This window comes from Arenibacter latericius DSM 15913 (assembly GCF_000424985.1).
GTDB classification, from domain to species: domain Bacteria; phylum Bacteroidota; class Bacteroidia; order Flavobacteriales; family Flavobacteriaceae; genus Arenibacter; species Arenibacter latericius.
The window spans coordinates 1-57,671 of sequence record NZ_AUKX01000022.1; the positions used below are offsets into that span (position 1 = coordinate 1).

The window sequence follows — 57,671 nt, forward strand, 5'->3', positions numbered from 1 at the left end:
AGCCCCGCCATCCAAGTGCCCGTATATTCGGTAAAGCTTCTCTTGCAGGACTTGCATTTATAGCGCTGTGCACCCTTGTCCTTTCCGAAACGGACATATTTGGTATGGCCACAGTGCGGGCACTCGCCCATCATATTGTCGAGAAGATGTCGGCGGGAGGCCTGTGCCCTTGGACTTCCCGTAGTCACATCGTGCTTTTCGATATCCTTGAGCAATCTCCGCCTGTCCACCAGAGGAAGCGAAAGGATCTTTTGTTTTAATTCTTCTAGTTCCATACCTAAAGATACAAATAATAGCTATTATAAACTAGAGCCAATTGCTTTCCCAATTGTTTATGAACTACCAATACCCTGAAAATATTGTGATCAGGAGTGATAACGGGAGTCAGTTTATAGCCAAAAATGTTAGGGAATACCTTGGGTTAATTGGCGTGAGCCAAGAGTTTACCCACATTGCAACCCCGGAGGAAAATGCTCATATAGAAGCTTATCACGGAATTTTAAAGAAAGAAGTTTTTAATCGATTTGAATATAGAACCTTTGGTGAAATAGAGAAAATCTTAAAAGAATACGTCGTGTTTTATAACAATGAAAGGCTACACGGACTCTTGGGAAGAATTACCCCCATGGAAAAATGGAACACTGAAAAACATGAAATTTTAACCAAAAAATTAACCGCTTAAATTAATCAACGAAATTTAAAAGAATACTCTTGTTTTATAGGGGTCAAAACATAAGGTATAACGAGCTGTATTAGAAAATTGCAATGAATTTGACCTGATTATCCGTTTGCCAATTTGGGAAAACATCCTACCCTAATAAAAAACAGTTTAGGCCTTATGTTTACCCGGCTGCGAATTGGAAAGATAACACATAGGAACTTCTTTATAAGCATCCTAGTATTGAATATAATTCACCCTCTCTAAACTAAAACTATGTTAGATAATAAGCAAAAAGCAAAAGAGTTCTATCAGTGTTTGGGCAAATTATTTTATTCCATCGCCATGGCCGATAAAAAGGTTATGCCCAAGGAAATTGCATCCCTAAGAAAAGATGTTAAAAAATATTGGCTATCCCCAGACCACGAGGTGGACGAGTTTGGCACCGATGCAGCATTCCAGATCGAAATTGTTTTTGATTGGTTACATGAAAAGGAAGCAGAAGCAGAGGAGTACTTTAAAGAATTTGCAGATTTTTACGAGACACATGCCTCTTTATTCAACCCACAAACAAAAAAGCGCATATGGAAAACGGCAGATGATATTGCCTCTTCCTATGCGCATAAAAATAAATCTGAGTTAATATTTTTAAACAAGTTGAAACTTATGCTCTCCCAAAGTTAAGTAAGTGTAAGTCTCTCAGAAAAATTTAAACAAACTTTTTAGACCTTACCAGCAGTACTTTTTTGGGCTGCACAAATTTTTACCTCATTGTAGCTCATCAAGGGTATTGCGATATGCGATTCCATTTTCTTCACTAAACTTTTATGAAATATACGTTGGAAGAATCCTTTTTTCTCTTTTCGTTCTAATAAAACCAAAATATCTGCATTAATTTCTTCCGTAAGCTTCCTTAGCTTAGCTTCTATATCATCGGAGAAATAAAGTTTAAACGCAATATTTTCATAATCTACTTTCTGTTCTAGCATTTCCTTAAACCACTCTAATTGCTGTTCTCCGGCATACTCTTTTTCTGTAGATATATGTACTATTTCTATTTTAGCATCTAATAACTTAGCCATTGAAGCTAGGTCTTGCAGGGCAATAATATCGGCCTCCTCAAAATCGGTAGCATATAAAATAGTATTGATGGACGATTTTTCTTTAATATTTGGAGCAATTAATAACGGGCATGTCACCTTATCCTGAAGCTCCTTACCAATATCTCCTACAAATAAGCCACGTTCCGAATGTTTTTCTTTTCTACCTATTACGATTAAATCGGCACTATATTCCTTGGACTTTTCTAAAATTGCTTTAGTAATAGAATCTCCTTCAACCACCTCAAAAACTACATTTTCAGGATTAAACTTAGCGCCAATATGCTCTCTACAGTACGCTTCTAGGATTTCTTTTTGCTCCCTAATCACATGGTATTCTATTTGCTGGATTGGGCGGCTAACAGAAACTCTTAAAGGCTCCATTCTATGCACATAGAAAACTACGAGTTTAGCACCTAGCTCAACACTGAGGTTATATACATTTTTTAAAACTGGAACTTCACGCTCTGATCTGTCGGTAGCGTAAAATATAGTATTCATCATAACAATATTGTTTAATCTTTAAATATATTATTATAAATTTAAGGGAACAATGATTTTAGTCATCTAATGTTAGATAAATTCACCCTTATCTCCCTGATTTCAATACTAAAGAAGAAAAAATGCCTCATCATAAATTACCTACTCATCCATATATCATAAAAATTCCTTAGATTCAAGGCCATGAAAGCAATAGCAAAATTAAAAAGTCCATTAACCGCATCGGAAGGTGAACAAATTAAAAACGTATTAAGTCCCATTTTCAATGTCCGTATATTAGATATTGATTTGGATAAAGGAATATTACTCTTCAACTACAACGGTCGTATGGATTTAGTGACCGCAGAAAAAATACTTTTGGAAGCAGGTCTCCCTATAATATCCTATTCAACACCCAACCGTATCCCACTAAAGTATAGCGGAACTGACCCTAATAGAGGTACCTTGGCATAAGGGGTCACTTAGTGTTCAGTTAATACCATTAGCGGTATATTGGTATGGAATCCCATCTTTTTTACAACCGATTCTCTGGTAAGCTTTTCAAAAAAGTTATGACTATAATGAATCAATGCAATCATATCTGCAGTATTAGTATTAGCAAAATTGGCAATAGCAGAAGCTACATCCCTCTTAAAACTAACGTTGTGGAAACTATGATTAATACCTAAAAAATGCTTTTCTAGAAGTAGCTTATTGGAGTTTTGTAAATCGCTAAGAATAAATTCCGTTCCTACCTGGAAAACGTATGTTTCCGCATTCCACAACCTTATCAGTTCTATCATGGGATTTAACTCTGAAGCCTCAAAGTAATTGAGAAAATTAGTTGGAAAAACAAGGCGCTTCAGACGCTGGAAACTATATTCTTTAGGAACTACAATTATGGGTCTATTCCTAATAGACTTTAATACCCTAACTGTATTACTGCCTATAAATACTTCTTTTGCCCCTGTTGCTCCTGTGGTCCCCATTATTATGCAATTAATATGATGGGTGAGTATAGTATTTTTAATGGCGGTAAAAAGATTATCTTCCATGGAAACTTTCTCGAAAGTATGATTTGGGTTTTTGTGATGCGCTCTCAAATAAGCGATAATTTTATCTAGTTCTAGTTGAGATTGTTTTTCCATAGAGTCATAAATCACCCCAATCCTTTGCTTTCCTTTATCGCCTAAAATATTAGCTATATCAGGCTCATAAGAGTTAAGAATAATAAAATGGTAGGAAAGGTCGGCATACAGCTTTAATGCAGTAAACATAGCATTCCAGGCACTATCAGAAAAATCTGTGGGTAATAAAATTATTTTCATCACTTTATCCTTTATTCGTTAAACACCCTATCTTTAAGTGAACTTAAAATGTGACTCAGCCTTAAACTAATTTCACTTACACCTATTTATTTCTTGTTAGATACTTGCAATATGGAAATAAGAAAGAACCATCAACATTTATCTTTATAAAATAGGTGATTACCGTCTTAAAGTTCATGATAATGGTCAGCTCTAAAACCACAAATGATTAATTGATTTATATCATAAAAATAGTAACAAGAAACACCTAGATTTGATAATTATGGAAAAGAATAACGAGCAAAGTAATCAATTGCAGCTTCAAAAATATATTGATCATACGCTTTTAAAAGCTTCATCAACCGAAGAAGATATTCTTAAGTTATGTGATGATGCGCTAAAGTTTAATTTCGTAGCCGTGTGTATAAACGGGACTCACATTCCATTAGTAAAATCTAGATTAAAAAACTCCTCAATTAAAATAGCTACGGTGGTAGGGTTTCCTTTAGGTGCTATGTCTACTAAGGCGAAAGTTATGGAAGCAACAGATTACATAAGTCAAGGCGCCGATGAAATAGATATGGTAATTAATATTGGTTGGCTTAGATCGGGTAAATTAACAGAGGTAAGAAATGATATTGCCAAAGTGAAATCAGCTATAGGAAATAAGATATTAAAAGTGATTATAGAAACTTGCTATTTAACGGATGAAGAAAAGAAAACTGCCTGTAGATTAGCTGTAGAAGCCAAAGCCGACTTCGTAAAAACTTCTACTGGTTTTGGCCCTTCTGGAGCCACTTTTGAGGATGTTATTTTATTTAAAAAAACGGTTGGGGATGCCATACAGATAAAAGCTTCTGGAGGCATTAGAGATAAAGACACAGCTCTTAAATATATAGAATTAGGTGCCACCAGAATAGGAACTTCCTCTGGAATCAGGATGATACAATCTTCATAATTTAAAAAGAATGAGTTTACACATAGAAGCTAAGAAGGGAGAAATTGCAGAAACCGTACTATTACCAGGAGATCCATTGCGCGCAAAATGGATTGCCGAAACCTTTTTAGAAGACCCTTTCTGCTACAACCGTGTTAGGGGAATGTTGGGATACACAGGCACTTATAAAGGGAAACTTATATCTGTACAGGGAAGTGGCATGGGAGTACCATCCGCTATGATTTATTATCATGAACTGATACAGTATTATGGAGCCAAAAATTTAATTAGAGTAGGTACAGCTGGTGCGTTACAAAAGGATTTACAATTAGGAAATATAGTACTGGGCATGGCGGCATCTACTAATTCTGCCATTAATAACAATACCTTCTCTCATTCGCAATATGCGCCTACAGCTAATTATCAATTGCTACAACAGGCAGCCAACTACGCAAATAAAATGAAAATTCCTTTTCAGGCAGGAAACATCCTTACCTCGGATATTTTTTATAATGATGATGCCGAAGACTATAAAGTATGGGCTAAACATGGGGTTCTTTGTGTAGAGATGGAAGCAGCGGGCTTGTACACCATTGCTGCAAAGCATAAAATTAATGCACTAGCCATACTTACCATATCCGATTCATTGGTAACAGGTGAAAAATCTTCCTCTAAGGAACGAGAATCTACGTTCTCTAATATGATAGAAATAGCACTTAATATTACCTAATATTGCGAATTTAAATATTCTAACCCCTAGTTTTTGAGTTTATTTGAAACCTCATCGGCCTTCCTTCTATATCCAAACATAATACTTACCTTTAAAAATGTTTTATGGGAAGAATGTGGAAAAAAATCGGACTTACCTTAATTACTTTACTAATTTGCTTTTTTCTTGTCTTGATTATATGCAACATTATCATTGAGGTAGGTAGTTCCGGGAGAACTTTTGAAAATACAAAAGACATTCCAAAGAATAAAGTGGGAATAGTGCTTGGCACTTCCAGTAAATTAATTGGGGGGACACCTAACCCTTATTATACCAACAGAATAATGGCTACCATTGCTTTATTTAAAGCAGGGAAAATAGATTATGTTCTGGTAAGCGGAGATAATGGCACTCCCTATTACAATGAACCGATAGTCTTTAAAAAAGATCTTATAAAGGGAGGTATACCCGAAGAATGCATCATTTTAGATTATGCCGGATTTAGAACTTTAGATTCTATGATGCGCGCCAAAACAGTATTTGGTTTAGACGAGGTTACCGTAATTTCACAAGAATTCCATAATAAACGAGCCATTTATTTGGCAGAGAAAAAAGGATTATATGCTATAGGGTTTAATGCAGAAAATTTACCCATAAAACACGGGCTAAAAGTTCAAGTCAGAGAGTATTTTGCAAGGGTAAAGGTTTTTATCGATTTAGCACTTGATACCCAACCTAGATTTATGGGTGAAAAGATTTTGATTAGATAAAGTTAAACAAATAATTTCTATTTTTTCCAACTCATAAATTCCTCTAGATCTAGGTTCCATCTAAGATTTATTTATATTTACCCATAGAAAACCAAGTATGTCTGCGGTTAAAAAATTGATAAAAAATCTTGGTCCTGGTCTCCTTTTTGCAAGTATGGCCATAGGCACATCTCATTTGGTACTTTCTACCAAGGCAGGGGCACAATATGGGTGGATTATGATTATCCCGATTATGTTGGCTAACGTGCTTAAATACCCTTTTTTCGAATTTGGGGTACGCTATACCAATATTACAGAAAAGACATTAATTGAAGGATATTTAAATAGAGGCAAAGGATATCTCATATTTTATTCCATCATCACTTTTATAACCACTTTTACCATACTAGCTGCCTTATATGTAGTAACGGCAGGTTTGCTTGTTAATTTACTTAAGTTATCACCAGACAAGGTTAGTATTGCTGCAGGCGGACTCTTTGTTCTAATATCCCTATTGCTTATCCTAGGCCGCTATCGCCTATTGGAAACCTCCCTTAAATATGTGGTTAGCATATTATTTGCTGCCTTAATAGCTACAACTATTATGGTTGTAATCAATGGAAAAGTTGTTAGCAATGTGGACTTTGTACCACCAACATTATTTAATGAAGTAGGAATCTTATTTTTAATCGGATTAATGGGATGGATGCCTACAACCGTAGAAGCATCTAGCTGGGTTAGTTTATGGACGGTAGAAAAATTTAAAACCACTATTAACAAACCTAGTTTAAAGGATGCCTTATCCGAATTTAGACTTGGGTATTTTATATCGTCTATTCTAGCCGCATTCTTTCTTGTTATCGGATGGTTTACCCTTTATGGAACAAATACGGAATTAAGTGGTAATTCGGTTGTTTTTGCCGATCAGTTAATACAAATATTCACGAACAGTATTGGAGTATGGGCCTATATACTTATTGCTGTAGCTGCCTTTGCAACAATGTTCAGCACTTGCCTAACAGCACACGATGCTATAGCCAGGGTAAGTATAGACTCCCTAAGTCTATTGTTTCCTAGCCTGAAAAATATTAAGAAAAAGGGCTTACCAATTACTATTATTCTATTAGCAGTAGTAAACTTTATGGTCATTACTATATTTGCAGCCAATATGGGATTGCTTCTCTCCATTGCTACCTCTGTATCCTTTGTAGTTGCTCCAATAATTGGCTATATGAATCTAAAGAATGTAATGAGCCAGGAAATTCCCCAGGAACAACGTCCTAAAAAGGGCCTACAGCTCCTTACTTATTTCGGTATTCTATTCCTAAGCCTCTTTTCTCTCTATTACTGTTGGATGGTGCTGCTCTAAAAAAATACACCCATTTCGGGTTAACATTGCTCCAAATAACAGGTCTTCAACACCTCTTCAGCACAGCAGGCAACCCATTGAAAATCAACCTAAATAAAATTATTTTAACACATCATTAACAGTTTAGATTTGTAATTGGCCTCTGTATCCCCAATCTTTGCCCCTAATGCAAAGGAATATTACAATGAAATTGATTACCATAACCAGAAACACCAAACAAGAAAAAAGATTTACCCAAAAGATGGGTATGTTATATACCAATGTAACTTATATTAAAAAAGCCATCTTTGGGATTATCCCTATAAGCACTATTCACAAGTACAGAGAAACCTACTACGGAAAGGTAAAAGATTGTGAGCAATGTGTATTAAGCAAGTAAGCTTACGATAGATTATTTAAAACGCTTCCTTTTATTATAGGAAGCTCAACTAAATTCCCATTTTTTTCAGGATACTTTAGATCAGAAGAGTTCGTTGTAATTTAGGATAATTATATTGGTTCTTTCATTTCTGTTATGTAACATTTCTAAGCAGAAAACTCCATTTTTACATTTATTCAATAGGCGCTCTTCCCCATATCCGACTGCTTCTACAACATTATCTTCAGGAACTCCTTGTTCCAACAAATAATCTTTTATGGCATCTGATCTTCTTTGGGAAAGATTTAGGTTGTAGCGATTACTTCCTCTACTGTCTGTATGGGACGCTATTTCTATTCTCAACTCAGGAAAGCTATTAATTGCAGCGACAACTTTATCTAACTCCCTAGCAATTTCTGGTGTAACCTCAGCTCTAGATTTATTAAAGAAGAATTTATTTATTTTTATCATCATCTGCTCTTCCTGTTCGGTAACAATATCATCTATAGCTACCATTTCTAGATTAAATTTAAAGGTGTTAATCGTATCTAATCTTGCCGCATTTAAATGCTGATTATATGTGGAATACCGATTTTTTACAGCTTTAAGGACAACCGTTTCTTGCCAAGGTATTTCTAGTTCGTATTTTCCATTTGCACCGGCAGTTACTTCTTTTATAATTCTCCCCTCATCATCCAATAAACTAACTACAGCTCCATCAATTACCGCTCCATCATTTTTTCTTTGTACCATTCCTTTTAACGCCAATGTCTTTAGTCCTGGCTTTTCTAGCATGTGAAATCCGTAGATATCGTCCTTTCCTATTCCTCCAGATCTATTTGACGCAAAATATCCAACATATTCATTAGAATCACTCATTTTTATAATCATCCCAAAGTCATCTTCGGAAGAATTTATGGAAGGTCCAAGATTTACCGGAATACTAAAATTATCATTCTCCTGAAAGTTAGCTCTATAGATATCCATTCCCCCTAAGCCATAAAAAACATCAGAAGCAAAATAGAGGGTATTATCAAAAACAAAAGGTGCAATCTCATTTCCAGGAGTATTAATCCTAGGCCCTAAATTTATGGGAGCAGACATTATTATACCATTGTTGGTGTACACATAATACAAATCTGTTCCCCCATAGCTATCATCAAAATTCGCAGCAAAAAAGAGCTTGCCTGTAGCAGCCTCATAAAAAGGATAATGAAAAGAAGTATTTAAATCTCTTAGAATATAAGTGTGGGAATTTTTACTACTACTCATTCCTATAGACATAGCATTTTTCCCCTTTGGACTAAAAAGTAATTGATCCCCATTTGCATTAGACAGACTGTAAAAAACACGATCTATTTCCTCAGAATAATATGGGGTAGACTTATGAAAGGGAGAGTCTTTTAAGCCGTCAAATTCCTTCACCGATTTTAAATCCCCGTTAGGATCTATCTCTGCCTCATAAATGTTTAAGAAAGAATTACCAGACGGATTATACACCTTTTTAGAGCCTCTTGGCCGGTCACTGGAAAACAAGAGTTTATCCTTGAAGAAGGAAGGGGAAAAATCGCTCTGATTACTATTAATCCTGACATTATAAAGCGCGTAATTTGGTTCTAATTCCGATTCCGACCACAGAAGATCATAATTAAATTCTGCATTTTCTAATAACTCCTTAGAGAACACCTGCTTATTGTCTTGTAAAAATGTTTTCACCTCTTCCATCCCCGAGGTATTGTGGATAGATTGCAGCAACCTATTAAAATGACTAGCAGTCATAATGGTATCCTTCTTAAAAACATCCAAATAGATCTTAGAAGCCTTATTATAATTGTCTACCCTTAAATAAGAATCTGCTAGGTTTAGGTACTGTTGGCTAGTAAGTGGTCCTTTTTGCAATTCCTTTTGATATTCTGTTATAGCCTTACTATAGGAATACTCAAAAAATGCAATATCTCCCTTAGAACGCTTTTGCTGAGCAAAGCATAGAGAAGGAATAATTAGCAATAATAGATATAAGTTCCAGAACCTCATATTACTATATTATGTTATATTATTTTTTTAGAAAAACCTAGGACTATCAATCTGCTTAGGCTTTCCTTTTAATTCATTATTCTCGCCTTTCTCGTTATCCGAGCTACTATTACCTAAATAGAATTTTAAAATTACCTCGTGGGAACCTTTACTATACTCCCCTAGATTACTGGTATTATAATCATAGGAATACCCCATGAAGATATTGTTAGATATTTGTATCCCTGCCAAACCACTCACCGCATTATCCCATCTATAAGATGCTCCCAGGGTAACTATATCACTAATCAGAAAATTAGTTGATAAATTTAGGTTCATCGGGGCACCTTTTAAAGAATTGACTAAAAATGCAGGTTTAAATTTTAAATTTTCAGAGAGGTCAAAAACGTAGCCTCCAATGAAATTAAACTGCACTTTATCTTCTACTATATTGGCTACCTCATCTGCATAGATTCCATCGGTTAGAAAATTGGGTATAGACAGCCCCAAATACCAGTTTTGTTGATACATAAACATTCCAGCACCAATGGTAGGATAAAATTTATTAAAGGTATCCTGTCCATTTAATAGGGGTTCGTTAGGGTTTTGAAAATTTCCTTTGCTATAGTCAACATCCAAAAGGGATCCCCCTGCATCTATACCAAAAGATAACTTAGTATTTTCCGAGAGCATTACCTGAAAAGAATAGGCTAAATCTATATAGGTTTGGGAAGTTGGCCCTAACTGATCACTTACCACATTAAACCCCAACCCTTGCTTTTCATTAGCAAAAGGAAGGTTTACCCCTAGTCTTAACGTTTTTGGAGAGCCAGGAATCCCCGTCCATTGTACCCTATATAACCCAGAAATATCTGGCCTTTCAACCGTACCCACATAAGCCGGATTAAAGCTCCCTATATTATACATATATTGGGTATACTGCGGTTCTTTTTGCCCATAAGCCATCAGTGTCCCCAGCAACAAAAATATAGCGTAGAAACGCTTATAATGTAATAAACTATAGAATTTATATTGCATAGTTTTTATCATCTAATAATTTGGATCCAACCTTTTTTAACCGCTCTACCATCACCTAGATCTAAGATATAATAGTAGGTTCCTTTTGGCAAATCCCCATTCTTCCCTGTTCCTCTCCAATTATTCTTATACCTGCTTGCGGTAAAAACTTCGTTGCCATAACGATCATAGATCTGTAACGTGTTATTGGGATAATCTTCAATACAATTAATATGAAGGTGGTCATTAGTTCCGTCTTCATTAGGTGATATTAAATTAAAAACAAAACCACAGTCTTCAGGAGTCTCTTCTCCTACAGTAATGGTTACGTTAGCTGAATTATTTTCAGGAGTTCCATCCTCGGGAAAACTATCTACAAGAATTGCTTCATTAGTAAAACTACCCTCTTGAGGTATCGCAACAACAATAGTAAGCGTCTGCACCTCTTTTTCCATCATCTCTTCTAATTCCCACACGCCACTTAGCTCATCATATACTCCCGCTGAGGCAGAGCTACTAATATATTGAAAGCCACTACTAGCATCTACAAGATCTTGAACCTGCACATTCGTCACCATAATAGTACTATGGTTGGTTATGGTAATAGTAAAAGTTATTTCTTCCCCAATTGCCGGATTCTTTTGATCTACATTCTTTTTAATTTCTAGATCCACAATACAGTTGGCGGCATCTATATTTGGATAGCAAGCATCCAAGGCATCTATTATTCCATCCCCATTGGTATCTATGGGATTGTTTATATCTGGACCACCTTCCTCTCCGTCTGATATGCCATCGCCATCTGTATCCCGATTAAATGGATCTGTTCCTAAGGTGATTTCATCTCTATCATAAATACCATCACCATCACTATCTATAAAGCAATTACCCACCGATATTATCACTTCTACACTTTCATCTTCGCAAGGAGCAACAGCTGTATTTGTAGTAAACCTAAAAGTATATTCTCCTATAGCTGCCCCTTCAAAATCTACTTTATTATCTGCGTTTATGGTGACCGAACCTGGAGGCGTTCCTACTACACTCCACTGTCCAGTTGCCTCTCCATTAAGTCGAGTATCGTCTAAATCTATAACGGTTTCTCCTCCTCCCTTAACATTACAGGCAACCGTATTTACCGTTTCGCCAATCTTTACGGGATTTTGAACGGTAACGGTTACAGGAACGCGATCTGTAGTACATCCGTTCCCCGAAGCTTCTACGTAATACACCGTAGTAGATTCGTTATTAGGGGTAGTAAAACTACTGCCTTCCCCTATAGGATCTATATCTGTTTCTGAAGCATACCAAAAAAGACTACCGTTGTCCGAGGCAGAGGCCGTAATAATTGCCTGACCTCGCCCACATATAACGGTGCCAGCAGTATCTAAAATTTCTGGCGGAGTATTCCTTACCAACGTAACTTCTAAAGGCGGACTTACACAACCAGTTTCTTCGTTATATAGATAACCATAGAACGAAGCTGCAAAATCTACAACACTACTTTTTCTCCTTGCCCCAATATTTGAAAAGTCATCGCTACTACTCCACACCAATTGATAACCCGATGGAATAGAGGTTTTAGTATATTCATCTAAATCTTGACTAAAGTCTGAGCAGAAAATGGTAGAAACATCGGCATTGATCAATGGAGCTTCTATACAGTTGTCATTATCGGTTATAGTTCCTATCCCTCTATTTTTTATGATTTTAGCAAGGCCGGTAGCATTTACTAGGTTCACGAAAAACGTTTTAGTTCCCTCGGCTACATCATCATCTATAATTGGTACTTCAATAGTCTTTTCCTCTCCTTTAAATCCTATAAAAGTTAAGATTCCAGACCTACTTAGATAATCACTTCCTGCAATTGCGGTATTATCGGAAGTAGTAAAAGTAACCACAGTTCCCAATAATACGGCAGCATTAAGCGTTACAGTAAATTTCGCAACCCCAGCACTTTCTTCTACTACCACATCGTTAATAGAGACACCGCCTACATCATCGCTGGCAATATTTACTGTGGCATCTTTAGGAAAACCAAGACTATAACCTACACCTGGCAAAAGCGTAAGCTTTACGGTTTCGATATCTGCCTCCACCACGTCATCATTAATTGGCGTTACGGTTATGGTACTTTTTATTTCCCCATCAGGAATAGAAACGGATCTGGGAAGGGCAATATAATCTTCTCCTTCTGTGGCAGTACCATTAACCTCAAATTGCACTACAATAGCCTCCCCTGAGGTGTTTCTAATATTTAAACCAACTGTAAAGGTTCCCGATTTAAGTGGGTTTTCTGAAGCCTCTTTATCTGTAGCTTCGATGGTCACTACATAACTGTCATCATTTAAGATGGTGCCTAGCGATTTGTCTTTACCATCTTCAAACACATAATTTAAGGGAGGTACAGAGAGCGTAACAGTAAAAGTTTCATCTGGTTCTACTGAAAGGTCTCCTTGCACTTCTATTTCAATATTTGTCGTATGAGAACCAGCAGAGAAGGTAGCAGTTCCATTGGGGAAAAAACCTCCAACAAAATCGGTTGCATTAGCCGGATTCTCTCCACTTGGAACCACACTATAATTGAAATTCACCTCATCCAAAGCATTGCCAGTACGCGTTACCGTAAAATTAAATTTAGTAATCTCATCATCACCCTCTTCAAGGCTTACACCTTCAATTATAGCTATTTCATTAATATCATCGTTAAGTATAGTCCCTTGTGCTGTTATTTTTGATCCCAATTCATATCCTTTACTAGGATCACTAAGAGTAACAACAAATGTTTCATTGGGTTCAACATCAGTATCGCCATTAACTTCAATTTCAATGGTTTCTGCGGAAGAACCAGCAGGAAAGCTCACTTCACCAGAAGGAAGTTTATTCCCAACAAAATCTGATTTATTTGCAGGGTTGGTAAGGCCACCTGTTACCTTAAATTTCACCTTGGCTGAAGCCGAATTATCTCCAGTTCTATTTACAAGAAAGGTAAAAATTGTAGTTCCTGAATCCCCTTCTTTAAGGGCTTCATTTCCTCCTATAGTAATCTTGTTTAAATCGTCGTTTAGAATAGTGCCTTGCGCTTCACTTTTTCCAAGCGTATAACCAACACTAGGACTACTGAGTTTCACAATAAATGTTTCGTCTGGCTCCACATCGGTATCACCATTTACATTCACATCAAATGTGGTAGTAGCGGCTCCAGGTGCAAAAGTTACAGCACCTGATGGAAATACGTTGCCAACAAAATCAGCCGTATTAGCAGAAGTAGTAGGTCCGGCAGATACGGTGAAAGTAGCACTTGCCCCTAAACTAGTATCACCAGTGCGACTTGCGTTAAAGGTAAAAGCGGTAGTTCCGGAATTACCCTCATCTTCTTCAATATTCCCTCCAATGCTGATTATATTACTATCGTCGTTTAATATGGTTCCCTGTGCTGTAATGTTTGTGCCAAGCTCATAACCAGCACTGGGATCACTAAGGGTAACAATAAAAGTTTCATTTGGCTCAACAACGGTATCGCCCTTAACCTCAATTTCAATAGTTGCTGTTGATGAACCGGCCAAGAAATTTACATTACCTGATGGGAATGCATTTCCAACAAAATCAGCCCCATTAGCAGAATTGGTAGGTGCAGCAGTCACCTTAAATTTTGCAGTGGCCGCAGCAGTATTATCTCCAGTTCTGTTTGCAGTAAATGCAAAAATTGTAGTCTCGGAATTCCCCTCATCTTGTTCAATATCTTTTTCTATAGTTATCTTGTCTAAATCGTCGTTTAGAATAGTGCCTTGCGCTTCACTTTTTCCAAGCGTATAACCAACACTGGGATTACTGAGTTTCACGACAAATGTTTCATTTGGCTCCACATCAGCATCGCCCTTCACATTTATGGTAAATGTTGTAGTGACCTCTCCCGATGCAAAATTTGCAGTAGCTGTAGGAAATGCGTTCCCAACAAAATCAGCCGCATTAGCAGAGTTAGTAGGTCCGGCAGACACCGTATAGGTAGCACTCGCCTCTAAACTAGTATTTCCAGTACGACTTGCCGTAAAGGTAAAAGAGGTAGTTCCAGAATCTCCTTCCTCCTTTTCCACATTATCTCCTATACTAATCGTTTCACTATCATCATTAAGAATAGTTCCAATAGCAGTGGATGTTCCTATACTGGTATTAACAGGATTGGAAAGGGCAAGTAAAAATGTCTCATTAGGTTCAGCAACAAGATCTCCTTTTACGTTGATGGTAATGGTAGCCGAATCTTCACCATCAGCAAAACTTACAGTATTAGTGGGCAATGTTCCTCCATCAAAATCCGCTGCATTGGCAGGATTGGCTCCCGTACCAGTTACTGAATAGTTTACACTGGCGGTACTAGAAATGTCTCCACTACGGGTAACGGTAAAATTAAATGCAGTTGTACCTGCATCACCCTCGTTCAAAGAAACGTCCTGCCCTAAAGAGATTTCACTATCATCATTTAGTATTGTTCCCAGGGCAGTATTAGTACCTAGGTTGATTGTTGCGGGAGAAGGATTACTAATTGCAACTGTAAAAGTTTCATTAGGTTCTAGTTCCCGATCTCCATTAACATTTATAATAATAGTAGCAGTACTAGCCCCATCTGCAAAACTCACTGTATTAGAAGGCAATGTCCCTCCAAAATCTGCCGCATTAGCTGCATTAGTGCCACTACCCGCTACGGCATAGTTTACACTAGCAGGACCAGTAAGAGATCCAGTTCGGGTAATACCAAATATAAACTCTGTTGTCCCTGTATCTCCCTCTATTTGGGAAATAGGCCCATCTAAAGAAATCTCAGCGTCATCATTGAGAATAGTATACGTTGTAGAAGTAGGAGCCACAATAGTATTAATATTTCCACTAGATGCAGTAATATTCAGGATGATGTCTTCATCATCTTCCACCACATTATCATTAAGAATGGTAAGGTCTATCGGAAACAACTCATTATCATAAGCGCCTGGAGGAATTGTAATTGTATTATCACCCAAGGAAAAATCGACCCCTTCCGTTGCGGTACTATTGGCATCTACTTTTATGGTTACGGAGGTAGCAACATCTACTATCTCACCATTAATAATCAACCCTGGTAAATTCCCACCTACATTTTCAGGGTCTTCACTACTCGGCGTTGAAAAAGCTACAGAGGCATCGTTATCTTGGATATTTATAGTAGTTGTGTTAAGGGTAGGACTTATAAACCCTACAGTTGCATTAACAATTTGGATGACTATAGTTTCTGTATCCTCTACCAATAAATCATCCTTTATTGCAATGTCTACATTTACGGATGAATTAACACCTGCTGGTAGTTCTACCTTTACACCAAAATCTTCATAGTCTTCTCCATAAGTAGCGGTAGACGAGGGCAAAATAATCAAATCAATTGTAGAATCCCCGATAAGCGTCCCCAAGCAAGAAACTTTAAAACGAGCAGGCGTGGGACCTTCCTCCGAACCGTTATTTACATTTTCAATGGAAATAATTTGCGCCTGGGCTAGCACACCAAATAGCAATAAAAACATCAGCAAAGACCATTTAAATAGACCTTTGCCCATTTTACGAGTGGAAATTTCGTTCAATAGGGTATCCATTTTCATAAGTGATAATCTCTATTAACAAATCCTAACATAAAGGGTAATATCGAAGAAAGGGACTACCAATATTACTAAAAAATACCCCCCTTCCCTAACAAACTAGGGTCAAATATGAATTTATCAGATGAACGGTAATTTAGGTCTACTAAAGGCTTTATAGCTTATAAAACACAAGAGGTAAGAGCAGACCGACCAATTATATCTTAGTCGCTCTAGCCCTTACCTCTTAGGTAAATTCTATTTAGTAAATTATTAGCCCTCTACTTTTGCGGATTCAGTTTCCGCATCGCGATGGATTTTTTTCACTAATCCTTGCAACACTTTACCTGGTCCTATCTCGGTAAAGTGTATTGCTCCATCGGCTACCATTTGCTGCACACTTTGGGTCCATTTTACCGGTGCGGTAAGCTGAGCAATAAGGTTTTCTTTAATTTCTTGAGGGTCTGTCACCGCAATTGTGGTCACATTTTGGTACACTGGGCAACTAGGCGTATTAAAAGTTGTGTTTTTAATTGCTTCTGCCAATTCTTCTCTTGCTGGCTCCATCAAAGGCGAATGAAAAGCACCACCAACGGGAAGCACTAAGGCTCTTCTTGCCCCAGCTTCCTTTAATTTTTCACAGGCTACTTCTATAGCTGCAAGCTCCCCTGAAATTACTAGTTGACCAGGGCAATTATAATTTGCAGGCACTACAACACCTTCTATTTCCGAACAAATTTTTTCCACAACAGCATCTTCTAGTCCTAGCACTGCTGCCATTGTTCCTGGTTGCAATTCACATGCTTTCTGCATTGCTAAAGCTCGCTGTGAAACTAGCTTTAAGCCATCTTCAAAACTTAAAGTTCCGTTAGCTACTAGGGCTGAAAATTCACCCAAAGAGTGGCCCGCAACCATATCTGGCGCAAAACTATCTCCCATAATCTTCCCCAAAATAACGGAGTGTAAAAAAATGGCTGGTTGGGTAACCTTGGTTTCTTTTAAATCCTCCGCTGTTCCTTCGAACATTAAATCTGTAATGCAGAATCCTAAAATATCATTGGCCTTTTCAAACATCTCTTGTGCCAAGGGATATTTTTCGTAAAGGTCCAATCCCATACCTACAAATTGGGCTCCCTGCCCGGGAAATATATATGCATTCATAATCTGTTGTTTTTAAATTTTAATTTCTCAGACAAGACTATCATCCTAATTCTAAATGCCAAGCCTAAATCACATTTCAAAATGCAAAAATAGAATTATTTGACTTATACTCCTTATAATTAAACTCTCAGTTAAGGTTGGAGCCCTATTTTTTCACCTAGAAGATTACACTGGATAGAAAATTAGAATTAAAACTCTACTCTTTAAACCAACTGGAATACTTCACATAACTATCTGCAATCCGTTTCACCTCTCCCTCACTTAATTCTACGCTAATATCTTTAATTTTCTTTGCTGGCATCCCTGCAAATACGGTCCCCGATGGAACGCGAGTACCTTTGGTAACCACTGCCCCGGCCGCAATAATACTATTGCTTTCTACCACACAGTCGTCCATCACAATACTTCCCATGCCAATTAGCACATTGTCGTGTATTGTGCAGCCATGAACAATAGCATTATGCCCAATAGACACGTTGTTTCCTATTATAGTTGGGGATTTAAGATATGTACAATGGATAACCGCCCCATCTTGTACATTTACCTTGTTTCCCATTTTTATATAATGTACATCCCCACGAATCACCGCATTAAACCATACACTACACTGATTTCCCATAGTAACATCACCAATCACTGTAGCATTCTCGGCCATATAACAATCTTCACCTATTTGTGGAGATTTCCCATTCACTGCTTTAATCATATATGTTTCTTTAGTTCTCGTATTCCAACAAAAAAATCCGTACTTAAAGTTATACCTCCATTCCTTTAACTAGTGATATTCCCTGTCTACCCTTGATTAATTTTACACAAAGCTATTCAAAATAAGTTGTAATTATCTTTAGCAGAAAATTAGGGTTAAAAAATAACAGTCCATCTAAGTTAGAGGGTTGATTAACTCTCTTTTATAAAAATTGACTAGTAGGCTGTAAAGACTACATTGTTATATATGCCATTACTTAGAAATCCTTTGTACTTTTGTGAAAAATATTCATTATGAAGGAGTTTATAATTACGGTAGTTCCAACGAACAATCCGGCGATTTTAAAATTTGAGACTAATCATTTTATCACTAAGAACCAGAATTACGAATTTAAAAATATAGACGATGCTAAAAACTCACCTTTAGCACAGCAATTATTTCACTTGCCTTTTATAAAGACGGTATATATTGCAGGCAACTTTATTGGTTTAGAACGTTTTAACATTGTAGAATGGGATGACGTTAAAGATAGCGTAGCTCAACAATTAACCGATTATTTAAATTCTGGAGAAGTTGTAGTAAAGGATGACGAGGAAAACAAAAAGAAGGTAGCAGTGACTGTTTATGCAGAAGTTACGCCAAACCCTTCTGCCATGAAATTTGTTACCAACAAAAGAATTGTCCCTACCTCATTTGAGTTTAAAAATATTGAGGAGGCCAAGGACTCACAATTAGCAAAACAATTGTTTACGCTACCTTTCGTAAAAGAAGTTTTCTTTGATGAAAACTATGTGTCTATAAATAAATACGATGTAGTAGAATGGGAAGAAGTAACCTCTTCCATTCGTGAATTGATACGAGATTTCCTTGCCGACGGTAAAGAAGTAGTATCTGCCAGTAGCATACAGCAAAAAAGCTCAGAATCTCCTGCTTCTAAAATGGAAGATGCTAATCTAGACGATACTTCTAAGCAAATTATCGACATTTTAGAGGAGTATGTAAAACCAGCAGTTGCCTCCGATGGCGGGAATATTATGTTTAAATCGTATGAGGAAGATACTAAGACTGTAAATGTTATCTTACAAGGGGCTTGTAGCGGATGTCCATCTTCTACCTTTACCCTAAAAAATGGTATTGAAACCATGCTTAAAAACATGATGGGAGAAAAAATAAATGAAGTAGTTGCTATAAACGGTTGATTTCCTGAACACTTCGAGGTTTTCCCCCTTTTATTTGCTAACTTTAAGAAAACCTAAAAAAATAAATATTATGGCTATCTTAAAAATTATTGAAGTACTAGCAAGTTCTAAAGACGGATGGGAGGATGCAGCAAAGAAAGCTGTAGAACAAGCTTCCAAAACGGTAAAGAATATTCGCTCAGTTTACATCAAAGACCAAAGTGCAACAGTAAAGGATGGAAAAATAATAGACTATCGCGTTAACGTGAAAATCACCTTTGAAGTATCGGATTCTTAATATGACCTAAACAGAATAAAAAGCGCCAATAAAAGGCGCTTTTTTTATGGATCTAATTTATTTTAACGTTTTCCATCCCTACATTACCCCATTCGCTCTTATTAACAATTGTTTGATGCACAATACTTGGCTTCCTATGAGATTTTTATTTGTTTTGTGAAAAATTTAAAATTTATGGAAATTATTACAAATTACGAAGAACACTGGGATAAAGCAGTAGATTTTATGTGGGAGGCTCTTCCTAACCTCGCCATGGCCGTTATTATTTATTTCTTAGGTAGTTGGGCCATAAAATTAATTAATCGATTGGTTCGTAAGTTTTTTGCAAAAGCAGACTACGACCCATCCTTAGAGTCATTTTTACAAAGCTTTATAAGCATAGCGCTTAAGATTATGCTATTCGTAATTGTTATTACTCAATTAGGAGTAGCAAGTACTTCCCTTGTAGCAATTATTGGTGCGGCTGGTCTTGCTGTAGGTTTAGCCTTACAGGGATCCTTGGCCAATTTTGCTGGTGGAGTTCTAATATTACTATTTAAACCATTTAAAGTAGGCGATTGGATATCTGCACAGGGAGTAGACGGAACCGTTAAGGAAATTTCCATATTTACTACCAAACTTAGTACTGCTGGAAATCAAATTGCCATTATACCTAACGGGCAACTGTCTAACAACAATATTATTAACTACAATGCGCAAAGCACAAGAAGGGATAATATTACCATAGGAATTGGATACGACTCTAATATTAAACAAGCTAGAGAAATCCTCTTGAAAATATGTGCCGAAGACGAGAACATTCTAAAAGATCCTGCTCCACAAGTATTTGTAGCGGAATTAGGTGATAGCTCTGTAAATCTTTCTTTACGGTTCTGGGCAGATACTAGTGTATTTTGGGCTGCACATTTCCACGTAATGGAAGAATTAAAACTTAGGTTTGATGAAGCAGGCATAGATATACCATTCCCACAACGGGTAATACACAATGCACAGGCTTAAGACTTCTTCTTAGTCTGTAAAATAAAATCTTTTAAGTAATAAGGTTCAAAGTAGGCAACATTTTCAAAGTCGCCTATTTTGAACTTTTTATTTGATAGCTCACCCATTTCTAGTGCTGTAGGCAAAGTAGTTATAAATGAAAAGTTTGGGTTCTTTAATATGCCCTTGCATTTTTCTGCACCATCACCGATCAAAAGCACAGAGCCTTGTTCTGCATACTCCATAAAATGGCCTTCCTCAATAATCTCTGCTTTAGTATCCCTTATTTGTTGCCCCTTAGAGTTAAACACTGCAGAATATACTTCCATCCTTCTTGCATCGAGCACTGGAATAATAAAATTATAGGTGTTTTGAGTAGCTTGATTCGCTAAACTCTCCAATGTAGAAACGGAAATTAGAGGTATATCTAGAGCGTAACACAATCCTTTAGCTGCAGACACCCCTATTCGCAATCCTGTGTAAGAACCAGGACCTTTACTCACTGCAACCGCAGAAAGATCACTAAAAGACAAGGAAGCCTCTTGCAAAGCTTCCTGTATAAAAATATGTAACTTTTCTGAATGTGAATAATTGAGGCTATTATCCTCCTTTTGAAGAATTATCTTTCCATCCTTAGCAATACTCACCGAACAATTGGTGGTTGCCGTCTCCAAATTTAAAATTAGTGCCATATAGGCTACAAATATAAGTTAATCCAAGGTTATGGGTAACCCAAAATAAAACTCAAGCACTTTTAATCTAAAAATATAATCGTATTTGGTACGGATTAGCTCTGCCTCTGCATTATCTACACGAGATTGCGCCTGACTATAGTCGAAAGAGTTCATTAAACCTACATCAAAACGGTCTTTAGAGTATTCATAGGCCAATCTTCTTGCTTCTAACGTTTTTTCTGCCGCCTCATAAGCTTTGGCATAACTAGTAACATCTACATAAGCCTGATTGATATTGGTCTCCAAATCTAATTCATTTTGCTTGTGCTGTAGTCTAGATCGCTCCACATTAATTTTGGCTCGTTGTACTCCATTTCTGGTACTAAAACCATTAAATACAGGGATATTAATTTGCAACCCATAGGAAATTCCATCCGTTAAATACAATTGGTCACTAAAAGGTATTCGCTCTCCTGTAGAAGGATTTCTAAATTCACTGGAGTATTGTGTTCCGTAGTTAAAAAATGCACCTACAGTAGGAAAAACAGCTCCCTTAGCTATCTGTAGATCCTTTACAGCTAAATCTACATTAGATAAAGAAAATTTTATATCATTCCTAAAAGTTAACGCCTTTTCGAAAATCGATTTTGGGGTATTGTTTAAAATATCTGAGGGTGGAATATCAAATTCCTCCTCAGCAATATCAAAATTCTCATAGTCGGTAATCTGTAAAAGCTGTGCCAAATTGATGCGGGAAATTAAAACCAAATTCTCCCCATTTACAATTTGCTGCTCCTGAGTAGCTAGTGTAGCCTCTATCTCCAACAAATCGCCTTGCGGAACCACTCCGGCTGCCACCAATTCTTTAGTTCTTTCTAAATCCTTTACCGTTACCGCATATTGTGAGCGAAACACTTTTAGGGATTCCTTGTTGGACAATACTTGAAGATAAGCATTGGCCACGGCCAACATAATATCATCCTTTAAGTTATCTAATCGATACTGATTTGCCAGAGCATTAAGCTTTGCCCTATTCAATCTATGGATATTCCTAAGTCCATCAAAAAGGGTTACAGAAGATCCAAAACCACCCGATGCCGTAGTTATTGTACCTGTCACCTGCTGGTTTCTAGATTGATCTAAAACAAGACCCGAATTACCAGATATACGTGCATTGATATTAAAATTGGGCAACATATCACCAATAGCATCCGACCTGTCTATTAAAGCATTGTCAAGATCTAGCTCATATTGCTCTATTGTTAAGTTATTGTCTACGGCATACCTAACACATTCTTCCAAAGTCCAATCCTTCTTCTGAGCGTTCATTGTCGCAAAGCAGAAAAGGAATATCCCTATAATACCATTAATTCTCATCTATACTATGTTTTTGGATTGATATTGCCTATTGGTCTTATTTGGTTTCTTCATCTTCTTCCTTGCCTATTTTAATAGGCTCAGTCTTGTTCCATACCTTTACCCTATCATCATCGTTAATCCCGGATAAAATTTCTACGTTTACTCCATCAGAAATACCGATTTCAACATCACGCCTTTCAAACTTTTGTTCTTCTATTGGCCCTACAGCAATTTCTACAAAAGGTTTATCTGTTGTTTTATCGAACTGCAATAGCGCTTCTGGAATAGCCATAACATCTTCTTTCCTTTCTAACACTAAGGAGGCATTGGCACTATATCCTGCACGAATTAAGAAATCATCTTCAACGGTAACATCACCTTCAATCTTAAACTGTACTGCACCTGCTTCTTCGATTCCTTTTGGCGCTATAAACCTTAGTTTAGCATCAAATGTCTTATCACTAATTGCTCCTAAGCTTATTTCTAATGGCATACCCAATTCTAATTTCCCCACTTCACCCTCATCTACCTTTCCTTCAAAGATCATAACACTCAAATCAGCAATTGTTGCAATGGTAGTTCCTTCATTAAAGTTATTACTCTGGATTACCTGATCTCCTTTTTTAACGGGAATTTCCAAAACTGTTCCAGAAACAGTAGCTCTAATATTGGTGTTTGCTAGCGAAGACCCGCCTGCAGAACCCACTCTAATAATCTGATAATCGGAGCGTGCATTTTCCAATTCCAATACAGCCTGATCATACCTTAATTTTTGAGTATTGTAATCCTGACTAGATATTACCCCTTTATCAAATAAGGTTTTATTCCTATCGTATTCAATTTTAACATTGCTTAGGGCGATTTCTGCATTTCTAACCCTTCCTCTCGCCTGATTAAGGGACTGCTCATTGGGCACCACCTTAATTTTCGCAATAAGATCTCCTGCTGCTACCTTTACACCTTCATTAAGAAATATCTCGTCTATAATACCCGAGATCTGTGGTTTAATCTCTACCTCGTCTTCCGGAATTACTTTTCCTGTGGCAACAGTTTTCTTTTCTATACTGGTAGTTATCGGAGTCTTTACCTCATAGGTTATGGCAGACTTGCTATTGGACTTCACAAAGAAGGCAGCCGCCCATAATGCTCCAAGTACCAAAACACCTAGTAGTATGTATTTTACAATCTTATTCATTTCTATATCTATTTATTTGAATTGGTTTAGTTTATTCTTCTCTTAATGCGTCTATTGGTTTTATACTGACCGCACGTTGTGCAGGAATCAATCCGATTAAAGTTCCTAAGACTACCATAATAGCCAAAGCCCCCAGGACATAAGGTATAGGCACTGTTGGATTGGAATAGGGAAAGTCTAGGTCTTGCGTAGCATTATTTATAATACTTAGCACCCCAGCTCCCAAAATAATCCCCATTATCCCGGCTACCACTGTCAGGAATACAGATTCTAAAATGATCTGAGCGCGTACTTCACGTGGAGTTGCCCCCAAAGCCCTACGTACCCCTATTTCTTTGGTTCGTTCTTTAACTGAAATCAATAAGATATTTCCAATCCCTATCACCCCTGCTAATATGGTAGCAATACCAACCACAAGAGATAGGAAGGTAAGCCCCTTGGCAAAACCACTAACACGACCAAAGACCTCTCCTAAATTAAAAGATCCAAAGGCCCGTTCATCTTCGGGGTTAACCTTATGGATGGACTTCAATAGCGTTTTAACGCTTTCTTCTACTTTTAACACATCGGCATCGTCATAGGCTGCAATAGAAAACCACCCCACATTGTTCCCGCTGTTGTACAATTTCCTATAGGTAGAGAATGGAATAAAAATATCACCATCACTATCAAAACCGCCTCCTTGGGAAAACTTATGTACGCCCACTACCTGAAAAAACACATGGTCTATTCTTATAAATTTCCCAATTGGAGACTCTCCCTTTTCAAATAATTCTTTCTCGGTACGTTCTCCAATAACACACACTTTTCTCGACTGTTCTATATCCGCATCATTAATAAATCTACCTCCATCATATATTTTCTTAGTAGTAATTTTGGTAAAGACAGGAAAGTCCCCATATACGTTATAGCTGCCAAATTTTTGACCTCTTACTATTGTACCCGGGGCATCTCCAAATACTCCCCTTACATTCCTGGGTGCTATATATTCTATTTCCGGTATCCTATTCTTTAAGCTAGTAGCATCCTCTAATTTTAATTGTATTGGTCTACCCGTTCTAAAACCTTCATAAGGCATACTGGTATTTTGAGCCCATACGAACATACTGTTCTTGGCAACGTTCTCAAACACCTCTTCAAAACCGTTGTCCATTCCTTTTGCTGCACCAGACAGGGCAATGTAGATAAAGATCCCCCATAAAACCCCAATTACGGTAATAATGGTTCTAGTCCTATTTTTCCCAATAGAACCAAAAATCTCCTGCCATGTATTAGTGTCAAATATAAATCGCATATTATTCGTCTCTTAAGGCTACTATTGGTTTAATTTCGGCCGCTCTTTTCGCAGGGATATAACCCGCTATAGCTCCAAATAAGATTAAAAGCACCGTGGCGCTAATGGCCATGGTCATATCTATAAAGGGATTAGTAATAAAATAATCCTTTAGCTTATCGCCCATAAAGTTTAGTATAGCTATACCCAGAATCATTCCTATAAACCCAGAAATAGTAGTAATAAAAACAGATTCTAAAAGAATAGAACTGATTACAGACCTAGGTGTTGCTCCGAGCGCCTTTCTGATACCCAACTCCTTGGTACGTTCTTTCACCACAAACACCATGATATTACTAATACCTATGATTCCAGCTATAATGGTACCGAAGGCAACAAAGGCGACAATAATCTGAAGCACCCTAGCAAACTGCTGATTTTGTTTTAATTGGTCGGCCACATTCCTTATAAAGAATCCGTTTTGATCTTCTGGACTGATGTGCTTCTTTTCTTTAATAAATCTATTTAAGCTCTTATCTAGTGCCATAGCCCCTACATATCCGATCTCTGGCTTAAACCCAACTATAAATTGATCTATTTTATCTGTATTTTTTTCAATAAGCTGACGGGTAGTATAGGGCATATAGATTAATCGCTCTTCATTATCACCCCCTTCATCTTGGAACACTCCGATAACCTTAAAGGCTATACCTGCAACGTCAATATATTCACCAATAGAATTATTGGAACCAAAGAGATCCTGTTCTACCAGCCTACCAATCACCACATATTTGGTCCTGTTCTTAATATCCTCATTATTGAGGTAACGACCTTTCATCATTATGGTCTTTTCCGCATATTGATGCGCCGGCCCCACTGCACGTGTAGTATAGTTATTAGATTCGTTTTTATACTTTACCAATCCACTTCTAGTAATTCTAGGTGTAGTGTACTCCACAAACATGGCGAGATTCTTTTCTATATCGACTAGGTCCGAGTTATCAAACTCAATTGTCCTATTAGATTTATACCCTTTGTATGGAATGGTGGTACGCCCTGGAAACACATAAAGAACATTAGTGGCATCGTCGCCAAAAAAATCATCAAAGGTATTGATAAGACCATTCCCCATACCAAACAAGACCACGAAGATTAAAATTCCCAAAGCCACGGTAAATCCCGATAGGAATGTTCGAAGCTTATTCTTCTGAATAGTCTCGAATATCTCTTTCCAATTATCCCTACTGAACATATTGCGCAGCTCTTACTTGGGTTATTTTTTCGTCCTCTATAATAATCCCATCCTTTAAGTGAACTATTCTTTTACACATTTTTGCAATATCTGGTTCATGGGTAACAATTAAAATAGTATTCCCAGCATCATTAATTTTTTGAATCAGGTCCATTACCTCATAGGAAGTCTTACTATCTAGTGCTCCGGTAGGTTCATCAGCCAATAAGACTTTAGGCTCCGCAGCCATAGCTCTAGCGATAGCAACTCGTTGTTTCTGTCCACCAGACAACTCACTTGGCAGATGTCCTGCCCATTCCCTAAGGCCTACTTGCTCCAAATATTTTAAAGCTTTTTCTTGTCGCTCTTTTCTACCCACTTTTTGGTAATACAGCGGAAGTGCTACATTTTCAGCTGCAGTTTTATAATTTATCAGATTGAAGGATTGAAAAACAAAACCCAAAAACTTATTTCTATATTGAGCAGCTTTGGTTTCGTTCATGTTTTTTATAGGCACACCATCTAAGGTATAAGATCCCTCATCTAACTCATCTAGCATACCTAAAATATTAAGAAGAGTAGATTTCCCTGAACCTGAAGACCCCATAATTGCCACCAACTCACCATCTTCAACAGAGAAATTAATCCCTTTTAATACATGCAGGGAGTTACTCCCCATCTTATAAGATTTGTGTAGATCTTTTATTTCAATCATGTTTTATTGAATTAGCTGGTTTTGGTTGCAATTACAGGTATAAGACTAAGCACCTTATAAATTGTTACATTATTATGTGAAAAATATGATAAATTATCATTTAACACCTGATAAACAGAGGTTTATTTTTCTTTAAAAAAATTAATCGCAATACATTAACCTATACTTGATACGATAATCTTTGGTTGTACCGCTTATAATTTGAATCAATACTTAAGCAGGTTTTGGGTAAGATTAGCTGTCCTTATAATACTTTGATAAGGCCCATTATACAGTTAAGCAATTTTCACTTGTAAAAATACGAATAAGATAATGATACCGAACTGCATATCTTTTCCAATCCATAAATCAAATCTCGAATAAGTTGTCTTAAATAAATGATGGGTTATATGCAATCAATATAAAGAAAGAGTAGTACGAATTTAATTCTGTACTAGAAATGAGGTAAGAAGGTTAAAGTGAAAAAAGAATATAAGCGGGACTCAATATTACACGAAGTAGACTACCTCGAAGAAGGCCCACAAGGCATAAATAGGAAAAAAACATATAGATTTCTCGGACCGCTTTAACGGATGCGGACAAGCCACGGAGCAACTTGCCTAACGGCAGTCAGGTTCAAATCTCGATCATCTAATAAAGAGTTTTGAACGCCCACTCTAGTAAGATAATTAAAGAAAGATAGTAGTTAAGAAAAACTAGGATTTCATTTTCCTATAGACAAAGAAAAATAGGCCACCCACCAATAGGTATGGCACTGCCATTAGATATACAATCCCATTATTAATTCCTTCGGCCACTGCATTATCTCCACCGGTTTCTAATACCGCCCTACACATTGCACATTGCGCAAAGCTCGATTGCGGCAACATCATAAAAACAAATAACAGAGTCAGTACCAAATACTTCATCTTAGTTCCACGAAATTTGTTAGAGAGTACATTAACTTTAGCTTCCATAATAAGGGGATATCATTAAATAAACAACCACTCCGCTTACTGCCACATATAACCATATAGGAAAAGTAAACTTTGCAAGTTTTCTATGAGCTTCAAATTGCTTTAAATAGGCCTTAGCAAAGGTACGCAACACTAAGGGCACAATTACTATAGATAAAATAATATGCGTTATCAAAATAAAATAATACACATATTTTATTGGTCCTTCTCCACCGAATGTAGTAGAGTCTGACGTCATGTGATAAGCAACGTACATTATCAAGAAAGCAAGAGATAGGGCAATACAGCCTGTCATAATTTTTTTATGCAATTCTAGCTTACCCTGTTTCACTGCAACTACTGCAACCACCAATAAAATAGCAGTAAGACCATTAACTGAAGCGTATATTGGCGGTAAAAACCGCAAAGGCTCTACATTAGGTAATTTAACTCCAAAGAGCAAGGCTACCACAAGCGGAATCACAATAGACACCACATTAATGAGCTTATTAAACTTCTTTTCTTTAGCTAAATCTAACTCCATTTATTCCTGTAATAATTTTCTAATATCTTGTTTAAGTATGGATATCTGCTCCACTTCTCCATGGTCATTCTCCCCTTCAGACTCTGTTATAGCCCCCCTATAGTATATAATAGGATTACCAAATTTATCTGTTCTTGAGCGTATAAATCCATTTTTATCAATAAGCGCAAATAAACCAGCGTGTTCAAATCCACCAGCTGCATCGGGCATTTGAGCAGCAAATATATTAAACCCGGTATTGGCAAGGTCATATATATCTTTCATATCACCAGTTAAAAAATGCCAATCCATATTGGTAACACCATAATCCTCCGCATAAGCTTTTAAAACGGCTGGCGTATCATTTTCAGGATCAATTGTAAAGGAAGCAACTCCGAAGTCGTCAAACTCTTTAAATTCGTCTTGCAAAGACACCAAGTTTCTATTCATTATAGGACAGATGGTAGGACAAGAAGTGAAGAAAAACTCCACTATATAAACTTTTCCATCATAATCACTATTTGTAATCATAAGACTATCCTGATTATAAAAGGCGAAAGAAGGAACTTTTTTCCTTTTCCCGTTTATTTCTATGAAGGCCAATCTCTCATTACCTTCTTTAAGGTTCATCCTATCATTTTGTGTTACGGTACCTTCCTGAAGTCGATCAATAATTCTAGGAATAAAAATAATCCCAAAAACTAAGATTACAAGAGATATCCAGACGTAAGCGTATTTATTCTTTTGCATTGTATTTATCTATCTGCTTTATTCTTCTTTAAGGCCATACGGTATTCAGCTAAAACGATTTTAATATCATCAATCATCTTATTATTAAGCTCAGCTACCTCTAAGGCGTTAAACCCGTATTTAACCCCTTCATCTTCATCATCGTCTCTACCTCTTAGCGCTCTTTCCTTATCCACAATAAAGACATATGGAGTTCCCAAGTCGTCTTTTAGAGCGATGTTAGTACCTAAGCTATTAAACTGATCTCTAATTTGCTGTTCATCTCCAAAAACAAATTTCCATTTAGAAACATCTGCTAATTGCCCCAGCTCCAACTTAAGGGACTCCACAGCAGCCTCCGTTCCCTTTGGCATAACCATTACAAACTGAAAATCTTGAAACTCGTAAAAACGCTTATAAATTTTTTGATTCAAATTAAAAGCTTGTGCTTGCTGATGTTGGATATTTTGCCCCAGGAATCCTAAGACGGTAATTTTCCCTTGAAGCGACACTTCGTCCTGATTAAAACCTATTTCCGAAACCTCTTCTGTAAGCTTGGATAGTTTTCCAAAATTAGTAACCCCGGAGGCAAAGAATAGATAAATTACAATAGGTAAAACAAATAATACAACAAGGACAAATGTTTTTTTCATCTGTATAGAATTACGTGAACCATAATACAAAATAGGAAGTATAATACCGTCCTTTTACAGCCCGTACAAAAATAAAAAAGACGGTTGTTAAACCGTCTTTTAAGTTGTTAATTATTCGTTAGAAGTTCCAAGCGATAAAACTATCTTTTAAAACATTGTAGATATAATCTGCCTCGAATAACATTATAAAAATAATGTACGAGATTAAGAACACGGGCGTCCAAACGATGATTCTTCTGAAAGAAGTTTTTTCATCTCGCAAGTGCATAAAGTCCCATGCAATATAATAAGCTTTAACAATGGTTAAAATAATGAAGATCCAGTTTAACAATTTCATTCCTAGAAAATGGGAATGAACCAAGCTCTCTGGCTTTATAATTCCTAAAATTACTTCTATTGCAGTTATTACACTAAGCAATATTAATACTCCCCATATCTTTTGAATATTGGATTTAAACTTCCAACGCCCTCTAAAAATTGCCAACTTATGTTCTTGTGCCATTTTAATTATATTTTTTTACGTCTTATGACAGATAATAAGATTTCGTTATTAATTACACTAAATAGAAGAAGGTAAATACGAATACCCACACCAAATCCACAAAGTGCCAGTAGAGTCCAACTTTCTCTACCATTTCATAATGCCCTCGTTTCTCATAGGTCCCGAGCAACACATTAAAGAATACTATAATATTCAACATAATTCCCATACTAACGTGGAAACCGTGGAAACCAGTAATAAAGAAAAACAGGTCTGCAAAAAGTCTATTACCATATTCGTTGTGTATTAGGTTTGCACCTTCTACCACCATTACTGCCTCATCTAATTTCTTTACACTATCCTCTCTAGAAAGGACTGTTTTCTCTCCTCTTTCTGTCAATTGCTCTACACGCACAACAACATTAGGATCTGCTTTTACACCTTCTATCACCTCATTAAGAGAATAACTTGGAAGGGCTTTATCTCCATAGTACCAAACACCATTTTTACGTTCGTGATTTACACGCTCGCCTGGAATCGTTTTAGCGAAGTCTTTAAGTGCTAAACGCTCACCGGTATCAGCAGCCTGAAACTGAATGATACGCCCCCCTTTGGTCTCTAAAGCACCATAATCTCCTTTTATAAAGGTAGCCCACTCCCAAGCCTGAGACCCAATAAACACAAGTCCACCAAGCACAGTTAGGAACATATACCAGGTTGTTTTCTTCTTATCCATACGATGTCCGGCATCCACTGCCAACACCATAGTTACGGAAGAAATAATCAGGACAAATGTCATGAAAGCTACATAATACATAGGATAGCTCCCATGAAAAAATGGAACGTGAGTAAAAACCTCATCGGCAATAATCCAAGAATCAGCAAACTTAAATCTTGCAAAACCGTATGCCACCAGAAAACCCGCAAAGGTTAATGAATCAGAAACAATAAAGAACCAAATCATCATTTTGCCATAACTGGCACCTAATGGTTTGTTATTCCCTCCGCCCCAAACGTTCTCCTCTGCAACCGTAGTAACCGTAGAATCCATATATAAGTTATCGTGTTAATAAAATTTTCACAAATTTACATTTTTTTCGGCTAAACCAAATTTTTGCCATTTAAAATTGGTTAAAAAAATACATTCTAAATAAGGGCCGAAACAATATATCCTATCTATCTAATAATTAAGCAAATCATTATTTAACGAAATACATAAACAGAATCAAATATACCCAAAGAATATCTAGAAAATGCCAAAAGGTAGCCCCTAATTCCAATCCAAGCATATTCTCAGAAGAATACTTTCTCTTAAAATGATTAACCACCACCACTAAAAGCGTAATAATACCTGCCACTACATGCACAACGTGTACCGCTGCAATTAGAAACACATAAGACATCTTAATACTACTGGTAGGTCCGGTAAAATAATACCCTTGAGCTATCATTTGGGAAAAACCACTAAATTGAAATATTACAAATGCAATCCCAAGACCTAAGGTAATCAACAACCAATTAGTACATTGCTTATACTCATCTTTTGCAATTGCTCTTTTTGCCAACCAGTACGTAATACTACTTAAAATAATAATCACAGTACTCACAAAAAAAGCGGAAGGCAAGGCAATATCATCCAACCAATCTTCTCTAGAACTACTAACTATATAGGCACTAGTCCAACCTGCAAACCCCATCACAAGGCTTACAATCCCAAACCAAAGCATCATCTTTCTTGCCCTCTCGTTCTTTATCTTCTTAGTTCCTTGAGTTAAGTCCATCTGTATTAAATAAATTTATCGATTACGTACACCAGTTGCATTAATGTGATATAACTAACACTGGCCAACATTAATTTTCGTGCTGATGCATTATCCCTCTTTTCATATAAACGAAAAGCAAAAAAGAGCATCCCTAATCCCATCAAAAATATGATTACAGCAGCTACTATAGATAGTTGCAATCTCCCTGTAATTCCAAACACTGGGATAATAGATATAACAATCATCCAAAGGGTATACATGATAATTTGCAAGGCAGTACCTCTATCTTTCTTACCTGTTGGCAGCATTTTAAATCCACCTCTTTTATAATCATCATCCAACATCCATCCTAAAGCCCAAAAATGCGGAAACTGCCAGAAAAACTGGATCATAAATAAGGTACCAGGCTCTATCCCGAAATTATCTGTCGCAGCAACCCAGCCTAACATAAAGGGTATCGCCCCAGGAAAAGCACCAACAAACACGGACAAGGGTGTTTTTGTTTTTAATGGGGTATAAACACTAGTATATAAAAATATAGAAATGGCGCCAAACATGGCTGTCTTAGGGTTCAAGAAATAAAGAGTAACAATCCCTAAAATAGTAAGCACTACCGCTATGATCATTGCTGTAGAAACAGACATCCTACCCGCAGGAATAGGTCTGTTTTTAGTACGCTTCATTAGAGCATCTAAATCTTTCTCGATTACTTGATTATAGGCATTAGAAGCACCTACCATGCAGTAACCCCCAAAAGCTAGCAATAAAACGGAAATATAATCTACCTCAACGGCACCTAGTAAATATCCTGCTATGGAAGAAAAAACCACACTAACAGCAAGCCTTACCTTTGTAATCTCCTTGAAATCAGAAAAATACATTGCGAAAGAATCGCTTTTCACCGAACTAATAGCCGTTTTCATCAACCTTTTTTATAAAAGCGCAAAGATACATTGCCTTACATATTCTTGCAACCAATTATCAAGGTTTATTATTAAAGAACATACTATTTAACGAACCATTTAACAGAAAACCGTGTTCGCTACAATTCATGAACGATATAAAACAAAAAATCCCGAGCCTAGGCTCGGGATTTTTAATATAATATATACTCTTAAATCTATTACTGCAACTTAAAGGTAATTGGAATACTAAACGGTACACGTACAGCTCTACCTCTTTGCTTACCTGGAATCATTTTAGGTAACTTCTCAATAATACGAGCTGCTTCGGCTTCAAGGTTTTTATCTGGACCTCTCATCCTTACATTTCCGATACTACCATCCTTTTGAATAACGAACATTATATTCACTCTACCTTGAACACCCATTTCTTGAGCAATCTCAGGATAACGGAAGTTTTTACTAATGTGCTTTTGCATCATAGAGTTAAAACAAGCTCTTTTGTCTTTTTCATTTTCACAACCTGGGAAAATTGGCACGTCTTCAATAACTGCGAAAGGAATATCAAGGTCTTCTTCCACCTCTTCTACTTCCACATCTTCCACCTCTATAACTTCTTCTTCCTGACTAGTTTCAGTAGATTCAATTACCGTCTCCTCAATCTCCTCTTCATCTTCAACAACTTCAATCACTTCAGGTGCTGCTGGTGGCGGTGGTGGCGGTGGAGTTTTTATCTGTTCTGTCATAGGTACTTCTTCATCCAAAGTATCCTCTACATTCATTGTATAGTCAAAATTGTTATCGTCATCATAAGTTTTCCATTCGAAGGCTACCCACGTTAACGCTAACACCACAACCAAACCAATAACGAAATATAGTCCGCTATTTCTTGTTAAATCCGCCTTAGGATTCTTTTTAAGCTCCATAGTTTATAAGTTTATTGTTCGCTAATTTATATATTTATTTTATCTGTTTAAAATTTTTTCAAGAAAATAGAGAAAAAATTTTAAATACCCTTTCAGGAGCACCTAGTTCATCTTTTAATAATCCTTTAACATTATCTTAGATGAGTGCAGTTTGCCACTACACAAACGTTAATCTTCATAAAACCGTTAAGGTATACTATAGTTCCTCTGAAACCTTTGACAAGATATTCAAAAAAATATTAATTTTTCCATTTCAGAGGAGTATTCCCTGAAAAAATCCATTTTACCACTAATCCGCCTAACACAGCACCAACACTATTGGCCAAAACATCTAATATATCTCCTTGGCGATAGGAAGTAAACACTGCTTGTAATACTTCAATAATTATGCCATAAAGAACTGCAAACCCAACAACAGAGAAAATGGTTTTACGGAGGGAGAAACGACCTTTAGATCTTTCCCAGATACACATTGACCCTAAAACTGTAGCGCCAAAATAAAAAGAGAAGTGAACAAACTTATCAAAATGTGGAATTTTAATTTTAGGAAGCTCCGTATTCCCACTAAAAGAAAATAAGCTGAGTAGTGTCACTAACACTATCCAGCTTATAAATGCAGTAGTAAAAAGGTATCTTTTAAGCACCTACTAACTCTTTGTAGTCAGTGTCTGCCATTAGATCTTCCATCTCAGAAGCATCACTGATCTTGATCTTTATAATCCAGCCTTCGCCGTAAGGATCACTATTTACTTTTTCAGGCTCATCCTCCAAAGACTCATTAAAGGCAATAATCTCTCCGCTTAATGGCAGAAAAAGATCGGAAACAGTTTTAACCGCTTCTACCGATCCAAAAACCTCATCTTTATCTAAGGTCTCATCTAAGGTTTCCACCTCAACATAAACTATATCGCCAAGCTCTCCTTGTGCGAAATCAGTAATTCCTACTGTAGCAATATCACCATCTACTTTTACCCACTCGTGGTCCTTGGTGTATTTTAAATCTGAAGGTATATTCATTATTTCTATTTATTAAAAAAACAAATGTAAAAGAATATCCTAAGCAAATCAATATTACACATTTAAACTTTTCTATTTATTCTTGGATTTATTAATAAGCGGGTTATTCTAGCACCTTCTTAAACCCTAAACCTTAGTTCCCAAAATTATATACCAAGGTAAACCCAGTATTAATAGATGTTTGAGGAAAAGCAGTAGAAACCGCAAATTTGGAGAAGGAGTGATCGTAAAAGAACAGTGCATTTAAACTTTTACTCAACGCATAGTCTGCCCTAAACTTTAGAGACATAATATTTTTACCAGAGGTAATCTGATTATTGTCTATATCTAAATTTCTAATTATAGTAACGTCGTCTCTTAATGTTAAATCGGCTTTCAGATTTAAATCTCCTTTTAAGCGCTGCTGATCTCCCCCAATATTAGTAACAAATTTCACATCTTTAAACCTATACCCTAACCCTATGGTATATTCCTTCCCAGTGATTTCTGTCATTAAATTATTATCAAAACTTAAAGCAAGCGCCCTATCGGTTCTAATTTCAGCTAAAACACTCATAGAATTTCGCATTTCAAAATCTACTTTCACCAAGGGATTAAACTGATCTGTTAGCACCACATTATTCATTATGGTCTCTGGTAGAAAATCCTGATTTTCCATATTTATAGGCTCCAATCCCTCATTCACCATTTGAGTACGCTCTAAATTAGTCTGAAAAGAATTGATGCTATAAGCAGATCGATATCCATGGGTTAAAGAAAAACGATTAAACTTCTCTTTAAACCAAGAATTACGCATAAGCCCCGTATATTTTATACTCCAGTTAGGGATAGGGAAATTCCGCATAGCGCCAAGACTTACCTTATTGGCATCTTGTCCGGTATAGGCAGCAAAAAACGCTGGCAATAATACATCTTGACTAGTTTTCCCATAGCGCTCTGGAAACCCATCGCTATCTACAACGCCCGTGTCATGATTACGCTCTGCAACAATTCTCTCTGCCACGGTAAGTCGGTTTTTCTTAAAGGCATCAAAATTAGCAGAACCAAACTCGTCGCTTTTATTGAACACCGTGCTAATCATCATGGTAGAAATACTGAAATTCCCAAAATTATTCCCCAGGAGATTTACATACTCAAAGGCATTGTTTCCTAAATCTTCAACATTAAAACTTTCCTTATAACTTTCGGAAAACTGCCTATCGGCTACCAAGTCAATAGTAAGGTCCCTAGTGGGTTGTGCCGTTGCTGTTATATTCAATTGCCTATTTGTATTTTCCATATACTGCTGACTAAATTCTGGAAAAGTAGTTAGCCAACCATTTTTAGCAGCCTCAAAACGTACGTCTGCCTGACTCCCGAATACAAAGCCTATAGTAGGCTTAGCAGTACCTATAAATCCGACTGACTTAGTATAACCCGGAAGAACTTTACCATTATTCTCACTATAGGTAACGTTTACACGTTTAACCATAGTAAGCACATCTATAAGAGCATTTACCCCCGAGTTGTTAGTCTTTGTAACATCCTCCTCATTGTTCTGTGCATTAGCAGCCCTAGCTAAATTGGTTTGCCCTCTTACTGGTGTCCTTGTATTTTTCCTCCCTAACCCAATAGCATCATAGAATTTCTGCATACTCAGAGAGGTAGTTAAATTATGAGTATTAGCATTTTGCACTGTATTCACATCTTCTCCAGCCACCTCACGAATAGCATCACCACCACGTTGCCAATCAAAATTACTGGTATATGTGTATTGTGCATTTATAAAATCCAGGAAAGGGATTTTATTAAAAGGCAACTCATAATTCAATTGCAATTCTTGGGAATGTCTATTGGGTTCACCAATATCAAAAAACCCATCCCATAGGCCTAGGGCGGGATCAATACCAGAATCTGGATCCCCATCCGTAGCGAAATAATTTCTTACTATATTATTATTAGAAGCGGTAAGGTTTAGTCGCAATGACTTTGTTAAGCTATAATTAATAGCATACTGCCAGTTAAAAAGATAGTTTCGTTGTTGCAGGAATGGAAGTTCTAGCTTTTCTACACCAGGCTCAAAAACATCTCTAAACTTCTGCTGATTAAAAGCTCTATTAAAGTTAGATTGAAGCGAGACACTTGCTGGCAATACGTTTATATTTAAGTCTTTTAGCCACTTCCAATACCTACTTGTAAAAAGAGAGTCTTTTTTAGCAAAGGGCTCAACAGAAAGCGGATCAAAATTATGGTTGTAAACAAAGCCTGTTACAACATTTTGATCATGAAGTTCTGCAATCTCAAAATCACGATGATTTACTTCATTATAGGAGTAATTAAAGGTAAAATTCTCCACATCATAAAAACGAGCTTTGGAGTCTGCTGCTTTATCTTTTCTAACCCCTATAAAGTTTATACTAGTTCTTTTAGTGTAATCTTCCCCTTGTTGCTTCACTGCTTCTGCATCTTCTGCAGATTGAGCAGCGGAAATTCTGTCTTTTAATTTTAAATCGTCATATACTGGATCAAACTCGGGGGTAATTAATTGTTCCGAAATACCGTAATTAAATGGTAATTGAAGCCCCCATGTTTTAGGGAAAAGTTGACCAAAATTAACATTGGTAACCATATCGTATGAGATAGCATCTTCTCTAGCACGCTCATTAGGCATTTGATCTATAGAACCAAAACCGGAGGTACTCTTACTACCTGTAGCGGATAGGGTAGCAAAATCTGCCATATTCATATCTACTGCTGCAATAGCTGCCCACCCCCCATTATTATCTAATCCTGCCAAACGAAGCTCATTAAACCAAACCTCTCCCCTTGCTGGAAGGTCGTCATCATTCTTTATCCCCACCATCATACTACGGATACTCCCTAAAGAAGGATTTCCACGGATACCAATACGAACCTTACCAAGCGTTCTAGGGTCGAATTCATTTACCTGTACCGCCACTCCATCTACAATCTCATAATAATTTATGGTATTAAGGCTCTGAGAAGCTATTCCTGCCGATTTTACTTTTGAAAGATCATCTAAAGCTAAATCCAGTTGATTAACATCTGGCCATATTTCTGTAGCCGAAGTAGCTCCAAAAGAAGTGAATTGTAACGGCAGTTCTATTTGATAATAATTCTGTGAGAAATCGGTTCCTATTCTCAAAAATCCAACCAAGGGATGTTCATCATCAGCATAGTCCGTTTCTACCATCTCTTCTGCATGCATAAACATTTTTAATCGTTTATACTGCCGTATATCTACATTAATATTTTTAAAAACACCCCTAGAGTCCTTAGGCTCCAAATTATCTACCTTAAAGGACATAGACTGTTCATTTTGTCTAATTATAGTGTTGTTATTGTTAAGTCGTTCTCTTTCTACTCCCGGCGGCAACACATAAGGAATAGGGCTTCTATTGGCATTCTCCTCAATATTAACAGCGTTTACATCTACTAAAGTTCCATCGTCCGAAGGATTAGAATCCACGTCGGGCTGAAGCGACCTAGTATAGTTTCTCCAATCGCCACGTACGAGATCTAAAGTAGCGAAACGCAAAATTACATCACTAGAAAACCCAGTAAGAAACATCCGCATAAAGCTTATAGACCTAAAGTCGCTTATCCCTCCCTTAGCATCCGTAAAATCACTTAAAGGAATTTTATACTGTATCCAACGCTCGTTTAGGTTATCCCCATTTGGCAAGGTCCTGGTAACCCCTTCTTTAATATCTGTTACATACTTATCATTAATAGAAGTCCCTGGTTTAATTTTGATACGATACTCAAAGTAGCTGTTTACCGTATTCATAGTACCATCCCTATTAATATCCTCCACATCTGGCAAGGTAGTAGACCCCCTGCTTTTATTACTTACTGTTACCGGAGAATTCCCTTGTGGGTTATTATAATTTAAATAGCGGTCTGGGATACTCCCTTCCCTATCCAAGAAATATTCATAATTATCCAAAGCTGGATCTTCTGGCGGACCATTATAGGAAATTCCACCAGCAAAAACATAGGTAGCCTCCTCTTCATCATCAAGGCCATCAAAACCAACGTCTTGTTTCTTTCTATTATTTTCATCTGCATCAAAGGCGTAAACTAAGGATTGGGTTGCAGGCACTTTACCCCATGCTGTTTTATAGGTAAGATCGTTAGAATCAGCATCAACAGGCAAGCCGTTCTCATATTGTTTTCTCCCATCAGGTAAAATATCCTCAGAGATATTTCCAAAATTTATCACTAGATCTCCAGGACCGTTAGCAATTCCATCTACATAGGGATCCAACACCCAAAACTGAAGGTATTCTACATTAGACTGCTCAAAATTGGTACTATTAAGGGAACGCATTATCCCTCCCCACTTATCTTCTGGTCGTTCTACGTCAAAATTAGGGTTGGCATTATAGGGTCCTTTTAGATTAGGGTAGTAGGCAAGATCTAGGGTATTTTGCGCCAAAGTCTGCCCTTGCGGAACGTCTTGGTTAAACACATCTTGAATATAGATACGCCTAGTTTCATTAGTAGAAATATCATCATCCCTAATACTCGATGGCCTTTGATTGGAATAGAAAATAGGATCTATGGTATACCATGCTAGTTTTGCCCTACCAAATCCAGATTCCATGCTGTTATCTGCTGCCAGATATTCTATTGGCGGACTAGCCAATGACCACCCCAAGAAAGACCTAATATCTATTAATGACTGAGCTCCTTCAAAATCGTCCAAATAGGTTGTGGTCTCTCCTTGAAAATTAGCATTCTTTGGAGAACTAGGTTTTAAAAATGCCACTTCTCCACGAACAGATAGATTAGACGCTACGTCTGTAACGATATTGGGGAGTTTATTCACTAATCGAGTTAAGAATGGCACTTCTGTAGAGAAGTTACTATTTAAACCGAAGATTGTATTATTAACCGGCTCTACCCCATAATTAGATTTCTGCGTCAACGGTCTCTCATTAAGATTTAACAAGGTACCGCCTAGCACAAAATTTTTATTAAACTGATGTTCTACGTTAACCCCAGCAAAACGTCTTGTCTGCTGACCGAAAACTGCATTATTCTCCACAGAAATATTTATAGGAGTATTAGATGCTTCCAAACTAGGGTCTAAAATCTGCACCGTCCCCGCCTGATAGTTCACCGTATAATCTATCCCTTCTTGTAATTGACGACCTCCTGCTGTTACCCTTACGGACCCTTGAGGCACATTAAATGCCCCTATAGGAATACCACTTGCGCCTTGAGACTTGTATCTTCCCTTAAGGATAAACTTATTTTTATCGGCATCTTGCTGTGCGGCTGCCGATGGTAATGCATACATACTTCTAAATACGTATTTCTTTTGATTGGCATTATACCCCTGATCATTTTCCACTTCATAGGTACCTCCTCCTAGCAGATTAAATAAAAACTCTCCAAAGGGCTCTACTTTTGTAAAGATGATATTTCCAGTCTGCGTATCTATTGTAATTCCGGGAACAAAGTCGAAAAATCCATCCCCGCCAGGTTGAATGTCGTTGTAGTTATTTAGCCGGTCTAAATTAAAGACATCTAATAGTATCCGCTCTTCTAGTGGTTTGGGTGCATTAGGCCAACCACTACCTGGACCCGACTCTACCGGAGTAATATAGTTTCTAGGTGTTGTTTCGTTATAAAGAATATTAAATTTAAAATCCTCATGACTCAATTGATATGCACCAGTAGCATAAATATTTTTCATCATAAGATCCCAAATGGGGTCTACCACATTGGTAATATTACTTTTCAGTAATTTTAGGATCAAGGTGTTATTATTCACAGGAATTTCAGCTCCTGGAGACACTGTGGTGGCATCTAATCCGCCGTTGGCAAACTCACCTACCTGGTACACTTCCCCGTTATAAGTATATTGAAAAGCCACCCCTAACACCTCATCATTACTTAGGCGTTGGTTTAAGGAGACATACCCCAATTGCGAATTATAATTATAATCTCTTCCCGGTTCCAATTTTCGGGCATTTTCCAAAATAGCGTAGTCAAAACCTTGATTTACGGAATACCCAGGAACGTTAAATCCACTCTTTACAGTGGCAATGTCTCTAATATTACTATTTAATGCCCCACCATTTCCAATAAGTGCTGGGTTATAATCATTTGCTGCGTTCCTTGGTAGGTTACCCGCTGAAGAAGTGTTGAAGAATCCGGCTGGATCCCCATTATTTCTTCCAATCCGAGTTCTATCGTTTACAGCCTCCCCTAAATCCTGAATTGCTACCACATTCCGAATATTTAAGGTTTGTTGACTTCTATTAGTTACCCAAACCTCTAGTCTAGTAATCTGAACCTGACTACGGATATAAGGATAGTTTGCTAAGGCATCATCATAATTATCTCTAAAATAATGCGCTAGAAAAAAGTGTTTATCGGCGTCGTAATCTTGAGCTCGTAGTTCAAAATCATTAACTGCACCTCCGCCTTGTGCTACTACAGTATTACTTTGGGAACGTTGTTCAGAGAACACTCCGGTAACTGTTGTTTTACCAAATTGCAGCTGGGTCTTTACCCCGAACAAGCTTTGCGCCCCTGTAATTAGGGAGCTGTTTAGCGGCATGCTCACATTCCCCACCTCAATTTTTTGAAGTATATCGTCCTCAGAAGGGGTGTAATCTAATTTAACAAGATTCTGAAAATCAAAAGTAGCCTCAGTATCGTAATTAGCAGTTACTTGTAATCTTTCTCCAATCTTCCCTAGCATACTTAAGCTAATCCGCTGATCAAAATCAAATGAGAGGTTGGTACGGTTACGTGGAGATAGAGAGGGGTTATCATTTTTCTGCCAAATTACACCTAAATCCATTGCTACAGAACCTTGAGGAATTACTTCTATAGTATTTCCACCAAAGACACTCTCAAAAAAACTATTGTTGACGTAGAAATTTGGAAGTAAATTTTTCCTAGCAGCTTCACTACCCGCCTTTTTTCCAGAATAAGCATCTATTTTCTCTTTAAAATAGGCTTTCATTCCTTCCCTACGGGCCAATTCCATATATTCCTCTGGAGTAAGGATAATAGGGTAGCTAATATCAAAATCGCCTACTTTAACAGAATAAATATAACGATCCATTTGAGGATCATAGGTGTATTTTGAAACGATACTGTCGGGATTCTCCATCACCATTTTTCCCAAGGCAACGCCCGTTTTTACCGAGTCTATCTCTTGGGAAGGTGTTTCCTCGCCATCCATATCCTGTGCTAAGACAGTAAAGCCCGTCCCCAAAAAAAATACGAATAGAAAGAAACCCTTAAGTAAGGATTTAAGATTAAGTATAGCCCCCTTTTTCAAATTTGTTATAAATTTTTAAGCGCAAATTTTATGATATCTTCAACGCTCAGTCCGGAATCTTGTCTAATAGCTTTGTCCACCACCTTTTCAGCTTGCTTGCGAACGAACCCAAGAACCTCTAATGCTGATAACGCTTCATCTTTATTTGTATTGCTTGATGGGGCGGAAAGTTCATCAATATCATAAATTTTTAGGATCTTATCTTTTAGATCTAAAATTACTCTCTGTGATGTTTTAGCGCCAATCCCTTTTACTCCCTGAATAGTTTTAGCATCTCCCGCGGCAATAGCATCTCTAATCTGAGATGGACTTAAGGAAGACAACATTGTTCTTGCCGTAGCGGCACCAATACCTGATACCGTCAATAACAATCTAAAAATCTCTCGTTCCGATTTTTCTGAAAAGCCAAACAAGCTATGGGAATCCTCCTTTACCTGTAAATGGGTATACACCTGAACATTCTCCGCATCTCCGATCTTAGAAAATGTATGTAGTGATATGTTTACAAAATAGCCCACTCCAGCACATTCCACAACAAGATAGGTTGGGTTTTTCTCTACTAACTTTCCTCGTAAATGGGTAATCATTGGTCGGTTGTTGGTTTTATAGTTAATTAAAAACGAGGTGTTGTTAAACAAAACGAACACCTCCTATAAAATGGCCAAAAAGAGAAATTTCTCTTTTTGGCGCACTTTATATAAAAGGTTAGGATCTAACACCTATGAAGCAAAAAATTACTTTTTAGCTGCCCTAGCGATTCTTCTTTTTTCCCTTTCCTGGGCGTCTATAACGGCTACAGCGGTCATATTCACCATTTCATCTACACTTGCACCCAACTGAAGAATGTGTATAGACCTTCTTAGGCCAACCATAATTGGCCCAATAGAATCTGCCTGATTTAATTCTTTCAGTAGTTTATAAGTAATATTTGCTGATTCCAAATTAGGGAAAATTAAAGTATTTACCTTTTTCCCTGATATTTTAGAGAATGGGAATTTCTCTTGGTGCAACTCCTTATTTAATGCAAAATCTGTCTGTATCTCACCATCTACTTGCAGCTCTGGATATTTTTCATGCAATATCTTTACCGCTTCCCTCACCTTTAGTGCATGGGGATGGTTAGAAGACCCAAAATTCGCATAAGACAACAAGGCCATAACGGGCGTAAAACCAAAGGTAGTAGCCACATTAGCTGTCATTTTTGCAATTTCTGCAATTTCTTCTGCGTTAGGATCGATATTAATTGAAGTATCTGCCAAGAACATAGGTCCTCTTTCGGTAATCATAATATTTACCGTAGATACCTTCTTTACATTAGCTGCTCTACCTATCACCTCAAACACAGGCTTTACCACTGTAGGATAAGCACGGGAATACCCAGAAATCATTCCATCTCCATCACCTTCCAACACCATCATAGAACCGAAGTAATTTCGCTCCCTCATTTTCCTTTTAGCACCATAGAGACTTACTCCACTACGTTGTCTATTTTCGAAAAATCTTTCTGCATAGCGATTTCGTTGCTCAATGGTATCATCAGATTGGGTATCTATGATTTCTATGTCAGCATCAAAATCTAACTCCTTCATTATTTCCTGAATCACCTTTTTATCCCCTAGCAGTATTGGAATAGCTATTCCTTCATCATAAGCTATTTGAGCAGCCTTTAGGACATCAATATGATCTGCTTCTGCATAGACAATTTTCTTGGGATCCATTTTAGCGCGATCATGTAGTAATCGCACTACCTTATTATCGTTACCCGAGCGTAGCCATAATTCTTCTTTATACTTATCCCAATCCTCAATAGGGGCTTTTGCTACCCCGCTATCCATAGCCGCTTTTGCTACTGCTGGCGGAATTTCTGTAATTAGTCGAGGGTCAAAGGGTTTTGGAATTATATAATCCCTCCCAAACGTAAGTCGCGTTAAACCGTAGGTAATATTCACCTGCTCTGGTACCGTTTCTTCGGTGAGGTCTGCCAATGCTTTTACGGCTGCCATTTTCATAGCCTCATTTATTTTTGTAGCCCTAACATCTAAAGCTCCCCTAAAAATAAATGGGAATCCAAGAACATTGTTAACTTGGTTAGGATGGTCAGATCTACCGGTAGCCATAATAATATCTTCCCTAGTTTTTATTGCTAGGTTATAATCTATCTCCGGATTAGGGTTAGACATGGCGAACACAATAGGATCCTTAGCCATGGACAATAGCATTTCTGGACTTAAAATATCTGCTTTGGAGAGTCCAATAAACACCTCTGCATCTACCATTGCCTCTTCCAAGGTATTTATTTGCCTGTCTGTTGCAAATTCTAGCTTTTCACCACTAAGGTTAGGTCTATCTCTACGGATAACCCCCTTACTATCTAACATTACAATGTTTTCATCTTTAGCACCGAAGGCTTTATATAATCTTGTACATGATACTGCTGCTGCTCCTGCGCCACTTACAACAATACGTACCTCTTCCATCTTTTTCCCGGTGAGCTTAAGTGCATTTAATAATGCTGCTGCAGATATGATTGCGGTTCCATGCTGATCATCATGCATTACTGGAATATCTAACTCTTCCTTTAGTCTTCGTTCTATTTCAAAAGCTTCTGGAGCCTTAATATCCTCTAGATTTATTCCACCAAAAGTTGGCGAAATAATTTTTACGGTTTCTACAAACTTATCTACATCTGTAGTATCTAACTCAATATCGATACTATCTATATCTGCAAAAATTTTAAACAAAAGGCTCTTCCCTTCCATTACTGGCTTGGAAGCCTCAGGGCCAATATCTCCAAGCCCCAATACGGCAGTTCCGTTAGATATTACCGCAACAAGATTCCCTTTTGCGGTATATTTATATACGTTATTCTTGTCTTTTGCAATTTCTAAACAGGGTTGTGCAACCCCGGGAGAGTATGCAAGCCCTAGATCACGCTGCGTAGAATAGGGTTTTGTAGGGACTATTTTAATTTTTCCTGGTTGAGGCTTTGCATGATATACTAATGCTTCTCGCCTAATCCTTTCCTTGCTCATAGGGATTAATTTTAAAAACAAAGTTAACAGTATTCTTTAAATTATAAAGATTTAAAAATGATAACCAATTAGATTCGCATTCCAATTTAAGAAAGAATCAGGAAAAACTGTGTTGATTTAATCGAGTAAGAAATATATTACATACTCTTTAATTGCTTGTTTATCTCCTATAACACTAATCTAGATATCATATTATAAAGAACAACAATATTTATGGTTAAACGAGGGCTATCACCAAATAAATAGGTTTCAAGAGGAAGTTAAATTATTGAATTAAGCGATATAGAATTTTGCCTTGATGAAATTGGCATTGAGAAGTCAACCAGGTTAAAGACACTTTAGAGGTATTTCACTTACTTTTTAAGAAAGTCAATATTCCTAGTAAGTCCAGAAAACTTAGTTCTTTTTACTGCTGATTTTTGGAACACCTTCCTAAAAACTTCTTCAGTAATTTCTTCCCAATCTTTTTTTGTCATGGAGAGCAACTCCGGTTTAGGATTAAATAAGGGTTCTTGATGTGGTTTGGAGAAGCGGTTCCATGGACACACATCCTGACAAACGTCACATCCAAACATCCAATCATCAAATTTCCCATGAAATTCTGATGGGAGCTCCTCTTTTAATTCGATAGTAAAATAGGAAATACATTTACTACCATCTACCACATAGGGTGCTACAATAGCCTGGGTGGGACAGGCATCTAAACAGGCAGTACAGGTGCCGCAATGATCAGTAACCCGGGAATCATACTCCAACTCTAAATCTATGATTAACTCCGCTATAAAATAAAATGAACCCACTTGTTGGGTTAACAGATTACTGTTCTTTCCAATCCACCCCAAGCCACTTTTAGCAGCCCAGGCCTTATCTAATACTGGAGCAGAATCTACAAAGGCCCTTCCGTTGACCTCTCCTATTTCCTCAGAAATAAATTCTTGAAGTTGCCTTAGTTTTGTTTTTATAACATGATGATAATCTTGCCCGTAAGCATATTTGGAAATTTTATAAGTATCGTCCACCTGTTTTTCCTCAGGGTAATAATTAAGCAACAAAGAGATGACGGATTTTGACCCTTCAACCAATTTTGTAGGATCTAAACGTTTATCAAAATGATTCTCCATATACTGCATCTCCCCATTCATATTGTTCTGAAGCCATTTTTCTAATCTAGGCGCTTCCTCTTCCAGAAATTCAGCTTTAGAAATACCACATGACAAAAAACCGAGGCGTTTTGCTTCGGTTTTTATAAGTTCTGTATTTTTATGATGGGCAGACATAGTACTATCGCTTTTCTATCTCCACTTTACTTAGGCTTTGTAAAATCGGAAAACGTTTCAGTTGCTAAAGTACAATTCTCATTTGTAATTTTATATTGCCATCCCACACTTCCTATTAATACAAAGGTCATTTTATAATATTTCTACAGGGATAATTTTAACTTTTTACGAATATCGTTCTTGGCCAAACTTACCTTATAAAACTTTTTCACGCCTTTACGTTTTGCATAATTCACAATATACCTAGTTTCGTATGGCATCCACCCTGAGTGATTCCTATAAATGTCGGACATCATTTTAGATGGCATCCTTACATTTTTATAATATTCGAAAGCATATAAAATATTCCCTTCGTGATCAAAAGTAGCAACTATCCTTCCTTTCTTATCAATAAATCTTACAACGTAGGAATGTACTCCCCCATCATAAAAATCAGATTTCCTAACATCGTATCTAGCAACCTCCTCTTCTAGAACTTGAACACGATCAGGCGTAAACTCGTCCCTAACCTCATCTAAATAAGTAGAATTAATAATAGGCGACACTGTAACTCCAGTTAGCCCTACTTCTTTCACCTCTTCATCTATTTCTTGGGAGAACCCTAGGCTGGCAAGTCCTAGAAACATAATGCCTACAATTAGCTTTTTCATGATGCTATAATTTTATGGATTTATACTTAAGGAAGATGGTTTAATATAGCGCACGACACATAGCAACTATGATGTAATTTCTTTCAATTATATTTTAAAGACTTAAGAACATAATTGGAAGCCAAAAAAACCGGCATCAAACAAGAAAAAGTAATTTTTAATGAGCGTTGATGTGATGAAAACGACGCTCTTAATTGACATTATATCCTAGAGTTAATAGATTGTTTTTTGGGGACCATAAGTAGCCCTTAAATTCATTTTCTTTAGTAGCGCTAAAAATCTGGGTTCGGAGTGCAGGTTTCTGAAATAGATATTATGCTTTATTCTAATAATATGTGGAATCCTTAGTTCTAAACTTTTCTCTAATAGCTCTAACGCCTTATCTTTTTCTCCTAAAAATGAATACTTCTGAGCCATAAAAAAAGGAACGTTTACTTCATTTAAGGTTTTATCATAGTCTATGAGCCATTTAAAGATTTCATCTATTCCATTTTCCTTATACAATTTTGCAACCACCGGACTGTATTGACCTGTATTAGGATCTAACTCTAGAATACACTGCAACTCCCTAATTGCTAGATCATAATTTTCTTGAACCATATGCAAATCAAAATTAATCCAATAAGCCGTTATATAACCTTTATTGATTTCTAATGCTTTATTAGTATGGTCAATAGCCTCATCATAATTTCCCATTTGCACTTTATAAATAGCACTAAAGCTATATACATAGTAACACAATGGGTTTAGCAATTGTGCATGAGAAAGCTGCTCCATAGCTTCTTCAAAACGTTCGGTAACAAATAATATCCTAGCATATTGCATTCTAGTAAGGTAGTTTTCTGGGTCTAAGCCTATAGCTATCAAGAACTCTTTTTCAGCTTCTTTCCAATTATAATTAAACACACCCTCCAAAGAACCTAAAATACTGTGAGGTTCTGCGAGACCTCCATCTAAAGCGGTCGCTATAAGGGCTAACTGCCTTATGTTATTTAGTTTATCTAGAATGGTCCCTTGTGAAAGCCCAGTAAAAAGATTCATAAAATGCAAATCGGCCAAACCAGAATACGCCAAGGCAAATTCCGGATCTTTGTCAATTGCTTCTTGGTAATACTTGTTGCTGTTTTCAAAACTATGCTCCCCTCCATGATCCTTAAAATATTTCCCTTTGAGATATAGGCTATAGGCTTCCAGATCATCGGTAGGCATACGCTCTACTTGTTTTAACTCCTCCAAAGAAAGGTTAGCATTCAATTTTTTTGCTATTTGCTCAGAAATCTCTGTTTGCATTGCAAAAATATCTTTAAGACTTCTATCATAAGTTTCGGACCATATTTGATGATCCTTTTTGGCTTCTATTAGCCTAACTATAATACGAATCTTGTCTTCATACTGTTGCACACTTGCTTCTAAGAGGTAAGAAACCCCTAGGTCTTTAGCAATCTCAGAAGCCGTTTTAACGGTTTCTCGGTATTGCTCCATACTCGTACTAGAAATTACTTTAATTTGGGACATTTTATTCAAATTACTTTATATAGACGCCATAATGCCATCGGCATAATATTGATTCTCTATTTCTTCACTGAGATTTTTAAAAGGGATAATAGCGATGGTCTTGGCCTCTTCCCTAATTGTACCATTTAATAAATTATTACGATTGCTATTAAGATTGTAGAAAAACAATAGGACTCCAATAGTCACTATAATCAAGATGCTAATAATCGTAAGCCGAAATCTATACACCTTGGGACCTATAAAAGCTGCCCAAGGTTTATTAGTTGTAATTGACCCTTCTTCTAGATCCTTCTCTTGTACACCAATGAAGCTTTTATCCTTAACCTTCCCTGGGGAATACCCAAAATAATCATTAAAACAAGTGTTAAAGTAAGTGGGACTTGCAAAACCCACCTTATAAGCAACTTCGGCTGCTGTATAAAGGTTTGATTTTAATAATTCGAGCGCTTTTTGCAGTCTATATTCTCTGATAAACTGACTTGCAGATTCCCCCTTAATAGCATGTAGTTTTCTATGTAGTTGGGAGCGACTTAAACCAATTGAGCTTGCTAATTCTCGCACACCAAAATTTTCATTCTCCAAATTAACCGAAAGAATATCAGTTAGCTTAGCAATGAACCCATCGTCCTGCGAATGTGATATAGTAGACATAACCAAAATTTTCTTTCACTTATGGTTTCTAATTCTGTGAACAGTTTTTATTACCCCGAATTCTAAGGATAAGTTTTTAGTACTTCTACGTTTGAGAAATACTACCTACAGTCACTGTACTGGAAAACACAAATACAATTATGGTTGACTTACTTAAATTTAATCTTTATCTATTGAAAAGGATGTTACAAATCGTTCAAATAATAATAAAAGTAATTTAAAACAAACACCTCTTATTTAATCGCTATTTGGGATATAGAGGTTATAATTTTCGCAAGAATGGGTCGCAGTGTTATATACTAAAGCTCAAAAAACCTTGAGGAAATTTAATAAATATGAGGAGTTGCTAAATAGCGTAGAATGATACTTGACATAAAAGCAAGGCGTTTTGCTTCGCCTTTTACAATTTGTTATTCTGATGATTTTTATCCAGGTTAACTTACCTGGCTTTAAATGTTAAAGTCACCTTCTTAGGTTTTAGCGAAATTAGGGGGTCTATTTCCACGGCATCCATACTGGTAGTTATTTTATATTTTCTAATAATCTCTGTAATGGTAATCATCATTTCTACCATAGCAAAATTATTACCCACACACATTCTAGGTCCGGCTCCACATGGATAATAAAAATCACCATACTCCGACTTATCTAAGGCTTTAAAACGGTATGGATTAAATTGTTCGGGATTTTCCCAAAAACCAGCATATCGGTGCAACTCGTATAAAGACATCAACACTAGCGTATCTTTAGGGATAGATATCCCTTCGTATTTTTCATCTTCAATAGCCACCCTATCCATAACATAGGCGGGCGGAAATAATCGAAGTGTTTCCTCCAAACAATATTTTACTAGGGGAAATTTCCTTTCCCATTGTGTAAACTCCAATTGACTAAAAGCTGTTTTTTCTACGGACACCTCTTTATATACCTGCTGCTGAATATCTTGATGTTTTGCCAATAAGTAAAGCGCAAAACTCAACGCATTTGCCGTTGTTTCGTGTCCGGCCGTAAAAAGAATTAACACTTCATCTATCAATTGAGCATCAGGCATGGGCGACCCATCTTCATAACGAGCCTTCAATAACATATCTAAAAGATCGTCTACTTCTTGTCCCGCATTGCGTCTTTCTTCAATAATCTCTAAAAGAAGTAATTTAGACTCATCGGAAAGAGATAGGTGTTTTTTGATTTCACCGTTCATTTTAAACCACCACTTAAGATAGGGCTGTCTCATTTCCTTAATTAGCATACGCTGATTGGCCTCTGTAATATATTTTAGGCGCTGCATTTTATCACGGATATCCGTACTACTGAAAAGCGATTTTGCAACTACCTGGAAAGCTAAATCCCCCATTAACGGAAATATATCTTCTTCAGTCTCCGTAGGAATACGTTCCAATTCATAAAGTATGGCTTGATGCATTACCCTTAATAAATTTTGCAATTTCTTTTTGTGAAAAGCAGGCTGCACCATTCTTCGATGAGTCCTCCAATGTTCTCCATTAGAAGTTAAAATCCCATGCCCTACATACTTTGCCAGGTCAACGGTTTGTAAGGATGATTTTTGAAATTTTTTGTGTTGCTTTTGTAGAATGTATTTAATAAGACCAGGATTCCTGGTGAAAAGAACGGGCTTCTTAGTGGTTAAACGAATATTGAAATAATCTCCATAGGCTTCAAAATTCTTATGATGAAAAGGCAATGGGTTTTTAAGAATAGCCCTTGCATTTTTAATAACCTGAAGTCTGGAGACCAATTTCAAATTGTTCATTAGCTAAGAAAATTCCGTTATAAAAACAGTCTTATATAAAAACTGTAGACTAAAACAGTCCTTGTTGGGTGTTCCCTTTTATTCTTCCTAAATGTTTATAGGCTAATTCCGTTACTTCCCTTCCTCTTGGTGTACGCATAATAAATCCTTGTTGTATTAAAAAGGGTTCGTACACTTCTTCTATAGTCTCGGCACTTTCTGATACTGCTGTAGCTAAAGTAGTAATACCAACAGGACCTCCTTTAAACTTGTCTATTATGGTGGTTAGGATTTTATTGTCCATTTCGTCCAATCCGTGAGCATCTACATTTAAAGCTTTTAGGCCAAACCTGGCAATTTCTATATCTATTTTCCCATTACCTTTTATTTGAGCAAAATCTCTTACCCTTCTAAGCAGGGCGTTACAGATCCTAGGAGTTCCTCTACTTCTACCTGCTATTTCAATAGCCGCTTCTAAACTAATTGGTACATTTAAAATTTCGGCACTACGTTCAACGATAGTAGATAGCAATTCTGTGGAATAATATTGTAACCTGCTTTGGATTCCAAATCGAGCCCGCATGGGAGATGTTAATAATCCAGATCTTGTGGTAGCTCCAATTAAAGTGAAGGGATTTAGATTAATCTGAACTGTCCTAGCATTTGGCCCAGATTCTATCATAATATCAATCTTATAATCCTCCATAGCAGAGTACAAATATTCCTCTACGATGGGACTCAATCTATGGATTTCATCAATGAAGAGCACATCCCGCTCATTAAGATTGGTTAGCAAACCGGCTAAATCTCCCGGCTTATCCAAAACTGGTCCGGATGTAATTTTAATTCCTACTCCCAGCTCATTAGCCAAAATATGGGCTAGCGTAGTTTTACCAAGCCCAGGAGGTCCGTGGAATAATGTATGGTCCAAAGCTTCATCACGTTGGTTGGCGGCTTCTACAAATACCTTTAAATTTTCCAGTACTTGTTCCTGGCCCGTAAAATCATCAAAAGTTATAGGGCGCAAGGCTCTATCTATATCTAGTTCTTCAGGACTAAATCTATCCGTTGTAGGATCTAAATTCTCATTCATACTTCAAAGATAATGGAAATCGCGTTTCATTTACTTTAATATAATCCAATTCTCTACCTATAAGCCTCTCCATTCGTTTGCAAGCCCTATTTAGGAAGCTAAAAGAAATATTATTAACTCTAATTATCGCTATAAATAAAAAGACAAAAATAATTGGTACTTTCAGACTATGGAAAAAATAAACTTCTCATCTAACATTCTTCAATACATCCCCTTCTTTTTTGTTATATGGTCCGATGATTTACTCTCTGTGTCCGAGGTAACTGTAGTAAGGCGAAGTATAGAAAATGACCCTACCCTCACAGAAGACGAACGAGCCCTGCTTTATTCTTGGCTCAATAAGGAGCAACCACCAAAAACTAAGGTAATAAAAAGCTGGGCTAATATAATTTCTACTTCAGGCGTTAAATTAATTGAGAGCGACACCTACCCCCTAAGCTCATTCAGTAAAAAACTAGCCTTATTTAATGATCAAAATAGCGCTATTAATGAAAACCTGTCGGAAATAGAAATCAACCTAGGCATACAACCTAATCACTATCATCATCTATTTGAGGTAGAGGTGTTATCCGAAAAAACGTCGAACTATTACAATGCCAAGGAAATTAGCAACCTGCTTAAGGGTAAACATGCACAGGCATTAGAAAATCTTGCAAAATTGCTTTCTCATTCACTTTTCGCTTGGGAGGTCAATAGAAATTTAGATGAGTTTAGGAATAAGGTGCTAACTCAGGTTCAGTATTTGGGCGAGAAGGGAATTGGAGCTATAGCCTATCCAGAGGCCTATGGCGGAAAAGACGACATGGAATTATACGCCAATATCTTTGAACACCTCATGTTTTTAGATGGTAGTCTTACCGTAAAATTTGGAGTGCAATTTGGGCTTTTTGGTGGAAGCATTGAAAAACTAGGCACCAAAAAGCATCACGATCAATATTTAAAAGCCATTGGAAACACTAGTTTACTGGGATGTTTTGCCATGACAGAAACAGGGCATGGCTCTAACGTAAGAGGAATAAAAACCACTGCAACCTACAATCCAACAAATGATACCATTATTATACACACCCCAGGCAAGAATGATAATAAGGAATACATTGGAAACGCCCTTCATGGCACCATGGCCACCGTTTTCGCACAATTAATTGTAAACGGCAAGAACAGAGGAGTACATGCTATTCTAGTTCCCCTCAGGGATGATATGAATAATTCCATGCCGGGAATCACTATTGAAGATTGTGGTTATAAACTGGGCCTTAACGGGGTAGATAATGGTAAAATATGGTTTAATCAAGTGGAGGTCCCACGAGAAAACCTCCTAAATAAATATGGTGACATCAGTGCCGATGGGCAATATCACTCCACTATTAAAAATCCGAACAAACGATTTTTCACCATGCTAGGAACCTTAGTTGGCGGAAGAATATGCGTTGCAAAAGGGGCATTGGGTGGAGCAAAAATGGCCCTCGCTATTGCAGTAAAATACGCATTAAACAGGCGACAGTTTAACGATAACGTAAAAATTCAGGAAGATCTAATTATGGATTATCCATCCCATCAATTAAGACTAACACCTGCTATTGCAAAATGTTATGTTTACCATGCCACTTTAGAAAATCTAATGAAACAATATAGTGACAAAACCATAACAGACAAGCGAAAAATTGAATCCCAAGTAGCGGCTGTAAAAGCAACAATTACTTGGTTTTCTAATGAAACCATTCAGGAATGTAGAGAAGCATGTGGTGGTAAGGGATATCTATTAGAAAATAGGATACCAGACCTAAAGAACGATGTAGATATCTTCACCACCTTTGAAGGAGACAACACGGTATTGTTACAATTAGCTGCAAAGGGTATTTTATCTGAGTTTAACAGTGAGTTCAATGGTGGAGGTTTTACCGCCGTGTTAAAGCTAATAAGCACTCAGATAAAGGATAAAATAGTCACTATAAATCCCGCCTACTCCAACAAGGTAGACAAAGATCATCTTTACAATCCTAAATTTCATTTACATGCTTTTAAGTATAGAACAAGAAGACTAACCTATACCCTCGCCATGAGGATAAAAGATTACATTGAAAAAGGAGTTCCTACTTATCAGGCATTTTTAAAAGTACAAACGCACTTATTAGCATTAGGAAGAGCCTATAGTTGTGAGTTGGCCTACCATACCTTTGTAAAATTTACAGAGAACATAGAAGATCAGAAAAAACAGGCCTTATTTAGAAAACTTGGGGTATTGTTTGCCTTGCATGAGATAAGAGAAAATGCTTCATGGTTTTTAGAACAAGGATATATTGGTGGCACAAAGTCTAAAGCGATACGCCAAAGGGTAGAACGGTTAAGCTCCGAATTACGCCCCCATATTGAGGTTTTAGTTGATGGGTTCGGTATCCCTGAACATTGTATAACGGCCCCAATAACCTCATAACCTAAAGTCTATTCATTCTAGAGAAAAAATTTGCTCACCACCTCTATATAGATAAGACTACTACTTACGTCTATAAAGCTCTGAGGTATCTAGAAATTCTTGAAGTTCTATTTCCCCCTTGCCATAGACATAAGTCTTTGATGAACCAGAAGCAAAAAGCTCTAACAAATTAGTCGCATTAACCTCGGCAGATGAATTTCCATCTAACGAAGCTACAATATGATCTACCTCTAATTTACTTGCTTTTAGGCTAGAATTCTCCATTAAATTACATTGTAATTGAGCGGAAGCACCCTCTAGAAAGGCGTTAGCATTATTAACAGATTCAATTTTGGTCACTTGAGCAATTGCATATAACTTAAGCTTAGCCTTATCCTTTAGATTTATATTTAAGCTATCTCCTTCCATTCTAAAATCTCCAGAGCTCTTTTCACTCATAGCAACATCCAAATATTCCGTTTTCACTGACAGATCTGCCTTAGCATTAGAAGCCATATCTACCCTAAGCGCCTCTGTGTGGAAAGTATTCTTAGTAAAAACCTTGCCGTTATTGATCGTTATATGATACAACTGATCAAAGAACACTGTAATATTAAGTTTTTTCTTTCTAGTAATTTTATAAAAGGAGCTTATTCTAAGTGTTTCATTCTCCACAGTAAACCTTAAAACATCGATTAAATTATCATCAGCTTCTAATTTATATCCGTGGGGTTCTCCAGGTTGAAGAGATATTTCTAGATCATCTTCCAAAACAATGGCATTAAAGAAAGGGAGATCTTCTGAAACCTCAATCACATTTCTATTACCTTTTATCTTTGGTTGTCTTTGGGCATACGCAACTACGTTCACCATTAACAGCAGAACTATAATATATCTTTTCAATATGTCGTTTTTAAATTATTAAACTATTTCATTTTGTTAACTTCCTATACTCATGGGAAACCAACAAGCTAAACAGTCACCTTCACAAAGCCTACAACTAGTTTTAACAGCTCTTTTAACCCCGGTCTATACCTAATATCATAATCAAAAAAATAGTTCTTACAAGAGACATAACAATAACTAACCGGAGAATTAGTTATAGGATGGTTACAAAGACCAGTGCTTTGAAGATACAAAAAAAGTCCATCATAGGATGGACTTTTTTATCACTTAAATATATTTATTTAATGCTGTAATTCATCTTCATCATCGAATAAAGGCACATCTTGAGGTACAAAATCCTGAGTTGGAATTATATACTCCCCATTATCATGAACCTTACTATAGTCATAAGGCCATCTGTGTACTACAGGTAAAGCTCCAGGCCAGTTTCCATGAACATGCTCTACTGGTGTAGTCCACTCTAAGGTAGTAGCTTTCCAAGGGTTCTGAGTTGCTTTAGCACCATAGAACATACTTTTTACGAAGTTGTAAACGAATACTAATTGAACCAAAGCCGCAACTATAGCAAATACTGTCATTAACATCTGTACGTCTGCTAAGTCATCGAACATTGGGAAAGCTGTATTCTCGTAGTATCTACGTGGCACACCTGCCATACCTACAAAGTGCATTGGGAAAAACACCCCATAAGAACACACTGCAGTAACCCAGAAGTGAACATATCCCATATTCTTATTCATCATTCTACCGAACATTTTTGGGAACCAGTGATATATACCCGCAAACATACCATAAAGTGCAGAAATACCCATTACCAAGTGGAAGTGAGCAATTACGAAATAAGTATCGTGAACGTTAATATCTAAGGTACTATCCCCTAAAATAATACCGGTAAGACCACCAGATATAAAGGTAGAAACCATACCAATAGAGAATAACATAGCAGGGTTAAACTGAATGTTACCTTTCCATAGGGTTGTAATCCAGTTAAAGGCTTTTACTGCAGAAGGAATTGCAATCAACAATGTAGTAAAGGTAAATACAGATCCTAAAAATGGATTCATCCCAGAAACGAACATGTGGTGACCCCAAACTATAGTTGATAAGAAAGCAATTGCCAAAATAGAGGCGATCATAGCACGATATCCAAAAATTGGTTTTCGAGCGTTAACCGCCATTACTTCAGAAACAATACCCATTGCAGGTAGAATTACAATGTATACCTCTGGGTGACCTAAGAACCAGAACAAGTGCTCATACAATACTGGAGATCCTCCTTGGTAGTGTAATACTTCACCTTGAATAAAAATATCTGAAAGGAAGAAAGAAGTACCAAAACTTCTATCCATAATCAACAACAAGGCTGCTGATAAAAGAACGGGGAAAGAAACCACCCCAATAATAGCAGTAACAAAAAATGCCCAAACTGTTAATGGGAGTCTAGTCATAGACATCCCCTCAGTTCTAAGGTTAATTACGGTAACAATATAGTTTAATGAACCCAATAGGGATTGAACTATAAAGAAGAACATTGATACCAACCAAAGTGTCATTCCTAAACCAGAACCAGGTTGCGCCATTGGCAGGGCACTTAATGGAGGATATACCGTCCATCCAGCTGCTGCAGGGCCTGCCTCTAAAAACAAGGAAGACAACATTATAATACAAGCAACGAAGAATATCCAAAAAGATAACATATTCAAGAAACCAGAAGCCATATCTCTAGCTCCGATTTGCAATGGAATAAGTAAGTTACTAAAGGTACCACTAAGTCCGGCTGTTAACAGGAAGAAAACCATTAGAGTACCATGAATAGTTACCAAAGCTAGGTAAACATCTGCATCCATAACACCTCCTGGCGCCCATTTCCCTAATAAAGCTTCAAATATTACAAAAGACTCTCCCGGCCATGCCAACTGCATCCTAAACAATACTGACATAAGGATACCTAGAGCACCCATAATCAAACCAGTGATCAGATATTGCTTAGCAATCATCTTATGATCCTGACTAAAAATATATTTGGTCACAAAGGTTTCCTTGTGATGGTGTCCGTGATCACCTGAATGATCTTCTACATGTGC

General features: G+C 37.0%; 48 protein-coding genes (1 of these 48 running past the window's edge). 12 read left to right on the forward strand and 36 right to left on the reverse strand.

Annotation, left to right across the window (positions count from 1 at the left end):
- Positions 1-275: IS1/IS1595 family N-terminal zinc-binding domain-containing protein (locus H344_RS19955; RefSeq protein ID WP_026810636.1), on the reverse strand; the 275-nt coding region annotated here is incomplete at its 3' end.
- Between the two features lie 59 nt (positions 276-334).
- Between H344_RS19955 and H344_RS19960 the strand changes: the two genes are divergently transcribed.
- Together H344_RS19960 and H344_RS0109195 are read left to right on the forward strand one after the other, a co-directional pair.
- Positions 335-682 (forward strand): integrase core domain-containing protein, encoded by a 348-nt coding sequence (locus H344_RS19960; RefSeq protein WP_240484965.1) that lies wholly within the window; start codon positions 335-337, stop codon positions 680-682.
- 252 nt (positions 683-934) lie between these two features.
- Positions 935-1,342: a hypothetical protein gene (locus H344_RS0109195; protein ID WP_026810050.1), complete on the forward strand. Its 408-nt coding sequence runs from the start codon at positions 935-937 to the stop codon at positions 1,340-1,342.
- A 38-nt stretch (positions 1,343-1,380) separates the two neighbouring features.
- Here H344_RS0109195 and H344_RS0109200 read toward each other — a convergent pair whose 3' ends face one another.
- A complete protein-coding gene (locus H344_RS0109200; RefSeq protein WP_026810051.1) occupies positions 1,381-2,262 on the reverse strand; it encodes a universal stress protein in 882 nt (293 codons plus the stop codon).
- Between the two features lie 180 nt (positions 2,263-2,442).
- Between H344_RS0109200 and H344_RS0109205 the strand changes: the two genes are divergently transcribed.
- A complete protein-coding gene (locus tag H344_RS0109205) occupies positions 2,443-2,712 on the forward strand; it encodes a hypothetical protein (RefSeq protein ID WP_026810052.1) in 270 nt (89 codons plus the stop codon).
- Positions 2,713-2,720: 8 nt separating this feature from the next.
- On the opposite strand, the gene H344_RS0109210 is transcribed toward H344_RS0109205, so the two are convergent.
- On the reverse strand, positions 2,721-3,566 hold the full coding sequence (locus H344_RS0109210) for a universal stress protein (protein WP_026810053.1): 846 nt from the start codon (positions 3,564-3,566) through the stop codon (positions 2,721-2,723).
- Positions 3,567-3,858: 292 nt separating this feature from the next.
- On the opposite strand from H344_RS0109210, the gene deoC reads away from it, so the two are divergent.
- The 5 genes from deoC (at position 3,859) to H344_RS0109235 (ending at position 7,688) form a co-directional block, all read left to right on the forward strand.
- A complete protein-coding gene (deoC, locus tag H344_RS0109215; RefSeq protein WP_026810054.1) occupies positions 3,859-4,503 on the forward strand; it encodes a deoxyribose-phosphate aldolase in 645 nt (214 codons plus the stop codon).
- Between the two features lie 10 nt (positions 4,504-4,513).
- Complete coding sequence (gene deoD / locus H344_RS0109220; protein ID WP_026810055.1) at positions 4,514-5,212, forward strand: purine-nucleoside phosphorylase; 699 nt, start codon at positions 4,514-4,516, stop codon at positions 5,210-5,212.
- Positions 5,213-5,316: 104 nt separating this feature from the next.
- Positions 5,317-5,961, forward strand: coding sequence for a SanA/YdcF family protein (locus H344_RS0109225; protein ID WP_316929560.1), 645 nt, complete (start codon positions 5,317-5,319; stop codon positions 5,959-5,961).
- 97 nt (positions 5,962-6,058) lie between these two features.
- Positions 6,059-7,309: an NRAMP family divalent metal transporter gene (locus H344_RS0109230; RefSeq protein ID WP_026810057.1), complete on the forward strand. Its 1,251-nt coding sequence runs from the start codon at positions 6,059-6,061 to the stop codon at positions 7,307-7,309.
- 184 nt (positions 7,310-7,493) lie between these two features.
- Complete coding sequence (locus H344_RS0109235) at positions 7,494-7,688, forward strand: hypothetical protein (RefSeq protein WP_026810058.1); 195 nt, start codon at positions 7,494-7,496, stop codon at positions 7,686-7,688.
- A gap of 81 nt (positions 7,689-7,769) precedes the next feature.
- On the opposite strand, the gene H344_RS0109240 is transcribed toward H344_RS0109235, so the two are convergent.
- The 5 genes from H344_RS0109240 to H344_RS0109260 form a co-directional block, all read right to left on the reverse strand.
- Positions 7,770-9,701 carry an OmpA family protein gene (locus tag H344_RS0109240; protein ID WP_026810059.1) on the reverse strand — a complete coding sequence of 644 codons (1,932 nt, stop codon included), beginning with the start codon at positions 9,699-9,701 and terminating at the stop codon, positions 7,770-7,772.
- Between the two features lie 27 nt (positions 9,702-9,728).
- On the reverse strand, positions 9,729-10,718 hold the full coding sequence (locus tag H344_RS0109245; protein ID WP_026810060.1) for a PorP/SprF family type IX secretion system membrane protein: 990 nt from the start codon (positions 10,716-10,718) through the stop codon (positions 9,729-9,731).
- A gap of 8 nt (positions 10,719-10,726) precedes the next feature.
- Complete coding sequence (locus H344_RS21015) at positions 10,727-16,318, reverse strand: Calx-beta domain-containing protein (RefSeq protein ID WP_026810061.1); 5,592 nt, start codon at positions 16,316-16,318, stop codon at positions 10,727-10,729.
- 249 nt (positions 16,319-16,567) lie between these two features.
- Entirely contained in the window at positions 16,568-17,455 is an 888-nt protein-coding gene (fabD, locus tag H344_RS0109255; protein WP_026810062.1) for an ACP S-malonyltransferase, read from the reverse strand.
- A 196-nt stretch (positions 17,456-17,651) separates the two neighbouring features.
- On the reverse strand, positions 17,652-18,161 hold the full coding sequence (locus tag H344_RS0109260) for a gamma carbonic anhydrase family protein (RefSeq protein ID WP_034256370.1): 510 nt from the start codon (positions 18,159-18,161) through the stop codon (positions 17,652-17,654).
- A gap of 293 nt (positions 18,162-18,454) precedes the next feature.
- Between H344_RS0109260 and H344_RS0109265 the strand changes: the two genes are divergently transcribed.
- From H344_RS0109265 to H344_RS0109275, 3 genes are all read left to right on the forward strand, one after another.
- Positions 18,455-19,360, forward strand: coding sequence for a NifU family protein (locus H344_RS0109265; protein ID WP_026810064.1), 906 nt, complete (start codon positions 18,455-18,457; stop codon positions 19,358-19,360).
- 70 nt (positions 19,361-19,430) lie between these two features.
- On the forward strand, positions 19,431-19,637 hold the full coding sequence (locus H344_RS0109270; protein ID WP_026810065.1) for a dodecin family protein: 207 nt from the start codon (positions 19,431-19,433) through the stop codon (positions 19,635-19,637).
- Positions 19,638-19,811: 174 nt separating this feature from the next.
- Entirely contained in the window at positions 19,812-20,636 is an 825-nt protein-coding gene (locus tag H344_RS0109275; RefSeq protein WP_026810066.1) for a mechanosensitive ion channel family protein, read from the forward strand.
- Here H344_RS0109275 and tsaB read toward each other — a convergent pair.
- The 26 genes from tsaB to ruvB form a co-directional block, all read right to left on the reverse strand.
- A complete protein-coding gene (gene tsaB, locus H344_RS0109280) occupies positions 20,633-21,307 on the reverse strand; it encodes a tRNA (adenosine(37)-N6)-threonylcarbamoyltransferase complex dimerization subunit type 1 TsaB (RefSeq protein ID WP_026810067.1) in 675 nt (224 codons plus the stop codon). The two genes, H344_RS0109275 and tsaB, sit on opposite strands and share 4 nt — an antisense overlap.
- Positions 21,308-21,325: 18 nt before the next feature.
- Positions 21,326-22,666 carry a TolC family protein gene (locus H344_RS0109285; protein ID WP_026810068.1) on the reverse strand — a complete coding sequence of 447 codons (1,341 nt, stop codon included), beginning with the start codon at positions 22,664-22,666 and terminating at the stop codon, positions 21,326-21,328.
- Positions 22,667-22,703: 37 nt separating this feature from the next.
- A complete protein-coding gene (locus H344_RS0109290; RefSeq protein WP_026810069.1) occupies positions 22,704-23,843 on the reverse strand; it encodes an efflux RND transporter periplasmic adaptor subunit in 1,140 nt (379 codons plus the stop codon).
- A 31-nt stretch (positions 23,844-23,874) separates the two neighbouring features.
- Entirely contained in the window at positions 23,875-25,137 is a 1,263-nt protein-coding gene (locus tag H344_RS0109295) for an ABC transporter permease (RefSeq protein ID WP_026810070.1), read from the reverse strand.
- Between the two features lies 1 nt (position 25,138).
- Entirely contained in the window at positions 25,139-26,368 is a 1,230-nt protein-coding gene (locus H344_RS0109300; protein WP_026810071.1) for an ABC transporter permease, read from the reverse strand.
- The gene (locus H344_RS0109305; protein ID WP_026810072.1) at positions 26,358-27,062 is read right to left on the reverse strand and encodes an ABC transporter ATP-binding protein; all 705 of its coding nucleotides are present in this window, start codon (positions 27,060-27,062) and stop codon (positions 26,358-26,360) included. Before H344_RS0109305 ends, H344_RS0109300 begins: the two co-directional genes overlap by 11 nt.
- A 695-nt stretch (positions 27,063-27,757) precedes the next feature.
- Entirely contained in the window at positions 27,758-28,018 is a 261-nt protein-coding gene (locus H344_RS0109310) for a hypothetical protein (RefSeq protein WP_394330143.1), read from the reverse strand.
- Entirely contained in the window at positions 28,008-28,541 is a 534-nt protein-coding gene (locus tag H344_RS0109315; RefSeq protein ID WP_026810074.1) for a DUF420 domain-containing protein, read from the reverse strand. Before H344_RS0109315 ends, H344_RS0109310 begins: the two co-directional genes overlap by 11 nt.
- Entirely contained in the window at positions 28,542-29,270 is a 729-nt protein-coding gene (locus H344_RS0109320; RefSeq protein WP_026810075.1) for an SCO family protein, read from the reverse strand.
- 5 nt (positions 29,271-29,275) lie between these two features.
- Complete coding sequence (locus H344_RS0109325; RefSeq protein ID WP_026810076.1) at positions 29,276-29,902, reverse strand: hypothetical protein; 627 nt, start codon at positions 29,900-29,902, stop codon at positions 29,276-29,278.
- Positions 29,903-30,020: 118 nt separating this feature from the next.
- A complete protein-coding gene (locus tag H344_RS0109330) occupies positions 30,021-30,404 on the reverse strand; it encodes a cytochrome C oxidase subunit IV family protein (protein ID WP_026810077.1) in 384 nt (127 codons plus the stop codon).
- 52 nt (positions 30,405-30,456) lie between these two features.
- Positions 30,457-31,434 (reverse strand): cytochrome c oxidase subunit 3, encoded by a 978-nt coding sequence (locus tag H344_RS0109335; RefSeq protein ID WP_026810078.1) that lies wholly within the window; start codon positions 31,432-31,434, stop codon positions 30,457-30,459.
- A 148-nt stretch (positions 31,435-31,582) separates the two neighbouring features.
- Positions 31,583-32,164: a cytochrome c oxidase subunit 3 gene (locus H344_RS0109340; protein WP_026810079.1), complete on the reverse strand. Its 582-nt coding sequence runs from the start codon at positions 32,162-32,164 to the stop codon at positions 31,583-31,585.
- A 5-nt stretch (positions 32,165-32,169) separates the two neighbouring features.
- The gene (gene cyoE, locus H344_RS0109345) at positions 32,170-33,069 is read right to left on the reverse strand and encodes a heme o synthase (RefSeq protein WP_026810080.1); all 900 of its coding nucleotides are present in this window, start codon (positions 33,067-33,069) and stop codon (positions 32,170-32,172) included.
- A gap of 200 nt (positions 33,070-33,269) precedes the next feature.
- A complete protein-coding gene (locus tag H344_RS0109350; RefSeq protein WP_026810081.1) occupies positions 33,270-33,974 on the reverse strand; it encodes an energy transducer TonB in 705 nt (234 codons plus the stop codon).
- A gap of 239 nt (positions 33,975-34,213) precedes the next feature.
- Positions 34,214-34,618: a VanZ family protein gene (locus tag H344_RS0109355; protein ID WP_026810082.1), complete on the reverse strand. Its 405-nt coding sequence runs from the start codon at positions 34,616-34,618 to the stop codon at positions 34,214-34,216.
- The gene (gcvH, locus tag H344_RS0109360; protein WP_026810083.1) at positions 34,611-34,991 is read right to left on the reverse strand and encodes a glycine cleavage system protein GcvH; all 381 of its coding nucleotides are present in this window, start codon (positions 34,989-34,991) and stop codon (positions 34,611-34,613) included. The genes H344_RS0109355 and gcvH overlap by 8 nt, the downstream gene beginning before the upstream one ends.
- Before the next feature lie 133 nt (positions 34,992-35,124).
- A complete protein-coding gene (gene sov, locus H344_RS0109365) occupies positions 35,125-42,300 on the reverse strand; it encodes a T9SS outer membrane translocon Sov/SprA (protein ID WP_026810084.1) in 7,176 nt (2,391 codons plus the stop codon).
- Positions 42,301-42,305: 5 nt separating this feature from the next.
- Positions 42,306-42,887 (reverse strand): Holliday junction branch migration protein RuvA, encoded by a 582-nt coding sequence (gene ruvA, locus H344_RS0109370; RefSeq protein ID WP_026810085.1) that lies wholly within the window; start codon positions 42,885-42,887, stop codon positions 42,306-42,308.
- A 147-nt stretch (positions 42,888-43,034) separates the two neighbouring features.
- A complete protein-coding gene (locus tag H344_RS0109375) occupies positions 43,035-45,332 on the reverse strand; it encodes an NADP-dependent malic enzyme (RefSeq protein ID WP_026810086.1) in 2,298 nt (765 codons plus the stop codon).
- A 353-nt stretch (positions 45,333-45,685) separates the two neighbouring features.
- Entirely contained in the window at positions 45,686-46,609 is a 924-nt protein-coding gene (gene queG / locus H344_RS0109380; protein ID WP_026810087.1) for a tRNA epoxyqueuosine(34) reductase QueG, read from the reverse strand.
- Positions 46,610-46,752: 143 nt separating this feature from the next.
- Positions 46,753-47,259, reverse strand: a complete 507-nt coding sequence (locus tag H344_RS0109385; protein ID WP_026810088.1) for a hypothetical protein — start codon at positions 47,257-47,259, stop codon at positions 46,753-46,755.
- Between the two features lie 213 nt (positions 47,260-47,472).
- Complete coding sequence (locus tag H344_RS0109390; protein ID WP_026810089.1) at positions 47,473-48,774, reverse strand: TPR end-of-group domain-containing protein; 1,302 nt, start codon at positions 48,772-48,774, stop codon at positions 47,473-47,475.
- 15 nt (positions 48,775-48,789) lie between these two features.
- Complete coding sequence (locus tag H344_RS0109395; RefSeq protein WP_026810090.1) at positions 48,790-49,425, reverse strand: helix-turn-helix domain-containing protein; 636 nt, start codon at positions 49,423-49,425, stop codon at positions 48,790-48,792.
- A 439-nt stretch (positions 49,426-49,864) separates the two neighbouring features.
- The gene (locus tag H344_RS0109400; RefSeq protein WP_026810091.1) at positions 49,865-51,196 is read right to left on the reverse strand and encodes a cytochrome P450; all 1,332 of its coding nucleotides are present in this window, start codon (positions 51,194-51,196) and stop codon (positions 49,865-49,867) included.
- A gap of 49 nt (positions 51,197-51,245) precedes the next feature.
- Positions 51,246-52,268, reverse strand: a complete 1,023-nt coding sequence (ruvB, locus tag H344_RS0109405; RefSeq protein ID WP_026810092.1) for a Holliday junction branch migration DNA helicase RuvB — start codon at positions 52,266-52,268, stop codon at positions 51,246-51,248.
- A gap of 169 nt (positions 52,269-52,437) precedes the next feature.
- Here ruvB and H344_RS0109410 point away from each other — a divergent pair, with 169 nt between their 5' ends.
- Positions 52,438-54,702, forward strand: a complete 2,265-nt coding sequence (locus H344_RS0109410; RefSeq protein WP_026810093.1) for an acyl-CoA dehydrogenase family protein — start codon at positions 52,438-52,440, stop codon at positions 54,700-54,702.
- Positions 54,703-54,762: 60 nt separating this feature from the next.
- Here H344_RS0109410 and H344_RS0109415 read toward each other — a convergent pair whose 3' ends face one another.
- Complete coding sequence (locus H344_RS0109415; protein WP_026810094.1) at positions 54,763-55,584, reverse strand: GIN domain-containing protein; 822 nt, start codon at positions 55,582-55,584, stop codon at positions 54,763-54,765.
- Between the two features lie 284 nt (positions 55,585-55,868).
- On the reverse strand, positions 55,869-57,671 hold the 3' portion of the coding sequence (locus H344_RS0109420) for a cytochrome c oxidase subunit I (RefSeq protein WP_026810095.1). Its footprint extends 18 nt past the window's final position; 1,803 of the gene's 1,821 nt are visible here — the last part of the coding sequence; the start codon falls outside the window, past its right edge; it ends in the stop codon at positions 55,869-55,871.

Coding starts and splice junctions, on each gene's coding strand:
- H344_RS19960 (WP_240484965.1), top strand. CDS start 335: ATGAACTACCAATACCCTGAAAATATTGTGATCAGGAGTGATAACGGG.
- H344_RS0109195 (WP_026810050.1), top strand. CDS start 935: ATGTTAGATAATAAGCAAAAAGCAAAAGAGTTCTATCAGTGTTTGGGC.
- H344_RS0109200 (WP_026810051.1), bottom strand. CDS start 2,262: ATGATGAATACTATATTTTACGCTACCGACAGATCAGAGCGTGAAGTT.
- H344_RS0109205 (WP_026810052.1), top strand. CDS start 2,443: ATGAAAGCAATAGCAAAATTAAAAAGTCCATTAACCGCATCGGAAGGT.
- H344_RS0109210 (WP_026810053.1), bottom strand. CDS start 3,566: ATGAAAATAATTTTATTACCCACAGATTTTTCTGATAGTGCCTGGAAT.
- deoD (WP_026810055.1), top strand. CDS start 4,514: ATGAGTTTACACATAGAAGCTAAGAAGGGAGAAATTGCAGAAACCGTA.
- H344_RS0109225 (WP_316929560.1), top strand. CDS start 5,317: ATGGGAAGAATGTGGAAAAAAATCGGACTTACCTTAATTACTTTACTA.
- H344_RS0109230 (WP_026810057.1), top strand. CDS start 6,059: ATGTCTGCGGTTAAAAAATTGATAAAAAATCTTGGTCCTGGTCTCCTT.
- H344_RS0109235 (WP_026810058.1), top strand. CDS start 7,494: ATGAAATTGATTACCATAACCAGAAACACCAAACAAGAAAAAAGATTT.
- H344_RS0109240 (WP_026810059.1), bottom strand. CDS start 9,701: ATGAGGTTCTGGAACTTATATCTATTATTGCTAATTATTCCTTCTCTA.
- H344_RS0109245 (WP_026810060.1), bottom strand. CDS start 10,718: ATGCAATATAAATTCTATAGTTTATTACATTATAAGCGTTTCTACGCT.
- H344_RS21015 (WP_026810061.1), bottom strand. CDS start 16,318: ATGAAAATGGATACCCTATTGAACGAAATTTCCACTCGTAAAATGGGC.
- fabD (WP_026810062.1), bottom strand. CDS start 17,455: ATGAATGCATATATATTTCCCGGGCAGGGAGCCCAATTTGTAGGTATG.
- H344_RS0109260 (WP_034256370.1), bottom strand. CDS start 18,161: ATGATTAAAGCAGTGAATGGGAAATCTCCACAAATAGGTGAAGATTGT.
- H344_RS0109265 (WP_026810064.1), top strand. CDS start 18,455: ATGAAGGAGTTTATAATTACGGTAGTTCCAACGAACAATCCGGCGATT.
- H344_RS0109270 (WP_026810065.1), top strand. CDS start 19,431: ATGGCTATCTTAAAAATTATTGAAGTACTAGCAAGTTCTAAAGACGGA.
- H344_RS0109275 (WP_026810066.1), top strand. CDS start 19,812: ATGGAAATTATTACAAATTACGAAGAACACTGGGATAAAGCAGTAGAT.
- tsaB (WP_026810067.1), bottom strand. CDS start 21,307: ATGGCACTAATTTTAAATTTGGAGACGGCAACCACCAATTGTTCGGTG.
- H344_RS0109285 (WP_026810068.1), bottom strand. CDS start 22,666: ATGAGAATTAATGGTATTATAGGGATATTCCTTTTCTGCTTTGCGACA.
- H344_RS0109290 (WP_026810069.1), bottom strand. CDS start 23,843: ATGAATAAGATTGTAAAATACATACTACTAGGTGTTTTGGTACTTGGA.
- H344_RS0109295 (WP_026810070.1), bottom strand. CDS start 25,137: ATGCGATTTATATTTGACACTAATACATGGCAGGAGATTTTTGGTTCT.
- H344_RS0109300 (WP_026810071.1), bottom strand. CDS start 26,368: ATGTTCAGTAGGGATAATTGGAAAGAGATATTCGAGACTATTCAGAAG.
- H344_RS0109305 (WP_026810072.1), bottom strand. CDS start 27,062: ATGATTGAAATAAAAGATCTACACAAATCTTATAAGATGGGGAGTAAC.
- H344_RS0109310 (WP_394330143.1), bottom strand. CDS start 28,018: ATGGAAGCTAAAGTTAATGTACTCTCTAACAAATTTCGTGGAACTAAG.
- H344_RS0109315 (WP_026810074.1), bottom strand. CDS start 28,541: ATGGAGTTAGATTTAGCTAAAGAAAAGAAGTTTAATAAGCTCATTAAT.
- H344_RS0109320 (WP_026810075.1), bottom strand. CDS start 29,270: ATGCAAAAGAATAAATACGCTTACGTCTGGATATCTCTTGTAATCTTA.
- H344_RS0109325 (WP_026810076.1), bottom strand. CDS start 29,902: ATGAAAAAAACATTTGTCCTTGTTGTATTATTTGTTTTACCTATTGTA.
- H344_RS0109330 (WP_026810077.1), bottom strand. CDS start 30,404: ATGGCACAAGAACATAAGTTGGCAATTTTTAGAGGGCGTTGGAAGTTT.
- H344_RS0109335 (WP_026810078.1), bottom strand. CDS start 31,434: ATGGATTCTACGGTTACTACGGTTGCAGAGGAGAACGTTTGGGGCGGA.
- H344_RS0109340 (WP_026810079.1), bottom strand. CDS start 32,164: ATGGACTTAACTCAAGGAACTAAGAAGATAAAGAACGAGAGGGCAAGA.
- cyoE (WP_026810080.1), bottom strand. CDS start 33,069: ATGAAAACGGCTATTAGTTCGGTGAAAAGCGATTCTTTCGCAATGTAT.
- H344_RS0109350 (WP_026810081.1), bottom strand. CDS start 33,974: ATGGAGCTTAAAAAGAATCCTAAGGCGGATTTAACAAGAAATAGCGGA.
- gcvH (WP_026810083.1), bottom strand. CDS start 34,991: ATGAATATACCTTCAGATTTAAAATACACCAAGGACCACGAGTGGGTA.
- ruvA (WP_026810085.1), bottom strand. CDS start 42,887: ATGATTACCCATTTACGAGGAAAGTTAGTAGAGAAAAACCCAACCTAT.
- H344_RS0109375 (WP_026810086.1), bottom strand. CDS start 45,332: ATGAGCAAGGAAAGGATTAGGCGAGAAGCATTAGTATATCATGCAAAG.
- queG (WP_026810087.1), bottom strand. CDS start 46,609: ATGTCTGCCCATCATAAAAATACAGAACTTATAAAAACCGAAGCAAAA.
- H344_RS0109385 (WP_026810088.1), bottom strand. CDS start 47,259: ATGAAAAAGCTAATTGTAGGCATTATGTTTCTAGGACTTGCCAGCCTA.
- H344_RS0109390 (WP_026810089.1), bottom strand. CDS start 48,774: ATGTCCCAAATTAAAGTAATTTCTAGTACGAGTATGGAGCAATACCGA.
- H344_RS0109395 (WP_026810090.1), bottom strand. CDS start 49,425: ATGTCTACTATATCACATTCGCAGGACGATGGGTTCATTGCTAAGCTA.
- H344_RS0109400 (WP_026810091.1), bottom strand. CDS start 51,196: ATGAACAATTTGAAATTGGTCTCCAGACTTCAGGTTATTAAAAATGCA.
- ruvB (WP_026810092.1), bottom strand. CDS start 52,268: ATGAATGAGAATTTAGATCCTACAACGGATAGATTTAGTCCTGAAGAA.
- H344_RS0109410 (WP_026810093.1), top strand. CDS start 52,438: ATGGAAAAAATAAACTTCTCATCTAACATTCTTCAATACATCCCCTTC.